The sequence below is a fragment of the Fodinibius halophilus genome, assembly GCF_011059105.1.
Classification (GTDB): Bacteria; Bacteroidota; Rhodothermia; order Balneolales; family Balneolaceae; genus Fodinibius; species Fodinibius halophilus.
Genome location: NZ_JAALLS010000016.1, coordinates 57,672 through 102,396, shown reverse-complemented (window position 1 = coordinate 102,396; position 44,725 = coordinate 57,672). Strand labels below are relative to the sequence as shown.

33 protein-coding genes and 1 tRNA gene (1 of these 34 running past the window's edge) are annotated in these 44,725 nt (G+C 45.5%); 14 read left to right on the top strand and 20 right to left on the bottom strand.

The features are described 5' to 3' along the window. The first annotated feature begins 300 nt into the window (after positions 1-300). Both G3569_RS12580 and G3569_RS12575 read left to right on the top strand, forming a co-directional pair. Complete coding sequence (locus G3569_RS12580) at positions 301-1,158, top strand: hypothetical protein (RefSeq protein ID WP_165269645.1); 858 nt, start codon at positions 301-303, stop codon at positions 1,156-1,158. 660 nt (positions 1,159-1,818) lie between these two features. Next, on the top strand, positions 1,819-2,970 hold the full coding sequence (locus tag G3569_RS12575) for a Fic family protein (RefSeq protein WP_205720192.1): 1,152 nt from the start codon (positions 1,819-1,821) through the stop codon (positions 2,968-2,970). A 517-nt stretch (positions 2,971-3,487) separates the two neighbouring features. Here the strand turns inward: G3569_RS12575 and G3569_RS12570 are convergent. Next, on the bottom strand, positions 3,488-3,685 hold the full coding sequence (locus tag G3569_RS12570; protein WP_165269643.1) for a DUF3185 family protein: 198 nt from the start codon (positions 3,683-3,685) through the stop codon (positions 3,488-3,490). A 160-nt stretch (positions 3,686-3,845) separates the two neighbouring features. Then, entirely contained in the window at positions 3,846-6,071 is a 2,226-nt protein-coding gene (locus G3569_RS12565; protein ID WP_165269641.1) for an amino acid permease, read from the bottom strand. Positions 6,072-6,451: 380 nt separating this feature from the next. On the opposite strand from G3569_RS12565, the gene G3569_RS12560 reads away from it, so the two are divergent. Continuing rightward, positions 6,452-6,922: a YehS family protein gene (locus G3569_RS12560; protein ID WP_165269639.1), complete on the top strand. Its 471-nt coding sequence runs from the start codon at positions 6,452-6,454 to the stop codon at positions 6,920-6,922. 274 nt (positions 6,923-7,196) lie between these two features. Then, complete coding sequence (gene ettA, locus G3569_RS12555) at positions 7,197-8,873, top strand: energy-dependent translational throttle protein EttA (RefSeq protein ID WP_434084077.1); 1,677 nt, start codon at positions 7,197-7,199, stop codon at positions 8,871-8,873. Positions 8,874-9,198: 325 nt separating this feature from the next. Here the strand turns inward: ettA and G3569_RS12550 are convergent, their stop codons facing one another. The 8 genes from G3569_RS12550 to G3569_RS12515 form a co-directional block, all read right to left on the bottom strand. After that, entirely contained in the window at positions 9,199-12,357 is a 3,159-nt protein-coding gene (locus G3569_RS12550; protein ID WP_205720191.1) for a WD40/YVTN/BNR-like repeat-containing protein, read from the bottom strand. A 322-nt stretch (positions 12,358-12,679) separates the two neighbouring features. After that, the gene (gene egtD, locus G3569_RS12545; protein ID WP_240894708.1) at positions 12,680-13,624 is read right to left on the bottom strand and encodes an L-histidine N(alpha)-methyltransferase; all 945 of its coding nucleotides are present in this window, start codon (positions 13,622-13,624) and stop codon (positions 12,680-12,682) included. 180 nt (positions 13,625-13,804) lie between these two features. Continuing rightward, entirely contained in the window at positions 13,805-14,056 is a 252-nt protein-coding gene (locus G3569_RS12540) for a hypothetical protein (RefSeq protein ID WP_165269635.1), read from the bottom strand. Positions 14,057-14,235: 179 nt separating this feature from the next. Further along, on the bottom strand, positions 14,236-14,433 hold the full coding sequence (locus tag G3569_RS12535; protein ID WP_138431342.1) for a hypothetical protein: 198 nt from the start codon (positions 14,431-14,433) through the stop codon (positions 14,236-14,238). Positions 14,434-14,567: 134 nt separating this feature from the next. Next, positions 14,568-15,359 carry an endonuclease/exonuclease/phosphatase family protein gene (locus G3569_RS12530; RefSeq protein ID WP_165269633.1) on the bottom strand — a complete coding sequence of 264 codons (792 nt, stop codon included), beginning with the start codon at positions 15,357-15,359 and terminating at the stop codon, positions 14,568-14,570. A 540-nt stretch (positions 15,360-15,899) separates the two neighbouring features. Continuing rightward, the gene (locus G3569_RS12525) at positions 15,900-17,222 is read right to left on the bottom strand and encodes a Gfo/Idh/MocA family protein (protein ID WP_205720190.1); all 1,323 of its coding nucleotides are present in this window, start codon (positions 17,220-17,222) and stop codon (positions 15,900-15,902) included. Positions 17,223-17,264: 42 nt separating this feature from the next. Next, positions 17,265-18,773 carry a RagB/SusD family nutrient uptake outer membrane protein gene (locus G3569_RS12520; protein WP_165269629.1) on the bottom strand — a complete coding sequence of 503 codons (1,509 nt, stop codon included), beginning with the start codon at positions 18,771-18,773 and terminating at the stop codon, positions 17,265-17,267. 52 nt (positions 18,774-18,825) lie between these two features. After that, entirely contained in the window at positions 18,826-21,759 is a 2,934-nt protein-coding gene (locus tag G3569_RS12515) for a SusC/RagA family TonB-linked outer membrane protein (RefSeq protein WP_165269627.1), read from the bottom strand. 221 nt (positions 21,760-21,980) lie between these two features. Between G3569_RS12515 and G3569_RS12510 the strand changes: the two genes are divergently transcribed. Genes G3569_RS12510 through G3569_RS12485 form a run of 6 tightly spaced genes read left to right on the top strand, consistent with a single transcriptional unit; the run spans position 21,981 to position 28,694 of the window. Further along, positions 21,981-23,168, top strand: a complete 1,188-nt coding sequence (locus G3569_RS12510; RefSeq protein WP_165269625.1) for an SIS domain-containing protein — start codon at positions 21,981-21,983, stop codon at positions 23,166-23,168. Between the two features lie 4 nt (positions 23,169-23,172). Beyond that, positions 23,173-24,096: a 1-phosphofructokinase family hexose kinase gene (locus G3569_RS12505; protein WP_165269623.1), complete on the top strand. Its 924-nt coding sequence runs from the start codon at positions 23,173-23,175 to the stop codon at positions 24,094-24,096. Positions 24,097-24,101: 5 nt separating this feature from the next. Further along, complete coding sequence (locus G3569_RS12500; RefSeq protein ID WP_165269621.1) at positions 24,102-25,076, top strand: carbohydrate kinase family protein; 975 nt, start codon at positions 24,102-24,104, stop codon at positions 25,074-25,076. After that, the gene (locus G3569_RS12495) at positions 25,060-25,881 is read left to right on the top strand and encodes a class II fructose-bisphosphate aldolase (RefSeq protein ID WP_165269619.1); all 822 of its coding nucleotides are present in this window, start codon (positions 25,060-25,062) and stop codon (positions 25,879-25,881) included. Before G3569_RS12500 ends, G3569_RS12495 begins: the two co-directional genes overlap by 17 nt. Further along, positions 25,878-26,882 (top strand): amidohydrolase family protein, encoded by a 1,005-nt coding sequence (locus G3569_RS12490; RefSeq protein ID WP_205720189.1) that lies wholly within the window; start codon positions 25,878-25,880, stop codon positions 26,880-26,882. The genes G3569_RS12495 and G3569_RS12490 overlap by 4 nt, the downstream gene beginning before the upstream one ends. Positions 26,883-26,900: 18 nt before the next feature. Beyond that, positions 26,901-28,694 carry a sodium:solute symporter family protein gene (locus tag G3569_RS12485; protein WP_165269617.1) on the top strand — a complete coding sequence of 598 codons (1,794 nt, stop codon included), beginning with the start codon at positions 26,901-26,903 and terminating at the stop codon, positions 28,692-28,694. Positions 28,695-28,704: 10 nt separating this feature from the next. Here G3569_RS12485 and agaR read toward each other — a convergent pair whose 3' ends face one another. The 4 genes from agaR to G3569_RS12465 form a co-directional block, all read right to left on the bottom strand. Beyond that, positions 28,705-29,469 (bottom strand): transcriptional repressor AgaR, encoded by a 765-nt coding sequence (gene agaR / locus G3569_RS12480; protein WP_165269615.1) that lies wholly within the window; start codon positions 29,467-29,469, stop codon positions 28,705-28,707. 75 nt (positions 29,470-29,544) lie between these two features. After that, positions 29,545-30,894, bottom strand: a complete 1,350-nt coding sequence (locus G3569_RS12475; RefSeq protein ID WP_205720188.1) for a DUF3472 domain-containing protein — start codon at positions 30,892-30,894, stop codon at positions 29,545-29,547. A 274-nt stretch (positions 30,895-31,168) separates the two neighbouring features. Next, complete coding sequence (locus G3569_RS12470; RefSeq protein WP_205720187.1) at positions 31,169-31,903, bottom strand: transposase; 735 nt, start codon at positions 31,901-31,903, stop codon at positions 31,169-31,171. 269 nt (positions 31,904-32,172) lie between these two features. Continuing rightward, positions 32,173-32,246 (bottom strand) — tRNA-Val (locus G3569_RS12465). A 565-nt stretch (positions 32,247-32,811) separates the two neighbouring features. Between G3569_RS12465 and G3569_RS12460 the strand changes: the two genes are divergently transcribed. The 4 genes from G3569_RS12460 to G3569_RS12445 all read left to right on the top strand — a co-directional run bounded on the left by G3569_RS12460 (position 32,812) and on the right by G3569_RS12445 (position 38,010). Further along, entirely contained in the window at positions 32,812-34,122 is a 1,311-nt protein-coding gene (locus G3569_RS12460) for an acetyl-CoA C-acyltransferase (RefSeq protein WP_165269613.1), read from the top strand. A 32-nt stretch (positions 34,123-34,154) separates the two neighbouring features. Continuing rightward, positions 34,155-36,278, top strand: a complete 2,124-nt coding sequence (locus G3569_RS12455; RefSeq protein WP_165269611.1) for a 3-hydroxyacyl-CoA dehydrogenase NAD-binding domain-containing protein — start codon at positions 34,155-34,157, stop codon at positions 36,276-36,278. A 133-nt stretch (positions 36,279-36,411) separates the two neighbouring features. Further along, the gene (yajC, locus tag G3569_RS12450) at positions 36,412-36,723 is read left to right on the top strand and encodes a preprotein translocase subunit YajC (protein WP_165269609.1); all 312 of its coding nucleotides are present in this window, start codon (positions 36,412-36,414) and stop codon (positions 36,721-36,723) included. A gap of 21 nt (positions 36,724-36,744) precedes the next feature. After that, positions 36,745-38,010, top strand: a complete 1,266-nt coding sequence (locus G3569_RS12445; protein ID WP_165269607.1) for a bifunctional 3,4-dihydroxy-2-butanone-4-phosphate synthase/GTP cyclohydrolase II — start codon at positions 36,745-36,747, stop codon at positions 38,008-38,010. Positions 38,011-38,140: 130 nt separating this feature from the next. On the opposite strand, the gene G3569_RS12440 is transcribed toward G3569_RS12445, so the two are convergent. The 6 genes from G3569_RS12440 to ileS form a co-directional block, all read right to left on the bottom strand. Then, entirely contained in the window at positions 38,141-38,866 is a 726-nt protein-coding gene (locus G3569_RS12440; RefSeq protein ID WP_165269605.1) for a T9SS type A sorting domain-containing protein, read from the bottom strand. Positions 38,867-38,884: 18 nt separating this feature from the next. Next, a complete protein-coding gene (locus tag G3569_RS12435; RefSeq protein WP_165269603.1) occupies positions 38,885-39,352 on the bottom strand; it encodes a hypothetical protein in 468 nt (155 codons plus the stop codon). Positions 39,353-39,537: 185 nt separating this feature from the next. Next, positions 39,538-40,365, bottom strand: a complete 828-nt coding sequence (locus G3569_RS12430; protein ID WP_165269601.1) for a hypothetical protein — start codon at positions 40,363-40,365, stop codon at positions 39,538-39,540. A gap of 398 nt (positions 40,366-40,763) precedes the next feature. Then, on the bottom strand, positions 40,764-41,351 hold the full coding sequence (locus G3569_RS12425) for a signal peptidase II (protein WP_165269599.1): 588 nt from the start codon (positions 41,349-41,351) through the stop codon (positions 40,764-40,766). 28 nt (positions 41,352-41,379) lie between these two features. Next, on the bottom strand, positions 41,380-41,790 hold the full coding sequence (locus G3569_RS12420; protein ID WP_165269597.1) for a TraR/DksA family transcriptional regulator: 411 nt from the start codon (positions 41,788-41,790) through the stop codon (positions 41,380-41,382). Between the two features lie 15 nt (positions 41,791-41,805). Beyond that, on the bottom strand, positions 41,806-44,725 hold the 3' portion of the coding sequence (ileS, locus tag G3569_RS12415; RefSeq protein WP_165269595.1) for an isoleucine--tRNA ligase. It continues 251 nt past the right edge of the window; the window shows 2,920 of its 3,171 coding nt (coding positions 252-3,171); its start codon lies beyond the right edge, outside the window; its stop codon occupies positions 41,806-41,808.

Below are 44,725 nucleotides of genomic sequence, written 5' to 3'. Positions count from 1 at the left end.
CTTCTCAATTTTTACACAAGTATAGGGACATTACCGTCGGTCATCAGTCGTCCGTAATCGGTCGTACTTTGCAACTTAGTCACTCAGTTACTTAATCCCCTAATCACACAGTCTCTTTGTTACAGGAGATTGCTTCTTTGCCGGGCGGCGGTTCGCGATGACGGGCATTGATGTTTGAGAATTTTTTGAGCCTGTTTCTATTGCCAGCCCGCATATGCTTATAGTAAGCCAAGTATTTTAACACAATACCCTCCAACTCTATAGTATTTATTTATGCTACCAACCTTGAGACAACTATTCGTGAAGAGCTTTTTATTTATAACAGCAGCTTGTTTGTTAACATTGGTAAGCTGTGAGGGCCCGCAGGGACCTGAAGGCGCACAAGGGATTGAAGGTCCCCAAGGGCCGGTTGGTCCGTCCGGTGAGGATGGAAGTGTCATCTATGCCGACCAAGGAGCCCCAACTGTTGATATCGGCAAGAATGGCGATTATTACCTGGATCAAAATACCGGTGAGCTGTACGGACCCAAAGACAGCAACGGCTGGGGAAGTCCCGGTATCGTATTGATGGGTGATGATGGTCAAGACGGCACCGATGGGCAAGATGGCGTTGACGGCAGTAAAACTTATTCCGGCAGCGGCCCGCCCGATGCCACGATAGGCACCGTTGGTGACTACTATCTGGATAAAGCCAATTACGAGCTTTATGGACCTAAAACAAAACCTAACAAGGTTAGTAACGGGTGGGGTACTCCATTGAACCTGAAGGGGGCGGATGGTAATGCCAATGTAACACGGTATATCTTTCCCGGTCATGATTTTTCGGCTGATGATTATGCTTCTGCCAGCATTTCCGGAGTTACTGATCCGGAGGAAAGTGCTTGGGTAGTCTATTTACAAGTTGGAAGTTATACCTATCATATGCCGGGATGGGGGCTAAATGGATCCAGTGAATACAGGGTGTTTCACAGGGGGTCTTCTTTTACGCTCAATCTACAAACCGGATCCGGGGAAGCGTATGATCACATCGAAATTCTTCGTATTGAATCCAGTAGTACCGATGATCAAACAACACAGATAAAATCCATTATCCCAGAGCAGCTGGATATTTCGGATTATAAAGCAGTAGCTGATTATTATGGATTTGGTCAGTTATAATTGATCAGTTTTCAGTTAGCCCGTTACTTGAAGAAAGGCGGGTGATTCGCTGTTTGCAAACCCCGAACTCGGGAGCTATTTCAGGCACACTTTGTATCAGTCCCCTCCACGGGAGGCTTTGCTAAACGAAGCTAATGAGAAAGCATTAAAGTTAGCCAAAGTAAATTTAGCGTAGTTTAGGGTGCTCGACAGGCGGAGCGGGGTGGGTTGCAATGGCTATCGTAAAACCGTAGTGATCACTTTTGCTTAGGCAGCTAGTAACAACAGAAGAGCCTCCATACATCAACCAGCTGTTTCTTGGAGATTGCCGCGCTACGTTCCACTACGCTCGCAATGACGAGCGTTGTTTTTTAAAAAAGCAGTGTCACTGCGAGGGATTCCGACGATTTTTTCGGAGGACCGCGGCAGTCTCTCTTTATGAGCTCGCGTAGTAGCTAAAGGATAGCCTTCACCCGTCAACCAATCATTTCCCGGAGATTGCCACGTCGTGCCGCCAACCCACGGTACTCCTCGCAATGACAGCCGCTGTTTAATGTATGGCTGTTCATCCCAACCTATGGTTAAGGCCGCAACATACACCATACATTAAAAATGTATATTTTTAATGTATACCATCCATAAAACCCTTATCTTGAGGCTGGAAGCCATGCCAAACCTTAAATGAAGGATATTTTAATGCCTCAACAGCCGCTCTATCATACCAATCCCGATCGGGACGTGCCCTGGAATGGGCTACCCCTGCTCCCCATCAATGAGGAGCTCTATAAAAATGTGGAAATCTATGAGCAACTTGGGCGGGCGAAAGAGGCGATGGGCTTGCTGGCGGGGCGCAGTGTAGCTATCCCCAATCAAGCGATACTAATTAACAGTATTACCCTGCAGGAGGCGAAAGATTCGAGTGCAATCGAAAACGTATTCACGACCAATGATGATCTCTACCAGGCATTCAGTGACAGCCGGTTTGATGTTAATGTATCGGCTCCCACGAAAGAAGTGCTTCGATACCGCGAGGCGATCTGGAAGGGACACGCATACTTGCAGGAACACGGCGCTTTTGATATCGATTACTTTATCAACCTATACCGCGAAATAAAGGAGGCTCGTGACGGAATCCGCCCTCCTTTTGCCACGACCTATATTCGCCAGGCTGGCAGCGGTCCTAACGCGGGTAAGCGAATATATACGCCGCCCAAAGGGAAAGAGGTACTGCGGAAGAAGCTGCAAAACCTTGTGAATTTTCTGAATGATGATTCCATTCCGCCTAAAGAGCCACTGTTAAAGATGGCTATCGCACATTTTCAATTTGAGGCCATTCACCCTTTCCGCGATGGTAATGGACGTGTGGGACGAATTCTGAACATCCACTATCTGACGCAGGCTGAGCTCCTGGAACTGCCGATTCTCTATCTCAGCAGGTATATCATCGATCACAAACAGGAATATTACGATACACTGGCAGGTGTATCACAGCGCGGAGATTGGGAATCTTGGATTCTGTATATCCTTCGGGCTGTTGATTCTACGGCACGTCTGACCTATCGCAAAATCAATGAGATCCTAGAAGCCAAAGAGACCATTCTGGATGCGGTGGAACGGGAGCAAAACTTCCAGCGGCCGGGCCAGTTGATTGATGCAATTTTTGTGCAACCATTTACAAAGGTGAGCCATTTAACGGATGCGGATCTGTATGCTGAGAATACTGCTCGCAATTATCTCAATAAACTGCATGAGATGGGCGTGGTGGAAAAAAGGGAGATAAAGGGTCGACATTATTATAAGAACCATGAGTTGGAACAGATTCTGTCTTTTTAAAACCTGTTTATGGTGCTCTTCCGACTAGGCGGAGCGGGGTGGATGTACGTAGTAGTTAAAGGTTAGCCTTCACCCGCCAACCAATCATTTCCCGGAGATTGCCACGTCGTACCGACAACCCACGGTACTCCTCCCCGTAAAACGGGGCACCGCGCAATGACGGGCGTTGTTGTTTAGGTATTAATAAAAGTAATCTCACGGAATAGGCCCGCGTAGTATCTAAAGGGCAATAGTTTCAGGATCCAAGATACAGGATGCGGGATAATTAGGAATTGAGAATTAAAAATTACGAATTGGGGGAACAGGTGATGAGTGGGGCGTGATGCGGGATGCACGAAGTTGGATGTTGGAATTTGGATGCTAGAGGCGAGATGTTCGATGCGGTCGGTTGTCGGTCATCAGTCGTCCGTCATCGGTCGTACTTCGTAACTCAGTCACTTAATCCCCCTAACCACACCGTCTCTTTGTTACGGATATTGCTTCTCCCCGGCCGGTGAATTGCAATGACCAACGTTGCTTATTTCTCTTTCCACAACCCCACGACCCCGCCAACGGTAGCGGCTGCCCCACCGACCATCATCCAGATCGCTTTGTCGGAACCGGAACCCCCAAAGAATTTATCCACTTCTGATTGAAAAGATTGGTACTCGTCGTATCCGAAATAGAGTAATACAAATCCGCCGACCAACAGTGCCGTAAAAATTACTTTTTTCATGCTATAAAATGATTGATTAATAAGTATACCATTAGCTACTAAAATCTGTCGTCATCTTCAATTGCTATTTCTGAAGAGAACGTGATTCGTGACGCGTGAAACGTAATGCGGGATACAGAATTCAGGTTACGGAATGGAGCGACAGTTAGACATTCCAGTATCAGGCCAGGATATTTTCGTTGCCCGAATCAGCAACAAATACGCATGCCGACTGGGTAGTTTCCACATAAGAACGAAGCTCATCCAGGTTCGGATCATTAGGTAATCCCAGGAGATCAAGATCGGCTTGCGGGGCGTTTTGTAATGCTTCGTTAAAAGCGCCAATTTCCACATGCTTAAGGACTTCCGGCAGACGGGCCGCATCCAGCAGGTTATCAAGATAGCGATACGCTGCTTCAACCTGCGGTTCATCGACCACAGTAATAACCCTCATCTGGGCATCCCAATTGACCTTTAATTTGTAGGCCGTCAGCAGGGCCAGGTCCACATTGCCGAGCTCCATACTCAGATCCCAGCCAGGGCTCTGTTCTCGTATCCACACATTAATCGCAGAGCTCCTGCCCAACTGAGCTATGGGATCCTCAACATACAGCTGTATCCCCATGTTATTATGCCGTGCCTCGTTGATGATAGAGTGGATCTCCTCGTCGTACCGTTTGTGGGTCGGCAATCGAAGGAAAAGGATATTCGGCTTGAAAAATGTGCCCTGCAGGGTCTGCAACGAAGTCAACACTCCTTCCTTGAAATCATCCGAATCGATAATACTCCACCGGGTATATACATTTTCACGGCTGAACGACATGGCAAAGTCCATCAGCGATTCGCCAAAATGGCTGCTGCCGTTGCTTCCCCCCATACCCACCAGTTTTAGTGATCCCTTGGGATATACCAGGTTGCGAATAAGACTAAAGCTGCCTCGTAACTCCCGGGCACTGCGCACGGGTACTAAGAGATTGGCTTTCCATGCCCGTTCGTTATTTTCGGGAAGTAAGGAAACGCGTTTGGCTGCCCACTCGGCCAGAGATACAAAGAGGCCGCTTCGCATATCCCCGTAGGGTACCTCAAGTTTTCTGTTGGTAAGATACAGGTAGATAACAATCACCAGGCTGAGGGCAATAAGTCCAAAAGTAGAGTTGATAATAAACATGGTAAACAGGCAGCCCACCGTACCCAGAAAGGGCACAAATTTGGGGATGGGGAATGTTGGACGAAAGCTGATCATATCCATCTGCTGTTCAATAAAAACCACTAAATTGATCATCATATAGGTGATCAAGAAGAACATGGTAATGAGCGGGGCAATGGTATTTAAATCCCGAAGCAGTAGCGTGACCAGTACCAGTCCACCGGTAAGTAAGATCGCATTGCGGGGTTCCCCATTTTCAGCTAGCTCCGAAAACCTATCTCCACCGGGGAATATTCTGTGATGACCCAGTGCCTGCAAGATACGCGGAGCACCTACAATAGATGCCAGGGCCGAAGAAAAGGTAGCCCCTAACAGTCCCCCAAGTACCGCCGGTGCCCAGAGCGCGTAATCTATCATCACGTTATAATTACTTACCAGCTCATCAACCGGAGCCACTTTGGCCATCCAATAGCCCGAAGCCATGTAAATTACATAACTTATCGCGATGGCCGACAAGGTCCCCAGCGGTATACTTTTCTTGGGATTTTTTAGCTCACCCGACATATTTGCTCCGGCCATGATGCCTGTGGCTGCGGGAAAAAGTACTGCGAAGACTACCCAGAAACTTACGCCCTGAAAATCACTTTCGGGTGCCCCGGGAAAGGTCCCCCACCACTGAATGCTTTGGTCCATCACGCCCGTAAATACGGTGGCTCCCACCGATACCAGCGCCCCGACAATGACTGCCAGAATAATATACTGAATGCGAAAAGCGAGCTTCGCGCTCATATATGCTACCAGAAACAGTATCCCAAATACCGCAATATCAACTACGAGAGCATAATGATCGGGAAAGATATATAACCAACCCTCCCTGAAACCAAATATATACATCGTAATAGCGAAGGTCTGTGCCAGGTATAGGGGCACGCCCACACTGCCGCCCACTTCTAAGCCAAGTGACTGCGATATGATCGAATACGCACCACCTGCTTTGATGCGAATATTGGTGGTAATACACGACATGGAAAGGGCTGTAAAAGTCACAATCACGAAAGCAAGCGTAATGATAAGCCATCCGCCCAGCAGTCCGGCGTTCCCGATTACCCAGCCCTGGCGCAGGAATAAGATAACCCCTAAAATGGTTAATAATGTTGGAACAAATACTCCACCGAAGGTTCCGTATTTTTGCTGCTCTGTGGATTCTCGCTCTTCAACCTGTTCTTGCAGCGTTGCTTTTCCCGGAGCTTGCTCATCCATATACAATCACCAATTGATTTGACTGATCATTGAACAACAATAAACAAAACTATATCTCAAGATGCAGGATTCCGGTTGCAGGATGCGGGGTAATTAGGAATTAGGAATTAGGAATTGAGAATTAAGAATTGGGGAGATACGTGAGACGTAATGCGTGATGAGTGATGCGTGAAGGTTAGAATTTAGATGTTCGATGCGGTCAGTCGTCGGTCATCGGTCATCTACCCAACTTAATCACCCAATCACTCCCGAACCTTAAGAATTCACACTTAAAACTTAATCACTGATCACTGATCACTGAAAAAATAAGTGTCTTTCGCCTCTACAAAACCGTACCTTTCAGCGAACCACTTCTAATTTTTTTACCCGCTTCCCCATTTATGAGAAATGACAACGTCATCCAGAGCATACGCTATATGCTGGATATCGATGATCACGAAATTGCCAAAATTCTAAAGCTTCGGGGATACAAACCTAAACGCGGAGAAGTATCTGCTATTTTTGAAACCCAGGACCTGCCGGAGGGTGAAAAGGGGCCGGATTGTAGTCACGAACTGATGGGGCATTTCCTGGATGGGCTTATTTACTACAAGCGCGGCAAAAGTGATAAGCACCCACCGCGGCCGATCAAAACTCCCATCACGAATAATATTGTGCTAAAGAAACTGCGGGTGGCCTTTAAGCTCCGCGAAGAAGATATGCATGATGTACTGGAGCTAGGCGGATTTTCGATATCCAAGCCTGAGATGAGTGCCCTGTTCCGTCGTGAGGGACATGAGAACTACCGGGAGTGTGGCGACCAAATTCTGCGCTATTTCCTAAAAGGACTCACCAAGAGAATTAGGAATTAAGAATCTTGGAATTAGGAATGATACGTGACGAGTGAATCGTGATACGTGAGGGCAGATACAGGTTCCTGGAAGTTGGATATTGGGGGCCAACTGCTTAACACTTTACACTTAAAACTTAATCGCCCAATCACTGTTCACTGAAAACTCCAACACTTAGAACTTCGTACTACAACACTCCGAACTCAACGAAAAAGTGTGACTTTAAGTGGTGATTATGCTTATCTTCATCCATTGTTTTGAAGTCCATTCATTTTATTCTTAATTCAATTTTATTATCTCCGTGAGTGATCAGAAAGTAATATTCTCGATGGTTGGGGTCAGCAAGGTCTATAAGCCCAACAACTTTGTTCTCAAAGATATCTATCTCTCCTTCTTCTATGGCGCCAAAATCGGTGTTCTCGGTAATAACGGATCCGGGAAGAGTACCCTGCTGAATATTATCGCCGGCAATGATGAGGAGTACCGGGGCGAAATATCGCGGCAAAAGGGAATTACTTTTGGGATGCTGCCACAGGAGCCGAAGCTGGATCCTGATAAGACTGTCAAAGAAATTGTGCAGGAAGGCGTGCAGGATAAGATCGACCTGCTACAGGAGTACGAAGATGTTAATGCCGCTTTCGGAGATCCCGATGCCGATATCGAAAAGCTAGTCGACAAGCAGGAAAAGCTACAAGAAAAAATTGAACAGATGGGCGCATGGGATCTGGACAGTAAGCTCGACCAGGCGATGGATGCCCTGCGCACTCCTCCCGGGGACACTTCGGTAGAAGTGCTATCGGGTGGTGAGGCACGCCGTGTGGCGCTATGCCGATTGCTGCTTCAAAAGCCGGATGTACTGCTTCTGGACGAGCCTACCAACCACCTGGATGCAGAATCGGTGGCCTGGCTGGAACAGCATCTGGATCGCTACGAGGGCACGGTTATCGCTGTTACCCACGATCGGTACTTCTTGGATAATGTCGCAGGATGGATTCTGGAACTCGACCGCGGTGAAGGTATTCCTTTTGAAGGCAACTACAGCTCGTGGCTGGAACAGAAGCAAAATCGTCTACAACAGGAAGAAAAGCAGGAATCAAAACGACAGAGAACCCTGCAAAAAGAGCTTGAGTGGATTCGCCAAAATCCGAAGGGCAAACGATCGAAGAGCAAGGCCCGTATCAACAAATACGAGGAACTTCTTTCTGAGGAGCGCAGAAAACAGCGTGAGGATATGGAGATCTTTATCCCGGCCGGACCGCGACTGGGTGATAAGGTGATCGAAGCCAATGATGTATCGAAAGGTTATGGCGAACGGTTGCTTATTGAGGATATGAACTTTAGCCTGCCCCCGGGCGGCATTGTAGGCGTTATTGGTCCCAACGGAGCCGGAAAATCTACTCTCTTTAAAATGATCACCGGCGAAGAGGAGCCTGACAGCGGAGAGATTGAGATCGGGGAAAGCGTTGAGCTGGGATACGTCAATCAGAAGCGCCCGCTGGACCCTGAGAAGTCGATATGGGAGGAGATCTCTGGTGGAAAGGATACGGTCAAGCTGGGTGACCGAGAGATCAACTCACGGGCCTATACGGCACGATTCAACTTTAGCGGCAGCGACCAGCAAAAACGCTGTAGCGAGATCTCGGGCGGAGAGCGTAACCGCGTGCATCTGGCCAAGATGTTAAAAAAGGAATCAAATGTACTGCTGCTCGATGAGCCTACCAATGACCTTGATGTGCATACCCTGCGAGCACTGGAAGAGGCTCTGCTCGATTTTGCGGGCTGTGCGGTGGTTATCTCGCACGATCGCTGGTTCCTGGATCGTATTGCTACGCATATGTTGGCTTTTGAAGGGAACAGTCAGGTGTACTGGTTCCACGGCAACTATTCGGAGTATGAGGACAACCGCGAAGAACGGTTGGGCTCTCGTTACCATCCTGAGCGCGTGCAGTACAAAAAACTGATGCGGGACTAGTTAATTAGGAATTACGAATTTTGGAATTAGGAATTGGGTGTGATGCGTGATACTGATTCGTGAGACGTGATGCGGGTTCAGGATCCAAGATGCAGGATGTGGGACAATTAGAAATTGAGAATTAAAAATTAAGAATTGAGGGAATCCTGTTTTTCTCACTTTGTGACTTAGTCACTCTGTTGCTTTGTTACTCAGTCGCATTAATCACCTAATAACTTCTGTGCTTTAACACCCAGAACTCCGAACTTCAACACTTAATTAACCACTAAGGCACTAAGATCACTCAATTACCCAATTTGTCTGACCACTGTTTACTGACCACTGTTTACTGATCACTGTACACTGTTAGCTGTAAATCTGCATTATCCTGAAACTCCTGCCATCTATTAGAAATTGTTTCTAGTTCCGAACTGAGCGTTTCAAAGCGGGTATAGGCATCATTGCCGGGACGCTGGTCGGCCGAAATCGTCATATAATAGAGATACTCCAGCTGATCGATAAGCATCGGCGGCTGGTAGCTTCCCTCCTCGGAGCTCACCAGTTCGCGGTGTAGTTCGTCAAGCTTTTCTTTCACCGACGCTGTCTTATTCTCGGCAAGGTCTCCCTCCTCATTTGCCGAAACCACTCGACTGCGCAATGTATCTATAGCCGCGGCCATTTTCTGGGCTTTCCCAATGGCATCACGCATCTTCAAATTGAGCTCCAGCTGTTCTTGCAAGTCGGCCTTATTTACTCCGTCGGCTTTAACACGGGGATCAATCTTCAGTTGTAGATCTTCAGTTTGACTCCAGTCTCCAACAGTTAGCCGCACCTTATATTTGCCCGGTACTGCCATCGGACCGGCTCCAACACCAAAGTACTGCTCTCCTTCTGAAGAAGCGACCGTTTTATTGGGATACCGAAGATCCCAGCTAAAGCGATTATGCCCCTTTTCAATTTCGATACTATCCGGTTCTCCAATCTTCTCGGGACCCGGAGCCATCATATTGGTGTCACCAGACTTTTTCGTTTCTGTTTCTCCATTATCTCCGATCTTCCCGGCAAAACGGCGAATCACCCTACCCTCTTCGTTAAGAATATCCAGGGTAAGTGGAGCATCGGGGGTCTCATCCAAATAGAAATCAACCATCGCACCCGATTCCGGGTATTGCGGTACATCAGAGCCGCTGCCCCAATAATCCAGGCGATAAGCATCGCGCGGCTCAAAAAGATGATACTCAACCTTACTTAGTTCATCGTTAAGCTGGTGTAGGGGCGTCAGGTTATCGAGAATCCAAAAGCCGCGCCCCATGGTCGACAGTACCAAATCCTTCTTATGCACACGAATTTCCGTAATGGGCGAAACGGGCAATCCTTGCTCGAACTGCTGCCAATTTCGGCCATTATCAAAAGAAACAAATAGACCAAAGTCGGTGCCGCCATACAATAAGCCTTCGCGATCGGGATCTTCCCGAACAACCCGCGTTGGATAGTCCGCAGGAATGCCATTCTCACCATTAGTTAACAACGTCCAGCTCTTTCCAAAGTCGGTTGTTTTATAGATATAAGGATGAAAATCATCTAACAAACGACGCTGCACCGCAATATAGGCTGTGCCTGCCGAGTGGGGCGAGGGCTCAATGCCATCAACACGACCATCCTCAGGCAAGTCTTCGGGCGTAATATTGGTCCAGTTTTCTCCGCCATCTTGGGTAACATGTACCGGCCCATCGTTGGCACCTGCCCAAATTACATCGGGATTATGCGGCGATACCTCAATAGAATAGAGCGTGCTATAATGCTCTTCTCCGGTAATATCTCGCGTTATAGGTCCGCCCGATGCCACCTGGTATTTATCTTTGAAAGCTGTTAGATCGGGACTGATAGTCTCCCACTTTTCACCGCCGTTGGCCGTACGATGCACAAACTGCGAGCCGTGATATACGACGCTGGAATCATGGGGCGACACTTCTATAGGCGACACCCGCTGGAAACGATACTCCAGCTTACTGGGATTGCGCCCATACATATATTGAGCACCGACCCAGTACTGCTTTTCTTGCCCCGTCTTTTTGTTATAGCGCCCAAACCGTCCCTTACAATTGGCAAATACGATCGTGTGATTGTTAATCTGTGGCACGGCCGGCCCCGTTTCACAACCACCGATCATATGCCAAAGTCCCTGTGGTGTTTCAGAGCTTTCGGCCGGGGGCAGGCTGGGCACCGAAATAGTCGAATTATCTTGCTGACCGGAGTACAACCAATAGGGAAACCGGTTATCCACATTCACTTGATATAGCTCTGCGGTAGGCTGGTTATACTGTGTAGACCAGCTTTCTCCCCCATCCAATGTAACCGTAGCTCCGCCATCGTTACCCTGCAGCTGTATTTGGGGATTCTCGGGGTTGACCCATAAGTCATGTACGTCGGCATGTGTTACCGATTTACGTTCAAAAGTATCGCCTCCATCATCAGAAACCCAGTAACGGACATTTCCTACATATATCTTGTCGGGATCCTTCGGATGGGCCGTAATATTTGTAAAGTAAAACGGGCGGCTCATGATAGATTTTTTGTCGCTGATCTGCTTCCAGCTCTCACCGCGATCCTCGGACCGATAGAGTCCCTGTTTATCATCGGGTGCTTCCACCAAGGCATAGACGCGATCGGGATTGGCAGGGGTAACTGCAAAATCAACTTTGCCCATTAATCCCTGCGGCAACCCATCTTCCAGCTTGCGCCAGTTGTCACCACCATCGGTAGATTTATAGATACCATCCTCTTTAGCCGCGCCGCTGATGATGGTCCACGGCTTGCGTTCGGCCCGCCACATGGCAGCATAAATTTCGTCCGGGTTCTCGGGATTCAGCTCCAAATCAATAGCCCCCGTAGAGTCGGAGAGGAAGAGCACCTTTTCCCAGCTTTCACCTCCGTCTTTAGACCGGAAAACACCGCGCTGAGAATTTTTACCAAAAGCATGTCCCAATGCAGCGACATAAACCAAGTCGGGGTTCTCGGGGTGTACTTCCACTGCCCCAATCTGCCCGGCCTCTTCGAGACCGATGAACTCCCAACTTTCTCCTGTATCGGTAGATTTATACATCCCTCTGCCGGTCGTTACATTTGCGCGAATGCCATCGGTTCCCGTTCCCACATAAATAACACTGGTATCCGATTCCGTAACCTCAATAGCTCCAATACTAGTGCTCTTAAATCCTTTACCATCCGTTAGATTATGCCATGAGTTCCCGTAATCAGTTGTTCGCCAGACTCCACCGCCACCGGCAGCCCCCATATAAAACGTTTGGGGATGAGCTGGGTGTCCCTCAACCGCTGTTACCCGTCCTCCGCGGGTGGGACCTACCGTTCGAAACTCCATATCTTCATAAAGCGAACTATCATATGTTTCGCTCTTCTGATCTTGGCCATTGGCTTGTTGGGGGACCAAAAAACTTACTGCAAAAATTAAGAAAAAGGCTAACGGAATGGATTTCATCAATTTCATAAATACCCTACTTTGTTGACGTACGAATTATTAAAAATAATTAAGGAAATCGAAGGAGAGATAAAAACAGATTTATCAGGGATTTACATCTTTCTAAGGAACCGGGCAGATTCCCATACTCATCTGTAGAAAAAAGGACCCAATTACTAAAATCAATAGTATTGTAAAAACTACTAATTTAACGGGAGAATCTTCCGATTCCTCCCGGTTATCAAAACTAAAAAAACGTATCATAGTCCTCCTGTTAAAAAGTATTATAAACCATTGGTAATACAATGACCTCGGATCAAGAGACGAGAATTTGCAAAAAAATACTGCTTATTCATTTTCGTTTGAGATACTGAATTGAAAAATACTCTTGTTCATCAGTCCATACTTCTTCAACAGCGTACCAATCATCAACCAGATTTTCAAAATCAGCCAGAGAATACTTGTACGAATTTTCGGTATGGATGGATTCCCCATCCTCAAAATGAAACTGCTTGTCTCCAATTGTTACCGACTGCTCTTTTTGGGATACCAGATGCATCTCAATACGGCCCTGCTCCTCATCATAAAATGCATGATGTTTAAATGCATCGATATCAAAATCCGCACCAAGCTCGCGATTAATCCGCGCCAACATATTTTTATTAAACGCAGCTGTTATGCCCTGCTTATCGTTGTAAGCCCTCTCTAAAATACCCTTGTCCTTTTTTAGATCTACCCCGATCAACATTGCAGAATCTTCATCAGTAACCGATGCCAGTGCAGATAAAAAAGATTTTGCTTCGGCAGGTCGAAAGTTTCCGATTGTAGATCCCGGAAAAAATACCAGCTGTTTTTCATAACTATCCCCGAGATCAGGCAGGTCAAACTCAGAGGTATAATCTGCAAATACCGGGATGATCGATATCTTAGGATATTCCATCCGCAGACTATTTACCACCTTCAACAAATATTCCTCCGATATATCAACAGGCACATAGGCAGCAATTGACGAGAGTTTTTCAAAAAGAAGGCGGGTCTTTGAACTACTGCCGCTCCCCAGCTCAATTAACATGGGCTTGGGACCAACCTGCTCAGAAATCTCTTCTATATTTTCTTGCAATATAGCACGCTCGGTTCTTGTCAAATAATATTCATCCAGGTAGGTTATCTGCTCAAACAGTTCCGATCCCTTTTCATCATAAAAAAGCTTAGCCGGCAGCTCCTTTTGTTGCTGCTGTAACCCCTCCAAAACCTCTGTACGCATTGACTCGCGACTTGCTAAAACCTCATCATCCATAGAGTTCAATAATAAAATTAATGCATGGTTAGCTGTTTAACTGCCAGTACATTGCTGCAGAATAGTGTATCAATATATCTTTAAAGGGGCTACCAATTAGATACCCACATATATAAGATAATTTCAAACCTATAAGTATACTGCTATCACATATTTACACCATAAGATCTATTATAACTTCTATTTCTCTCTATAAAAGTAGATCTTTTTTTTATCAGGATCTTTCCCACTTCTAATTTTAACTCCTCTATCCTGATTATACTGATACACAGCCGTTCGCATTGAGTTCACACTTTTGTCATCATCGTAATCAACTTCAATAGCTTCTCCACCGACCTCAAGCTTATCCAATGCTTCCAACAGGGGTTTAAACTTGGATGACCTTCGTTTTGAAGAATATATTTTTTCTCTGTCTACAAATTTAATATCCATTTTATCCTACTATTAATAATAAATCGTTCCATTGCTAAATATAGGACAATTTACATCACGATGTATAATATTAATACCAATCTATAACTATTTTTTCCTTATTGAAATTCATTTTTTAATAAAAAAAGCCTGCAGGAAAAAATCCTACAGACTTCAAAATAAGCGTTTAATTAGATGTATTACTGGATTTCATAGAATTGCTTGTAAACATAATCCCAAAAGTCTGCCAAGTTTGAACCTTTATTATGTGGGTTCTTAGAGGTTGATGATTTCATCGCATCCAGGCAGGCTTTTTCTTTCGCATCATAATATGCTTTTAACTGATGTGCAGTGGGATCTTCGATCATCTCTTCGAACTTCTTTACTTTCTCAGGCATAGAAAATGACTTTGGTTCTTTTTTCTTATAACGTGGAAAAGGATAAAAAATTTCCCACTTTCTTTTAATAAAGCAGTTTGAATATTGGATTGCAAAAGCTACTTGCCATATCACTCCCGATAATACCGTTGATGTCAAATTACCAGTGTTAAAACAATGGGCATATGGTCAGAGTTATTCTCTCGCAGAACCTTCATATCAATGACTTCCCAACTCTTACCTGATAAAAAGATATAATCAATTCTGCTCGTTGGATTATCATAGGGAATGGTAGGTACAATCTTGTCTGCCAACTTAGCCGCATCAAACCATTCTTTTAAAGCCAATTGATATGGTTCCTGTTGAGGTGTAAAGTTAAAATCTCCGGCAATGATGGCAGGTGTTTCACTCCCCGAAAAAAAGCTGTTTATTCTTTTCATCTGTGCAATCCTATTTTCATGATGCTGATGACACAAATGTGTTCCGCCAAAAGTTATGAACTGCTGTTTATTAACGGGATACCGTGCTAATAACAGTGTTCGGGGTTCCCCGCCCTTAGGTATAGGCAGATCAACTCTTTTTGTTCCAATTGATTTGGCAGCTAATATGCCTTCCCCATAGCCACCGCCGTCATAATTCATTGCTTTCCCGAAATAGCCATGCATTCCTGTGAGCTCAGCCAGCTTTTCTACTTGGTTAACCGGCCTTCCACCATTAAAAGAAGCCGATCTTCCCGTCAAACTATCAACTTCCTGAAGGGCAACCAGGTCTGGCTTTACGCTATTTATCACATCAGCGATACCTTGCAAATTACTTTCTCCGGTCTCATAGTAATGTTCCCCGTGATAAATATTGTAACTCATTACCGTTAAGGTATCCTGCGCGGTGGCCGGCAAAACGTTTACACTGAAGATGAACCAAAAGAGAATGAATAAATATTTAGCCATAGTTCCGTAATTTAATACTCGAGGACCTTGCAAAAACAATTGTCATTATGAAAGTAATAAATAATCAATTACTTCCTTTTTAATATTCCGGCATAACGAATTTTCAGACGGCCTACCCTATCGAATCTTTAGTATAGCAGGGTGACTTTTTTCATCACTGAATAAATAGTAACAGTCAAAACATACAGTATTTTCTTTTCAACTTTTTTCTATCCCCTGTTCTTTAGTAGTCCATTTTTTACCAATCCAAAAAACCATCTAATCAAAGCATTTGGGAAAGGGATAAGTTCTTTAATTTACCAATAGAGGGCTTTGCAAAACCTTTGATTTCGTCATTCTGAACTTGTCGAAGAATCTCCAGTATCCATCTGCTGCCGTTGAAAGGGAGATCCTTCATTACATTCAGGATGACTGCCTGGTTTTGCAGAGGTCCCCAATATGTACTTAGCCAACTAATATAGACTTAGAATAAAAAAATCCCCTGTCTCTAGTATAACAGGGGATTTTCGCTCACTTATCAGACAGCGCAAACGCTATCGATTAAAATTTTCCGTTGGGATCAAAAATACGATTATTTTCAATCCATTTTCCGCCCGTAAAGTCAGGGAACTCTACCGGCGCACCACCTTCTGCAATAGACTGTTCAGACAGTGGAGAAATCACACTCCATGCAGCCGCATCATACACATCCTGCGGAGTTGGTACTTGATTCTTAATAGCCTCCACAAATGCATTGCGCACGAAATAATCCATACCACCATGACCCGACCCTTCTGCTTCGCGCTCATGGCGTTTCCACAATTCAGAATCGAACTCGTCTTGGTACTTATCAAACTCCTCCCAGCGATGGGCGTTACTGCGTCCCCTGATATGTACTGCATCACGCTCCATCTGCCAGATACCGTTGGTACCCTGTGCTCTGAAACCCAGTGAGTAAGGTCGTGGGAGCGTAGTATCAAACGTAATAATGATCGTCTCCCCATTGGCCGTAGTTATCGTTGATGTAACGATATCCCCGGTTTTCCAGTCTACCTCTTCATTGGGATGATCTTTCCCGCCGTAATACTCGATATGGCTCTCCAGGCCTTTAGCTTTAGTAGCATTGGCCGTTAGCTTCACAAACCGGTTGCCCCGATTAATATCCAACCAATGGGCTACAGGACCGATACCATGGGTAGGATAATGATCTCCATTTCGCTTCTTATAGTGCTCTGTCCGCCAACTTGAAACACTGCCCGTACCGGGACCATATTCCAGATCATCATTAAAAATATAGGGGGTCAGGTCGTGCTGGTATCCACAACGGGCGTGGATCATCTCTCCAAACAAACCTTCACGCACCATATTAAGGATGGCCATCACATCACGGCGATAACACACGTTCTCCAGCATCATACAGGGCATACCGGTGCGTTCAGACACCTGTACCAACTCCCAGCAATCTTCGATAGTAAGAGCAGCAGGTACTTCAACCCCGGCATATTTCCCATTTTCCATGGCTGCAACAGCCTGCCGCGTATGATATACCCACGGAGATGCGATAATCACACCGTCAATATCATCGCGCTGGCAAAGCTTGGTATAATCCTCCTCATTCAAATACCCATCCGGGCGGTCCTGCCCCGCCTTTTCAACCATATCCAGGGCACGGTTCAGGTTTTCTTTTTTGGGATCCAAAATTGCGTTGACTTCCACATCATCACGATTAAGAATACCCTGCAGGTGGCTGGTCCCGCGGGCCCCTACCCCCAAAAACCCAAGTGACACCGTACGATCATCTTTCCCCACTAGCGTTGAAAAGGGTGCTAAAGAGAGCCCCAGCCCGGTAAGGGCTGAGGTTTTAATAAAGTCTTTACGATTCATCTTCTTTCCCATTTGGCCAAATATTTCTTTTTAAAAATCTAGTTATGGATTTTGCTCTAAATTCTCGTTCAGCTGCATCTCGCTTTCCGGGATAAAGAACACCACGCGAGGATCACTCGGCTGTATAACCTGGGTTGTCTGTCCCGGATCAAGGTGTGTGCCCGGATAGTTCCGCTCTATCGGTCGATCATTTCTTAACAGATCATACTTACGGTGGCCTTCAAAAGCAAGTTCAAGACGACGCTCTTCCAGCACTACATCCAGCAGCGAAGAGTGGTGCTTGTAATTACCCACCGTATACAACTCGCTGCCCGATAAACCGGCACGTTTGCGTATACGATTTACATCATCAATAACAGCCTGATCATTATTACCAATCTTAGCATTTGCTTCGGCCCGATTCAAGTACATTTCTGCCAAACGCAGTACCACCGGCGAACTCAGCGAAACGATACCACTCTGGTATGAGAATTTATTCACATAATATTTAGGATAACCGTTACGCTTCTCCAGTACCGGATCCCCATTGGGATCAGTTATAATATTACCGTCGTCATCTCGCTTATATTGCGGTTCGATGAAAGCATGCCGGGCATCATCCTCGTACCGCCCCAATGCATCACGGTACGATTCTGAGGCATACATCTCGCCCCAACCAACGCCATCATCACCTTTTAGGTACATTGATCCGATATTACCATACCCGTGGTCGTTTTCCTCGGTATGTTTAATAGCAAAGATCGTTTCCGGGTTATTTTCATTTGGAATCGTAAAGTATTCACGGAAGGTCGGGGTATCAACAAGCTGGTACCTGTTAGAATTGATAACCTTATTAGCATATTCTCTAGCCAGCTTATTCTTATCCATGTTCAAATATACTCTGGATAACAGGGCATAAGCTGCCTCAGTAGAGGCAAAACTGCTATTCTTTTGTTTAGTCATCAAAGAGGCAGCAGTCTTCAGATCATCAATAATAAAGTCATAAACCTCTGCCACCGTTGCTCGCTTAGGACGCTTCTCAACATCCGTAAAATCTACGATTGGTACCCCAAGGTTCTGTTGGGGATTTTGAACATACGGCCGACCAAATATACTCACCAGCTGATGATGTACCATTGCTCGTAAAAACAGGTTCTCTCCTTTAATCTGATCATACTCAGTTGAGGATTGATCTCCAATGGCATCTATAACCTTATTAGCTCCTGCTATAATTTTATATCCATCTCGCCATAAACGTTCGGCGTTACCCATATTTTTGATATGCTCATAATTATAAGCATAAAACAGGGGATCGGTAGTAGTTCCAGCTAGAGATACATTATCTCCAGGAAACTCATTCATATAAAACAGGTGCTTGGCATAATAATAGTAGCTGTCGCCCCCAACCAAAACTTGATAATTACCGCGCGTGGCGGCCTCCAACCCCTGAACAGTGTCAAGGGCCTGTTCACTGGACTTACCATCATAAGGATGGGTAGCTAAATCGCAGCTACTCAACACAAACAGCATTAGTCCGCATATTCCAATTAGTATTTTTTTTACGTCTTTCATATTACTGTATATCAAAGAATTCATAATTATATCCCTCACGCTTTACTTGTATTTAAAGTCCTAATTCAATACCCATCAGGTATTTTTTGCTAATTGGATACTTAGTGCCGGCATATCCTCCAATACCGACCTCCGGATCCATACCCGAAAAGTTTGTCAGTGTTACTAAATTATCACCACTCACAAATATCCGTGCAGAACGGATACCAACTCCCTCTAATAAAGAACTGGGCAATGAATAAGAGAGCGATACATTTTGCAATCGCAGGTAAGAGCCATCTTCCAGATAGCGTGAAGAAGGCTTGTTAGATTGTTTGTTGCCTCCGAATATTGGTTTTGGATGAGTAGCATCATCGCCGGCCTGTTGCCAACGGCTCCAGCCATCTTTCAAGACCATCTGGTTATAGGTGGCGTAAGCTCCATCCGAATCAAATAGCTCGCGCGCCGAATGATATATCTTATTGCCATATACAAAGTTAATAAAGGTATTCAACCGTACTCCTTTGTATTCTACAACATTTCGCAAACCACCGCTAAAGTCCGGTGAAGCAGATCCTACCTTCTGAAGCGTAGCTTGGTTGTAGTTATTGGTTGTTTCTTCTGAAATCACATTGCCGTCAGCATCTTTCGTCTGTTTAACCCACAGCGGATCGCCATTATCTGGGTCCACACCGGCCCATTCGCGCATATACCATGTTCGCAGCTCACTGCCTTCCATAATACGCTGCAGACCGTTGGGAATATCTTCCCCATCGTTAAGCGAAAGCACCGTATTACTATTGAACGAAATATTAAAGTCTGTTGTCCAGCTAAGAGCTGATTGGATATTCTGAGAACTGACTCCAATTTCAATACCCCGATTACGTACCGATCCAATATTCTTTGTTATGCTATTGAAACCTGTAGTCCCTGGTAGACGCACATTTTGAAGTAAGTCTTCATTATCTTTTTGATAAATATCCAGCGTCAGGTCCACACGATCATACAAGCTGATATCGATTCCTACGTTGGTCATTCGCGCTATCTCCCAAGTTAAATTAGGGTTGGCTATCCGATCAGGCTGGCTGGCAGGGGTACCCGCATATTGTACCGAATAGGCATAAAGTCCTTGTGCTAAATAGTTACGAATCTCTTCATCAATCATGATATCAGCATTACCGGTAGTACCATAACTGGCACGCAACTTTAAGTTGGTAATAGGTTCGATATCCGCCAGAATTTCCTCGTTGCTGATAATCCAGGAACCTCCTACGGAATAGAAATTTCCATAGCGGTTGTTATCCCCAAAACGAGAAGAACCATCGCGACGATAAGAAGCCTTTAAGAAGTAGGTCGTATCATAGTCATAGGTAAGTTGTGTTAATGCAGAAGCAAAACGACTTTCCGTTTTAAATCCTCCAATAGAAAAGGCCTCGGCGGTTACGTCCAGAATCTCTAATCCAGAGAAAATACCAATCCCGGTTCCACCCATGCCGTCGGAATAGTTTCTTTCATACTCAAAACCTGCCACACCGCTTAAGCTGTGTTTGTCAAACTCTTTACTAAAATGCAGCAAGTTTGAAGACAAAAACGAACTCGATTGCGAATAATAGTTATACAACTCTCCGCCGTTGGTACTACCTGCCGACGTTCGTTGATCCAAGAACGATTCATTCCGATAGGTAGAATAGGTAACTCTGTTGGTAGAGGTCACATACAACCAATCCGTAATGTCATATTCTGCTCGTATATTCGTCGTAAGGTTTTTCGAGTTTTCATTATTGAAGTTGTATTGCAGGGGATACATGAAGTTTGATTGATCACGACCGATCCAACTGGTTTCTTTTCCCGTTTTCAATTCTCCATTGCTGGCATAAGGCTTGTCCCACGGCATATTAATATATGACTGATACAAAGCACTGGTCGGATTATTATCACTATTCGTATATCGGCCAGACAAGCGGGCTTCTACCTTAAAGTCATCCGTAAACTGATGATCCACATTTACCCTGCCGCCAAATCGTTCATAGCCCGTAGCAATAAGGGTACCTTCTTCGTTGTAATAATTACCCGATACATAAAAGGTCGTATTCTCATTACCCCCGGAAGCTGTAGCCTCATACTTTGTTGTTACCCCCTCTCGAAAGGCAAGATCTTCCCAGTCGGTGTTAATATCTTTATAAGCCGGATCAAGGATAGGGCTATTAAATTCCTGCTGGTAATTATACAACTGCTGGCTGTTCATCACTTCAAAATTCCCATTGGTATGCCTGTTCCAGCCTGCAGTACTGCTGATATTAATCCGGGTATCACCACTGCTACCCGATTTTGTTTCAATAACTACAACTCCATTAGCAGCCCGCGAGCCATACATCGCTGTTGCGGATGCATCTTTTAGCACCGTCATCGATTTAATATCACCGGGATCTACCGTACCACCGATAACCCCATCTACGACATATAACGGACTTGCACCGGCCGAAATTGAACCTGTACCCCGAATACGGATATCTGAACCCTCACCTGGCTTACCGGTACTTTTGGTTACAAAAACACCCGTTGCCTTACCCTGCAGGGCTTCGGTAGCCGAAGAGGTTGTTACATCATTTAAATCTTCGGAACTCACCTGCACTACCGAACTGGAACTCTCTTCCTTCGACTGCTGGGTATATCCCATCACAAACACTTCTTCCAAGGCCTGTGTGGATTGAACCATCTGTACATCAATAGTTTCTCTGCCATTAACAGGAACCTCCTGTGTCTCAAACCCAATAAACGAAAAGACCAGTACCGCATCGGAACTCACGGTGAGTTCATAAGTACCATCAGCTCCTGTTGTTGTACCCCGATCACTGGATTGTACCCCCACATTTACTGCCGGTAGCGGCTCTCCATCTTCAGCAGATGTAACAATACCACGAACCGTCACATCCTGCGCCTGCAACGACAGCGTACAAAACATCAATAAAACGAAACCTATTATGGTTATTTTTTGTTTTTCAAACATATCTAGTAACTATTTTTAGCGTTTTTACTTACTAAACGAAAAAATTTAACTTCTTTTTCTTTCATTCGCTTACAATTTAAGACACTGTTAATAAAATGCAACCTTTTTATTTTCATTTTGTTTTCACTTTCTTTTTTATACATTTCAGAATCTTATTAATTGCAAATTCCCAACTAATAAGTATTTTTAAGTATTATTGAAGCTGACTAAAACTATTTCGCATGACCGACATATTTGATTCAGACATCGAAAGCCATACTCCTTCAGAGCAAACCTATACTTCCTCGGAGATACATCATCAGCCTGAAACGTGGAAAGCGACCTGGAAAAAGATCAGGCAGGAAGAAGAAACACTCTCCTCCTTTTTGAACGAGATCTTGAGGATGGAAGGGCTTAATATCATTCTTACCGGAGCCGGCTCATCTGCATTTGTGGGCAATGTTGTAGCATCTACCTGGCAAAAAGACACCGAACGCCCTGCCAAAGCTGTTCCAACAACAGACCTTGTTACTCATTGGCAAAACTACATATTACCGTCAGAACCGCTACTGCTCATCTCTTTTGCACGGTCGGGAAACAGTCCGGAGAGCACCGCCTCTATTGAACAGCTCAACAAAGGATGTGATAATGTTTTTCATCTTATTATAACTTGTAATCCGGATGGAAAACTTGCCCAAATGAAAGAAAATGAAAACACTTGTGTCTTTTTATTGCCTCAGGAGGCTGAAGATAAAAGCTTGGCCATGACCAATAGCTTTACGAGTATGGCATTGGCCGCTACGCTGATTTCTAAAATGCTCAAAACCGAAACAGATTACCTGGATACACAGGTGCATACTCTTTCCTCATACGGAAATACTGTTCTCAACAATTATGATGCGTTACTTAAAGAGGTCGCCCACGATGACTTTAATCGAATCGTATTTCTTGGGAGTGGTCCTCTTCAAGGCATTGCCAGAGAAGGGCACCTTAAAGTACAAGAACTAACCAATGGACAGGTTGTAGGAAAATTTGATTCTTTCCTCGGCTTCAGACACGGGCCCAAGGCTATTATTAATGATAATACCCTGTTGGTGTATCTTATCTCCAATAATAAAGATACAAACAGGTATGAACGCGATTTAGTCAGTCAAATCAACCAGCATAATATTGGCTTACACACGCTGGGAATCGCCGAAACTGAGTGCATTTCCTCAAATATTGACTACTGCATTACGCTGGCTGACGAACAGCAACTGGACGAAGCATTCTGGGCTATCCTCTGCACTCTCCCTGCTCAAATAATCGGTCTCCACAAATCTATAGACCTCGGCTACAATCCCGACGAACCTTCTCCCGACGGCACCATATCACGGGTGGTGGAAGGCGTTCAAATTTATAATGATTCATCCAACGAGTTAAAAGACTAGCCCGATGATACTCGCTGTCTGTGCCAACCCTTCTGTTGATGCCTTTTGGGATATTGATGAAATCAATAAGGGCACTACCAATCGTTCTGCGAATGAGCAATATTTTCCCGGGGGAAAGGGCATTCATGTGGCTTTTGCCCTGCAAGAACTGAATGAACAAGTTACTGCCCTGGGGGTCTGGGGCGGAGTTACCGGCCGATGGATACAGGAAGAATGTCATAAAAAAGATATTGCAACTATTGGTCCGGAAGTTGAAGAATGGACCCGAACCTGTATTACAAACAGATGTGATACCGACTGGGCAGATACCGAACTTTTAGGAGCAGGACCTTCATTAACGCCCGGTCAATCAAACGATTTTCTTTCCATCTATCGCAGGGCCCTAACAGAGTCAACGGTAAAGGCTGTGGTTCTGAGTGGATCTGTTCCAAAGGGCATGAGTCAAGATATCTATAAACAGATGATCACAGAAGCCCGAACACATGATATCCCGGCCTATGTTGATGCCAGTAACGATTTATTAGAACATGCCCTGGAGGCCAATCCCTTTGCTGTGCATATCAATCAGAAGGAGGGGAAAGCACTGACCGGACATAATAATCCTGTAAAAATTGCAAAATCACTCCGAAAACAGTGTCACATAGCTGCGGTAACTGCGGGGAAAGATGGATTATATCTTGCAGCAAACAATCACATTTACCACGGTCGCTATAGCATCAATAAACAGGATATCATTAGTACGATTGGTTCAGGCGACTGTCTGCTTGCCGGACTTTGTAAAGCTATTTTGACGCGCGACGATATCGAAGAATGGACGAAGCTGGCTACCGCCTGCGGCAGCGCTAATTGCATTCACCCCAAACTGGGAATGTTCAAAGCTCAAGACGTCAATAGAATTTTTAACCAGGTACGCCTTGAAATATTGTAACCACTATGGGTAAAACAGATACAAGCCCCCTTGATATTTTAGTGATCGGCGAACTCAACATGGATCTGATTCTTAATGATCTTGAAGAGTTTCCCCAACTGGGCAAAGAGAAAATAGCCAATGACTTTAATCTTACGATGGGTAGCTCTTCGGCTATTTTCGCCGCCAACTGCTCGCGACTGGAGCAGACCGTGGGCTTTTGTGGCATGGTGGGGGATGATGATTTTGGCAAGCAGATCAGGGATCAACTGTTGGCTTTCGGTGTTGATGTTCGCCACATATCCATTTCAAAAACACATAAAACGGGAATTACGGCCGTCCTGCGGTATGATGATGACCGTGCAATGGTGACCTATCCGGGGGCTATGGAACATTTTTCTCTGGCTCAAATAGATCCGGATGCATTTGAAAATGCACGGCACCTGCATATCTCCTCTCTCTTTTTACAGCCCGGTATCAAAACCGATCTATTTGATATTATTGAACGAGCCCAATCCCGGGGAATGACTACCTCGATCGATCCCCAGTGGGACCCTAAAGAACAATGGGATATAGATTTTACGAAACTGGTAGGCAGAATAGACTTTTTCTTGCCTAATGAAGATGAATTTTTGAGCATCACTGAATCTTCAACTGTCAAAGAAGGAATTAACGAGATACGTCCCCACCTCGGCGACGGTACCATCATCATAAAACAAGGTACCGAGGGCGCCACTTTTGTAAGTAGTAACGAAGTAAAAAAGATCCCCGGCTACACCAATGATACTCCCGTAGATACCGTGGGGGCCGGCGACAGCTTTGATGCAGGCTTTATCTGCCAGATTTTAAATGACACTTCTATCGAAGACAGTATTCGCTTTGGCAATATTACCGGGGCTGTTTCTACCACCGAGGCAGGAGGCACCCGAGCCATCCAAAGCCGCAAGCATGTACAAGAAATTGCAAAAAAGAAATTCTCTATTGATGACTTTACAGGATAAATTCGCACAGCTCGACCAACAAAATAAGGCCTTACTGGCCGTCAACTTTTATAACTTTGAAACGCTTTCGGCGGTACTAAAAGCGGCTGCAGCCCAAGACACAGGCATTATCCTGCAGTCCACCAAAAGTACTATCGACTACCTGGGATTAGAAATAACGGCCAAGCTCGCACGCGCCGCCATTAGCCAACATGACGTTGATGCCTGGTTGCACCTTGATCACGCCCAGGATATTGACCTTATAAAACGGGCCCTGGATGCCGGCTACGACTCCGTAATGATTGATGCCAGCGAACAGCCTATTGAAGAAAATCGAGAAGTCACCCAACAAATTGTGGAAATGGCAAAACCTTATGGGGCCAATGTGGAAGCCGAACTGGGCTACATTGCCAAATTGGGGCAATCCAAAGAGAAAGCTGCTTTCACCCAGCCCGAAGAAGCACGAGACTTTGTTGAACAAACAGGAATTGATGCCCTCGCAGTAGCTATTGGATCGGCACACGGCTTTTATGACAAAGAGCCCAACCTGGATATAGAATTATTGAATCGCATCCGGCAGGTAACACCGGCAGCCCTGGTACTGCATGGAGGATCGGGTATTCCCGACAGTCAGATACAAGAGGCAATCCGTAACGGTATCCGCAAAATTAATGTAGCTACTGAAGTAAAAAATGGTTTTATGAATACGCTGCGAGAAGAGATCCCCAATACAAAGGAGATCGACCTCCGAAAAGTATTTCCGCCGGCCATCGACCACGTACAATCACTGCTCGAAGATAAAATTGCGATGATAAACCAAGCATGATGGTATCTATTGACGATTTTCCAAAGATTGATGCTCATATTCATTTTAACGCTGACCGGAAAACGGTACCGAAGCTTGCCGATAAATATGGGTTTGACCTGCTCACTATCAATACCGAGGTGCCGGAATTCCCTCCCATCGATAAACAACAGCAGCTGGCTGTTAAATATCGAGAGACCGAAAACTGCAAGCTGTACCATGCTGCTACCATAGATACTGAAAATATTCTTGAACCGGGTTGGGCAGGCCGAGCCATAAAACAGATTAAAGAAGCCATGAATAATGGGGCCTGCGGCATCAAGTTCTGGAAAAACATTGGGATGTCCATTCAGCGTCCCGACGGTTCTTTCTTGATGTTGGATGACCCCGAGCTAAAACCGGTTTTCGAATTTCTTGAGCAACAACAGATTCCCGTACTCGGCCACCAGGGCGAACCCAAAAACTGCTGGCTTCCGGTTGAAGAAATGACCGTCCAAAGTGATAAAGACTACTTCTCTGCCCATCCCCGGTACCATATGTACAAGCATGACGAATACCCGGACTACTGGCGCCATATCGAAGCACGGGACGCCGTACTTGCTCGACATCCCCAACTGCAGTTTGTAGGACTTCATATTGCCAGCCTCGAATGGAGTCTGGACGAAGTGGAACAACGGCTCGATCGTTTTCATAACATGGCGATAGACCTGGCCGAGCGTATTTCGCACCTTTATTACCATGCCGCTGAAAATCGGGACCGAGTGATTCGATTTTTTGAAAAGTACCAGGATCGCATTATCTACGGCACCGATATTATTGATGATCCGGCTGCTGATCCGGCTGATATCATCGAAGAGTTAACACATCGGTGGGAGAGTCACTGGCAATTTTTAGCAACTAATAAAAAACTATCTTCTCCACAGGTTACCGCTCCTTTTCAAGGTCTTGCCCTCCCCCAATCAATACTTGAAAAGATCTATCGCACCAATGCCATACACTGGTATCAACTTTCACAGAAGTAGAACTCTGAGACCTCACTTATGTTACTGACTTCAATTGACTGGATAATCATAGCTGCTTATTTGGTATTCTCACTCGTTATCGGCGTTTGGGTAGCCAGACAGGCGGGCAAAGACTCAACTGAATTTTTTGCCGCCGGTAAAAATATGCCGTGGTGGCTGCTTGGTGTTTCTATGGTGGCTACGACTTTTTCAACCGATACGCCCAACCTTGTGACCGACATTGTACGTACGCAGGGCGTTGCCGGAAACTGGAGCTGGTGGGCCTTCTTACTTACCGGGATGTTAACCGTTTTTGTCTATGCCCAACTCTGGAAACGATCAGGAGTCCTAACTGATGTGGAGTTCTACGAGCTGCGCTACAGCGGTAAATCTGCGGCATTTCTGCGGGGCTTTCGCGCCGTCTATCTCGGTTTTCTGTTTAACATTATTGTAATGGCAACCGTCTCGCTGGCGGCTATTAAGCTTGGTACCGTACTCATGGGCTTAACCCCGCTCCAAACCATCCTTATTGCCGGTACCGTAACCGTTATCTACAGTTCACTCGGGGGATTAAAAGGCATCCTGATCACCGATTTCTTCCAGTTCTTTTTGTCTCTGCTGGGAGGACTGGCCGCTGCTTACTATGCCCTGCAGCATCCCGATGTTGGGGGCCTGCAAGGCCTCATCACCAATGCCGAAGTAGTACCCAAGCTCAATATCTTTCCCAACTTTAATAACCCCTCCGAAATGTTAGGCCTCCTTATTATTCCACTGGCCGTACAGTGGTGGAGTGTCTACTACCCCGGCTCAGAACCGGGCGGCGGTGGCTATATCGCCCAACGAATGTTTGCCGCAAAAAATGAAAATCACTCTGTAGGTGCCGTCTTCTTTTTCAATGCCGCCCACTTTGCCCTGCGCCCCTGGCCCTGGATTATTGTAGGGCTGGCTTCCCTGATCGTCTATCCCGATATCGCATCTTTGAAAGAAGCGTTCCCGGCCGCAGCAGGAGTCGCCGACCATGATATGGGATACCCGGCTATGCTTACCTTTCTTCCCAAAGGGTTGGTGGGATTAGTGCTGGCCTCCCTCATTGCTGCTTATATGTCAACCATATCAACACACTTAAACTGGGGATCTTCGTACCTGGTTAACGATTTTTATAAGCGATTTATACGCCCGGAATCATCCGAAAAAGAGCTGGTAACGGTCGGGCGTGTTTCTACTGTTATTCTGATGATTTTCTCCGGAGCCCTGGCACTTGGCATGCGTTCTGCACTGGATAACTTCCAGATCTTACTACAAATTGGAGCCGGCACGGGACTCATATTTATACTCCGCTGGTTTTGGTGGCGAATCAACGCAGCCAGCGAAATCGCAGCGATGATTATCTCTTTTTTAGTCGCAATCTACTTCCGGTTTTTTCATTCCTATACGGGACTACCCACACTAACCAGTTGGCAAGAACTTATTTGGGGAGTGGTTATTACCACCATCGGCTGGGTAACTACGATGTATCTCACACGTCCCACCAACCAACAACGGCTGGTTAAATTTATCGAACTTGTTAAACCCGGCGGACCCGGATGGCAAAAAGTACGGGCAAAAGCCAAAGCCAATGGATATACCATTGAACAAGAGAAAGGCGGATGGATGGTGCCCCAGGGTATACTCTGCATGGTGTTAGGCACCATCGTAATTTATGGTGCCCTGTTGGCTACGGGCTATTGGATCTATGGCAATAGCATTCCTGCTGTTACTTTAACCATTGTCACAGTCGTAGCCGGTGTTCTTCTTTATCATGCCTGGAAGAAACTCTTGAGCATACGGGATTAAGAGATAGGCTCTATACCTTTACAACTTCGATATCCCGCTTCTTGAATTTTTCCTCAAACTCAGGGGAGATCTTATCATCAGTGATAATTGCGTTAATGGGATCTAAATCACAGATAAAAGAAAAGCTGTGACGATCAAACTTTGAAGAATCCGTCACAGCTATAACGCGATTGGCTCGTTCTACCATCACACAATTTAGTTGTGCTTCCAGCGGGTTAGAGGTCGTTAGACCGTGTTCAAAATCCATTCCGTCTACTCCCAAAAAGAGCGTATCAAAATAATAATGTTTCATATTGCGCTCTGCCTCAGGCCCAACAAGCGAATAGGATTTATCACGGAGTACTCCCCCCGTCATCATCACCTCTACTCCTGATGACCCGGCCAGCTCCAACCCAATATTAAGGGCATTGGTCATGACCGTGATATTTTTCTTATCCTTGATGCGAAGTGCTATTTCGCGGGTGGTTGAACCCGAATCCAGGATTACCGATTCCCCCTCACTGATCATACCCGCCGCATACTCACCAATACGCTTCTTCTCCTCGGCATTAATTTTTTTCTTCTCTTCAATAGAGGGGTCATTATAAACATTGTTACGCAACAACGCCCCGCCGTATGTGCGGTCAATTAATCCCTTCTGCTCAAAGAAATCCAGATCATTGCGGATCGTTACCGTCGAAACATCAAACTCTTCACTCAGCTCATCGACCCGTACAGATCCTTCACTCTGGATTTTCTGTATAATCTTATTCCTTCTATCAACTGTTGATTTCATCTATTTCTTCCTGGCATTATTAAAAATCACTAATTTAATCAGCAATGCTAAGATAAGAAAAGAAATCAACTTTTTTTATTGCCCCTTTGGCAGGCTATCGAAAGAGATCTCCGGGGCAGTGCCTATAGCTTCTCTGCTAAATTCTTTTTGTAAAGGCACTCCTCCATTTTCAAAACCACCGTTTCGCAAGAAGAAAGTGTTGTCTTCCACACCGCCGGCAAAGTCAACTCGAAATCCGGAGTTTGCCATTTTATCTCCGGTGAACGTAATTTGGGTGATTTCGTGCCATGCCCCACTTTTGTCCCGCACCCACTGGTTGCCATAATGCCCTTTCCGTTTTTTATATCCATTACCGGCTATAAAGTTCTCCAGGAAAGAATAAACGCCCGTCATCCATTTATCAGTTTTGGGACGCAAGAAACTGGCAATTAGCTTCCATTCTCCCAGCTCAGGTGCATAGAAATAAGCTGTATTTATGGTGTTACCGTCGCCATCCGGCTTTACCCTGTTTAAAAATTTATATGTATTACCGACCTTCCAGGGATATACCCAATAACTCTGTCCGCCGGACCCTTCATTACCAAACTTCCCGGCCTGCACGCCATCGCCCTTTGCAAGCAGCTGTATGCGCTCATCCTCGGGAATATCATCCGGGTTATCCGTATTATGGGGACTCCAGATCGAAAACAGCACGCGCCGCTCCTGCTCTGAATTTACCTGTATTCCGAAATACCCTTCCGAAAACCCATTCGCCATAAAATAGGATCCAACCGGGTCTTCGCCCTCATGAACCGTAATCTCACTGTAAAACCACTCAATATCTTTTTCGGCCGGCAGCGTATGTTGCAGATGCACCGACGGACCTCTTCGGCCCCAGTAGAAATTATTCTCCTCATTATTCTCGATATAAGTAGCCGATGCCTGCTCGGGAAGATGTAAAATAAGGTCACTGACTTTCCCAAAACTTGTGCCGGATTTATCAATCCCCTTTAAATCGATCTGCACATATCCCTCTTTTTTAATCGGAAAGACAGGAGCTTCCGTAGCTATATAGCTGTCACTTCCAGAGATTTCTACTTCTTCTGTCCTATCCCCAGAAGTAATAGCTATTGTACTGCCAGCTGATGATAACTTAGCCCGTGCCGATACCTTAAAACTATCAGCCCCGGTAATTTTAACAAAGGTACTAAAGATGCTCTTTGAGCTACTCCACTGCTCAATGCCTTCTGTTGTTATAGATTCATTACTTTGGGTATTGGTCTGATAGGTATTGCCCCCTACCGGCACCTGAACTTCCTTTAAATATTGCTGCTGTTTTTGACCATTTACCTGCGTGTTACCGGTACACCCCAAAAGAATGGGGACTATAAATAATAAAACAACCGCTTTTACCATCTTTACGCTCGAACATAGCTGATCTCTCATTGTCACTTATCATCTTTCATTAAACTTAAAACAAAAGATATAATATTTTATTTCATTTCGAAATATATATTTTTCTTTCATTCTCTTTCCATATCTAAAATATAGCAGAGTGGGAAGCGTATGAAGGAGAAAAGCGTTTGTTAGACCCACCGTCTCACAAACAGCGGATAGGTAATTTGCTCTAAATAATCACCTAACCTGTATTGTCATCTCTAAAGGCTTTCGAAAAAACTCCCAACCCTTCAAACAACTCCATTAGCAGTGATGAGATAAATTAAACATTTCCCGGATTATTTTGATCTTCCTGCCATTGGGATGGGTTCTGGATAATATAATAGCGGATGCGTTCCAGTGAACCTTTATCCCGGATGATGTGATCATAATAATTTCGTTGCCATAACCTGCGATCGAATGGTGGAAACTGATCCTTTTTGACGCCTTTAATATATTCATTGGTGGTCATGGTTTTTAACCACTGCACGATCTTCGGAATAGACGCCTGGCGCGGTTCAAAATCCGGTTTTAACCGTTCATTACGTTCAGGGCTGATACGTGGATCAGCCCCTTCGTTTTCGGGATTTATAGCCGGTTGACTCGAATCTGATTGGGCCGAATCTGGTTGGGATGGACCTGATTGCGACGAATCTGGTTGGGGCGGATCCGCGTATCCGCCCCGATCTTGACTACCCCCTTTACCCCTGTTAACAGGCGGATCGACCTCTACAGTTTTGTCGGGATCGGTAATTTCAACGATGGCGTGAAAATGGTTAGGCATGACCTGATAAACGTCTAACCGACTGTTTGGAAATTTCTCAGGGATCTTTTTCCACCATTTATCTACGAACCGACCGGCGGTATTAAAAATCATCTTTCCATTTTTTATTTCTCCGAACCGACATTCCCGATTTTGCACGCAGAAGGTCAAAAAATACAGGCCGGGCGATGCGTAATCATGGCCCTTTAGACGAATAGAACGGCGGTTATGTTTTTTGGGATCATAAACCATCATTACTCCATTTCTATGGCTTCAGGGGCACTATTTCTCTTGATAGAATGTAACGCAACATAGCAATTTCGAAAGATTGGTCAAACCCCAGCGCTAAAAAATAGAATTTACTTTTTTTACAAAACAGGGACTCTTCACTGTTTCTTATTACCATAGGGATTTGGGCACCAGTTAGAAGGGCTGATAATTCTTGGTTCTCCAATATCTACCGAGAAAAGATTTCTACAAAAACAAAAAAGCCTCACAAGTCGATGACTTGCAAGGCTTGAGAGTGGGCGATGCAGGATTCGAACCTGCGACTTCTTCCTTGTAAGGGAAGCACTCTAAACCGCTGAGTTAATCGCCCATCAAAAAATTTTCTCCCAGAACTACCAACTCTCCGAAGCTTTATGTGCAGGAGAGTTAATCGCCCCTTTTTGAGAGAGCACAAATATACGGATTATCTACAATCTGACAAAACAATTTTTGAAACAATTTGAGAACCGGAAAATATCCCCAGTGCATTGCCAGTAAGAAAGTAAAGTCATTATCCCAGTGAATGTATCTATCGGCGTCAACGATTTTGTTATTCGTTATCAGTTATTTGTTAACTGAGATTGGATAGTGAGGCGTAGGTTATCCGTTGCACGCTAAGCCGGTCAGCCGTCCACCGTCAGCGGTCTTATTTTGAATATTTTGCCTTATTACGTAATACTTAAAAACTAAGGTCACTTACTCAGCCCAGTACTCTCAATATTGCAAACGCCCAGTTACCTGACTACATACCAAAAACAACAAATAACCACTTTCCCGATTAACCAATAACTACACTAGGTTAACACTGTTAAGTTTTCTCTTGATTTAGGGGTTGGTTTCACCCATTTTAGAGTTGTATTAACATATTCGTTGTCTTTCACTCGTACATATATATTATGGCTGATCAATCAACCAATGGATCTCAGTTAGAAGCAGTAATTGTCGACGGCGGCAGAATTCCCTTTCAGCGTTCGGGGACCGGCTACAACGACTTAATGGCCTATGACCTGGGCAGGCTGGCGGTAGAAGGCATCATCAGCCGCGCCCCTATTGATGGCGGCGATCTCGACCGGGTTATCATGGGGACGGTTATACAGGATGTTAACACCAGCAACGTAGCGCGGGAGTCGGCACTGGGCGCAGGCATCCCCAATCACGTTCCGGCCCATACAGTAACGCAAGCCTGCATCTCTTCGAACCAGGCGGTTACCAGCGCTATTAACCTGATTAAAGCGGGACAAGCCAAAGCGGTACTTGCCGGTGGAACCGAAACGATGTCCGACATCCCCATTCGCTTTCGCAAGACGTTTCGGCAAAAACTGTTGGAAGCACGTAAGTATAAATCGATCAGCGATTTTCTGAAATTTTTCAAAGGCTTACGTCCCTCCCATCTGCTGCCGGAGATCCCCGCAATCGCTGAATTTTCGACCGGCGAAACGATGGGCGAAAGCTGTGATCGGATGGCAGCCCACTTTGGTATCAGCCGTCAAGAGCAGGATGAGTATGCGCTCCGCTCGCATCAGCTGGCAGCAAAGGCAACAAATGAAGGGTGGCTCGATCCCGAGCTTCTGCCGGCAGCGGTGCCTCCCGATTTTGATACGATTGAACACGACAACACCTTTCGCGAAGATACCTCGATGGAGAAGCTGGAGAAACTCTCTCCCGCTTTTATAAAGCCGCACGGTACTATCACGGCCGGAAATTCATCGGCCTTTACCGACGGGGCTTCGGCCTCTCTCATCATGGAAAAGGAAGCTGCGCTGCAAAAAGGTATTACGCCCAAAGCTTATTTGAGGGGCTATACTTATGTAGCGCAAGACCCGGAAGATGAACTGCTGCTGGGTCCGGCGTATGCTACGCCCAAGGTGCTTGATGCTATGGGTCTGCAGCTTTCCGATATCGATGTATTTGAATTTCATGAGGCTTTTGCCGGACAGATTTTGACGGTGCTTAAAACATTAAACTCCGACACTTTTGCCCAAGAAAAGCTAGACCGCGACCAAAAGGTGGGCGAAATCCCTATGGATAAATTCAACTGCTGGGGCGGTTCCCTTTCACTGGGACACCCCTTCGGAGCTACGGGTGTCCGCCTTGTAACAACCGCAGCAAATCGCCTTCATCACGAAGACGGAGAGCTCGCACTTGTGGCCGCTTGCGCTGCAGGCGGGCAGGGACATGCCATTGTCCTGGAACGCTTTGACGGCTAATTTCAGATTCCAATTTCTTATAGACTACTATTATGAGTTATCTATCGACAGAAAATGAAGACGGTGTACTGGTTGTAACGCTGGATCAACCCGGCGAAAAAGTAAATAAACTGGACGAACAGTTAATCGGTGAATTCCAGGACCTCTTGCAAAATACCGACCCCGACTCTATTGAAGGGATCGTACTGGTAAGCGGCAAAGAGAGCAATTTTATTGCCGGCGCCGATGTAGAGATGCTCAAAAACAAGTCAGCCCCGGAAGGTATTGAAGAGTTGAGCCGGCGAGGCAACAAGCTGCTGCTAAAGCTCGAAAACTACCCCAAGCCCGTAGTAGCAGCCATTCACGGCTCCTGTATTGGCGGGGGAATGGAGGTAGCCATGGCCTGTAACTATCGCGTAGCTTCGGAGCATTCCGATACCACGATGGGGCAACCCGAAGTACAGCTGGGACTGCTTCCCGGCGGCGGAGGAACCCAGCGCCTGCCCCGATTAATAGGTGTTCAAAATGCGCTCACCTATATGTTAACGGGCAAAACAATCTATCCCCGAAAAGCATATAAACTGGGATTGGTGGATGAGCTTACCCACCGCGATGCCGTACTCACCGCAGCTAAAAAGGCGGTTGCAAAAATTAATAAAGATAACTTTGAGCGAAAAGATAAGCGAAGCCTGCTCCACCAGCTTATGGAGGGGTTGAGTCCGCTCCGGAAGATTATCTACTCTCAGGCCCGCAAGCGTTCGAAATCCAAAACAAAAGGAAACTACCCCGCCCCCGACAAGATTATCGATTGTGTAAAAGAGGGCTATGAAAATGGTATGGAAGCCGGACTTGAACTGGAATCCGTCAACTTTGGAAAGCTAGCGGCTACCCCGGAATCGGAAGCCCTGGTAAACCTCTTCTTTGCCATGCAGGGGGCCAAGAAAAATTCCGACGAAGATAAGGGTCGGGAAGTCGAAAAAATTGGCGTGCTTGGGGCCGGGCTCATGGGCTCGGGTATTGCGGATGTAAGTGCCAATAATGACTACCGCGTTTTACTGAAAGACCAAACCGTGGAACAGGCCGGAGAAGGCAAGAAAGATATCTGGCAACGGCTGGAAAAGAAACGCAAGAAACATATTATCTCCTCTTTTGAACGAGATCGCATCTCCAGCCTGGTAACTCCTACGGAAACCTACAAGGGCTTTAAAAATACGGATCTGGTTATCGAGGCTGTTTTTGAGGACCTGGATCTCAAACAATCGATACTACAGGAAGTAGAGGAGGCCACGTCGGACCATGCTATCTTTGCCTCCAACACCTCCTCCCTGCCTATTGAGGATATTGCAGATGCTGCCGACCGTCCGGAACAGGTGGTGGGCATGCACTACTTTTCACCCGTCCCCAAGATGCCGCTGCTCGAAATTATTACCACCGACCAAACCGCCGACTGGGTTACCGCTACAGCGCGTGAGGTAGGCATACAGCAGGGCAAGCATGTGATTGTAGTAAATGACGGACCGGGTTTTTATACCACCCGGATCCTCTCTCCATTTATGAACGAAGCCCTGATGCTGCTCGAAGAAGGCATTGCTATTAAAGAGCTGGACAGCCATATGAAGAACTTCGGCTTTCCGGTAGGTCCCGCGGCACTCTTTGATGAAGTAGGTATTGACGTGGCAGCACATATTACCAAGGTACTGAATGATCTCTTTGCCGAACGTGGGGTAAATCCCAGTACCAAACCGGAAGAACTTTTTGAGGCAGGATACAAAGGTCGCAAAAACAAAAAAGGGTTTTATCGGTACAAACAAGAAAATGGCAAAACTAAAAAGGATGAGCCCAACGAAGAAATCTATGAATTCTTTGGCGGTTCCGGACGCACTTCTATGGATGCAGATACCGTACAGCAACGTATGACATTAACTATGGTCAATGAGGCCGCCTGGTGCCTGCAAGAAGATATCCTCCACAATCCCGTTGATGGGGATCTGGGGGCCGTGCTGGGACTTGGATTTCCGCCATTTCTGGGTGGGCCATTTCGATATATCGACCGCGAAGGAGCTGATACTATTGTCGAACGACTACAAAAATACGAGCAAAAACACGGGCCCCGCTTCACCCCGGCTGATATCTTGAAAGAGCATGCTCAATCAGGTGAAAAATTCCACCAAGATTAAGCAGCATCTACATTTATAGCTATTAGCTGCGTCGGGCTGCTTTTTATCATACCCCAGAATTGGAGCAGGCCGGCAAAAATGGTATCTTAAGTAGCTATTTTTAACAACCAGCTGTAATAAAACTAATTATTTCATGTTCAATATTGCGATTCTTTTGATGGGAGCCCCCGAAGGCGGTGGTGGTGGATGGATGAACCTCATCTTTCTGGGAGCTATTTTTGCCATTTTCTACTTTTTCATTATCCGTCCTCAAAAACAGCAACAGCAAGAAATCCAGGAAAAAGTTGATAATATCCAGAAAGGAGATAAAATCGTCTCCTCCGGCGGAATGATTGCCAAAGTGAAGTCTGTTGATGACGACACTGTTCTTGCTGAAATTGACAGCGGCGTGAAAGCTCGATTTACAAAAAGTTCTATTGCGGATGTAAATCCGAATCAAGATTAATGAAGCTTATCTACTAGTATTATGTCCGGTGAAATTCAATTCGATAGCATAGAATCGGCTATTGAGGATATTAAAGATGGTCGCATGGTTGTTGTCGCGGATGACGAAGACCGCGAAAATGAAGGCGACTTTGTTATGGCCGCAGAAAAGGTCACTACCGAAGCCGTTAACCTGATGGCCAAGTATGGGCGTGGGCTTATCTGCGTTCCTATTACCCGAGAAAAGGCGTATGCGCTGGATCTTGACTATATGGTTACAGATGGGGCCGACCCTGATGAAGCTGCTTTTACGGTTTCTATCGACCACAAAGAACTTACTACTACGGGAATATCTGCCGCAGACCGCGCCAATACGATCAAGGAGATGATCAAGCGCGAGTCGAACCCGGAAGATTTTCGCCGGCCGGGCCATATCTTCCCGCTTATCGGAACTAATGGCGGTGTACTGCGCCGTGCCGGACATACCGAAGCGGCTATTGATTTAGCACGGCTCGCTGACCTCGAGCCCGCAGGTATCATCTGTGAAATCATGAAAGATAACGGGGCAATGGCACGCCTGCCGGATCTCGTAGAAATTGCCGATGAGTTTGATATGAAGCTGATCAGCATTAAGGATCTGATCTCCTATCGCATGGAGAATGAATCGCTGGTCCGCAAGATTGTTGATGTAGACCTACCTACGATTTATGGGGATTTCACGCTCCATGCTTTTGAAGAACGCCTCACTGGTGACCATCACCTGGCGCTGGCCAAAGGCGAATGGGATGAAGGCGACCCTGTACTGGTCCGGGTACACTCCTCCTGTATGACCGGCGATATTTTTGGCTCCAAACGCTGCGATTGTGGCGAACAGCTGCACCAAGCCCTCTTGCAGGTCGAAAAAGAAGGTCAGGGTGTTGTGCTCTACATGAACCAAGAAGGCCGCGGCATTGGGCTTGTAAACAAGCTTAAAGCCTACAAACTGCAAGAGCAGGGTATGGACACCGTTGAAGCCAACGAAGCTCTTGGATTTGAACCTGATGCCCGAGACTACGGTGTAGGTGCACAGATCCTGCGCTCATTGGATATTTCCAAGCTTCGCCTGATGACCAATAACCCGGTCAAGCGCGTAGGACTTAAAAGCTTTGGCTTGGAGATGGTCGAAAATGTACCTATCGAAGTGGGAGCTTATCCCGAGAATGTGAAATACCTGAAAACCAAGCGCGACAAGATGGGCCACGAGCTGGAGCTGGAAGAACTGGATCCACACAGTCCCGAATTTATCGACAGTATTGTAACGGACGACTAGTGTAGTTATTGGTTAATTGTAGTGGTCATTTATTGTCCTCAGTATGTAGTCAGGCAACTGAACGTTTGCCAATGAACAAATAACTGATAACCAATAACTACTCTGACCAATTGAATTAGCAAGACCTACCCTACTTTATTAACATCATTTTCTTGTCTTCAATAATCTTTTTCTTGCTCGGCGCATCCGCAATAATCCGGTAAAAGTACATTCCACTGGCAAACCGCGAAGCATTCCACTTAACCGTTTGGCTGCCGGCCTCCTGAATTTCATTAACCAGCGTTATTACCCGCTGTCCCAGGATATTATATATCTGAACAGTGACATCCATCTGCACCGGCAACTCATAGTTAATTGTCGTGGTCGGATTAAAAGGATTAGGATAGTTTTGGTTTAATTTCAACTCCGTTGGCGCCTCTACTGAGAGTGAAATCTCCTTCCCCCAGCTATAACTATCTTTATTTTTAGCTACAAAACGCAGCGTCACCTTTTCTTGAACCGGTGCCTCTTTATCAATCTCAAATGAAAAAGAGGCGGTTGCCTTTTTCCCACCTTTTAGATCACCAATTATAGCTGAAGGAGATGTAAACGTCATCCATTTGGGAACATCTTTGACTTCTATTTCTAATCCGGCAACCGTCTCAGAACTGCTATTTTTAACTTTCATTCTCACTTCATTTCCACTGCTTCCAAAGGGAACCCCATGGACCATCTCCTTTGCATCTGCCTCAACATCAGTGGTAGAAATATGTTTTCTCACCATCGGCTTCTTCTCTTCTATATTATGACCTTGTTGGGCATCAGCAGTTGCTGCAATAACGAAATAGGCTATGAATAAAATTACGATACGTCTCATGACAAAACAGTTATTGGATTAAAATGAAAGTTTTTTCCTCAGATTTGCTATCGAGGCTCTGCTTAAACGAAGTGTCAAATTGTTAGATACTTGCAGTGAAACGCCAAACGGCCCTTCGTTATATACCAGCATGCCTCCGGTAATAGATACATTATTACTTACACTTGTTGTTGGCCCTACCCCCGGCCGGCCTCGCTGTATAACAAGTCCATTCCAGTTCAACTGTCCACTCACCCGTAACTGCCCATCAACCAATAGAATACCATAACCGGACATACTGCCTGAGGTTTGCACCCCCTGCTGAGCATGTAATACGACCGGTTGTTCTTTACTCCCATAGGTGCCTGAGGCATTCACCGGTATCGTCTGATCTACATGGGCCAGCACAGAATCAATAAGCGCCGCAGGATCAAAGTCCAGCGAGCCGGTTACAATATCGGGAACATCTCCGGACCCAGTTATATTATCCTGTTGATAGCTCTGCAACCTGCTTGCAATCCCCTGCTTGGCCGTTGAGCTGGTGGTAAAGATACCACTAGCATCCCTTTTGTCATTACTAACAGGCGTGCCATCAATAGTGTGATCATTACTGGAAATAGAGAAGTTATCGACACTGAATACGCCAGAGGCACAATCCGAAGAGATGGTTAAAGCAGCCGGTAACAGTGGAATTATGGATAGTTCCCCAGGCGTTGCAGTAAATATCTGGCATTATAATAGAACAGACCATACCCTTCTGTAGTCATATTAGCAGATCTATTAGCTTTGATGATCTCTATAAAATCAGTTACAGCATTTGCCGCCAGAAGTGAATCCCCCGCTGCAAAATGGGTAGATACTTCTTGAAGCTGGTCTTGCAAATCATTGCAAACAGCCACAGTATTTACCCACTCAAACTCATTACAAGACCGTGAGCGATAAGACTTTAGCTTATTTAAAAATGTTTTAAGATCAACACTATCAGCCCATACTCTGGGTGAAATAGTATATCCCTTATAAGCGGCTTCTTTCCAATCAATGAAAATTTCATCCTCTGTGTAACCGGCCTTAAATAAGCTATCGATAAGTTCCCTGGTAAATGGACGCACAAACCCTTCCGTGTAAAATGGGTTGATGGCAGGCAGCCCTTTAGATACAAAAGAGATTTCCATCGCCTCTCCCGGCTCCAAACCATTTTCAGGAGGTAAAGACAAAGCTCTTCCTGCAGCTGCCCCAGTAATATAAACTTTTCCTAAACCATCGATATACCACTTCTTATTGGGAGGACTTGGTATTGTCTTACCATAGAATGATCTATCTTTAATATTAATTGAAAAGGAAACCAATACCTGTTCACTCTCCTCAGAATTCTCAATAACATACTCATATTTGTAGTTGACAGAATTCAAACCTGTAACCTCTGCCTTAAATTTCCCATAGGCTTTATTCGGCCGTTCAATCTGGCAGATACCTACTTGACAAACACTAAATAGAACAATTGATAAAAATATTATTCTCATAACTTGCCTCTTCTTAATCAACTATTTTTCAACCTTATCTCTTTTTAATAATAAGCTGGGTACGAAGTTAAAGAGAACTTGCGTACAGCAAAACAACAAAGCTTGCCGAAAAAATATCGTTTTGGGAACGTCCTCTTAGTCATAAAATACTGCTTTCTTCTTATTCAGATTAACAAGAGCAGCAATAGGGCCTTTCGTTGCAGAAAAGGCAGATCCATTAGACAAATTTAATAGCCCCTGCTCCTAAAGGAAGGGTCCACCTGTAGGGCTACGATCCGCCTGCAGCTGTCGGAACCATTCCATTCATCAACAAAGCTCTCTCAAGGGCAGTTTCTTACCGGAAACAAAGTGCACACTGTTTTGATACAGAAGAAAAAAAGAAAGGGGAAGTGCTGTTGTTACTCTTCTTCCAAGTGAGTGGAAACAGCTTGAGAATCCTGATCTATGCTGTCAGGACCATCAGGAGAAGTAAAATCTTGGGGCATCACTTTTTTGTGGAAGAGGATCATCGCTATAATTGCCGTGCTGATAGCCACATCAGCCACATTGAAAATATAGGGGAAAACCGGGTACCCGCTGATAACCAAATCAAAATGAATAAAATCAACCACGTGTCCTTCTAAAAGACCGCCATACGACTCCAGGTATCCCATTACCAGGCGGTCAATAATATTCCCGAAAGCACCACCGAGCACCAGTCCCATACACAGAAGGTAGCCCTTGGTGGCCTGCTCCCTGTTATAAAGCACATACGTTAAAATCCCTATCGTAGCTATAATGGCCACAATGCTAATGACCTCCGTAGAGGCCCAACGCATACCCAGCGCCATGCCGGGATTTTGGGTATAATTAAAGGACAGCCAGCCGGGAATAACTTCCCAGTGATGATAACTCGGTGATATACGGATCCAGTGCTTGCTCAGCTGATCTAAAATGACAACAATGACAGCCGGAACCGTTAGCGCAGTTAATTTTGATCGATTCAAATGAATACAGTATTACAGTAAGTTTTTATTATCTGCGCTTAAGTTTCGCCTCAATGCTAAGCTGCGTATGCGGCACAGCTTCAAGTCGGCCTTTGGAGATCTTATCTCCGGTTACCTTACAAACGCCGTAAGTTTTATTATCAATACGTTCCAGGGCACGGTTCAAATACCGTACAAACTTCTTCGTACGATTAAAGAGCATATAAGTCTTCTCACGCTCCTGGGCTTCGGTACCTACATCAGCCATATGGAAAGAGTAAGCCGAATCTTCGCCGGCATTCTCCATACTGTCTTTTAGTGAACTCTGTAATGAATCGAGCTCTTTTTCTGCTTCTTCGAGCTTTTTCAGGATAATGCCCCTGAAATATTCTAATTCCTCATCAGAGTATGGAGATACTCGTTCTTCGTCTTTGTTGGTATCATTATTTCCTGATGCCATAATGCACTCACTATCTTAGTTAGGATTTCTTCTGATGGAAATAGTGGACTCTTCATCCCCGATTTCCCAATTTTTAACAAAATCTGAGACTTCTAATTCCTCAGCTACAATCTCTTCGGCCAGCGTCTCACTTTTAATATATTCCTTCATCGACTCTACGGCCTCTTCCAATTTATCAGCGCCATCAAAACCGATAACGATACGATCAACGACATCAAAATCGGCCTCTTTACGCATATTCTGGATACGATTTACGAACTCACGGGCCATCCCCTCATTTACAAGTTCGGGGGTAAGCTCAGTATCCAGCGCCACGCTTAAACCATTTTCTGTTTCTACCGACCAGCCTTCGAGCCCGGTACGTACAATTTCTAATCCATCGCTGCCGAGCTGTACGATTCCTTCATCTCCGAGATCCAGTTCAATAGAGCCGGTTTCTTCATACTCCGTAATTTCTTCGGTACTTAATTCAGCTACTTTTGCTGCCACCGGCTTCATCTTACTGCCCAGCTTGCTACCCAGCTTCGGATAGTTGGGCTTTGCTGATTTGTGGACAATACCGGAATCGTCATCAACAAATTCGATCTCCTTCACATTAACCTCATCAAGGATGATATCTTTGACCGACTCAATCGCTTGTCGGTCATCTTCTTTGTCAATAGGCAAAATGATACGTGCCAACGGCTGACGCACATTAAGCTCCAGCTTGTTACGCAGGCTCAATACCATTGACGAAATTTGTCGGGCCAGCTCCATTCGGTGTTCCAGCTGCTTATCAATAGCCGTTTCTTCAACTGTAGGATAGAATGAAATATGTACTGACTCTTCATCCACTTCGGTCACATCATTCAGCTTCTGATACAGCCATTCTCCGGAAAAGGGTGCAATGGGACTAATCAGCTTCGCCAGATCCACCAAACATTCATAGAGGGTCTGGTAAGCGGCCGTTTTGTCAAGGCTCTTACCTTCTTTCCAGAAACGGCGGCGATTACGACGCACATACCAGTTACTCAGCTCTTCAACAAACTCTTCGATAGCACGCGCCGCCTTTGTGGGTTCATAATCATCCAGGTACTCATCTACCAGTTTTACTGTGGTATTGAGTCGCGAAATCACCCAGCGATCCATCTCTTTGCGGTCGCCTACCGGAATGGGCGTACCGGAATAGGTAAAGCCATCGATATTGGCATACATAGCAAAGAACGAATACGTATTAACAAACGTATTAAAAAACTTACGCTGTGTTTCTTGCAGACCGTGTTCACTGAACTTCAGGTTCTCCCACGGTGATGAATTACTCATCATATACCAACGAACCGTATCGGCGCCATATTCTTGAATAACTTCAAAAGGCTCTACTGCATTGCCTTTTGACTTACTCATCTTATTGCCGTTCTCATCGAGTACCAAGCCATTGGATACTACATTGTTGTAAGCCGGCTGATCAAACAACATCGTCCCCAATGCATGCAGCGTATAGAACCAACCACGTGTCTGATCTACGCCTTCTGCAATAAAGTCTGCGGGGAAATTCTCTTCAAATTTGTCTTTGTTCTCAAAGGGATAGTGCCACTGGGCAAACGGCATCGAACCGGAATCAAACCACACATCCATCAGGTCCGGGATACGACGCATGGTACCACCATCGGGACCTTCCCACGTAATATCATCAATATGGGGGCGATGCAGATCAATCTCTACATCATCAGCCAAACCGGCTTTCTTTTTCAGCTCTTCTACACTGCCAATCACTTCAATATGATCCGGGTTTTTATCACTAACCCAAATAGGAATAGGGGAACCCCAGTAACGCTGACGAGAGACGGCCCAATCCACATTATTTTCGAGCCATGTTCCAAATCGTCCCGAACCGGTGCTCGGAGGTTTCCAGTTAATCTTTTTATTAAAGTTGACCATTTTATCCTTCACATCAGTGGTTTCGATAAACCACGATTCAACAGGATAAGACATCAGCGGCGTACCTTTACGCCAGTCGTGCGGGTAGTTGTGCAGATAGGTTTCGTGCTTGTACATCAGGTGTTTATCCTTGATGGCACGAGAAATCTCTTTGTCGGCATCTTTAAACCACTGTCCTTCATAATCGGGCACCTGCTCGGTAAACTTCCCGTCCCCGTCGATGGGGTTAAACATCGGGATATCGTTCTTCTGGCCGGTCTCATAGTCATCAGCACCAAAAGCGGGAGCCGTATGCACTATCCCGGTACCCTCTTCAAGGGTCACATAATCTGCCGGTACAACTTTCCAGGCATCTTCTTTGTCATACTCTTCAAGAGCATATTCAAAAACCGGCTCATAATTCAAGCCTAACAGCTCTTCGCCTTTATACTCTTCTACAATTTCATAATCATGATCGATGACCTCATCGATACATCCTTTGGCCATGATATAATATTCTGTGCGATCACCCTCAGAAATTTCGATCTTGGCATAATCCAAGCCAGGATTTACGGCCAAGCACATGTTGGAGATAATGGTCCAAGGGGTCGTCGTCCATGCGAGGAAGTACGTATTTTCAGCATCCTCTACTTCAAATTTTACAAATATGGAGGGATCCTGCACCTCTTCATATCCCAAGCTTACTTCGTGCGAAGAAAGCACCGTTCCGCTGCCCGGAGAATACCACTGAATTTTATATCCTTGATAAACAAGACCTTTTTCGTAAAGCGTCTTAAAAGCCCACCACACCGATTCAATATAATCGTTGTCAAAGGTGATATAGGGATCATCGAGATCTACCCAATAAGCCATCCGGTTTGTGAGCTTATCCCACAAATCCTTGTATTTGAGCACGCTCTCACGGCATTTCTCATTGTATTCGGCCACGCCATATTCTTCAACCTGCTGACGGCCTTCAAGCTCCAGCTCCTTCTCAACTTCAATTTCTACAGGTAATCCGTGCGTATCCCAGCCGGCT

Excerpts from the sequence above, each read along its gene's own strand:
- G3569_RS12430 (WP_165269601.1), bottom strand. The coding sequence starts at position 40,365 with ATGAGAATAATATTTTTATCAATTGTTCTATTTAGTGTTTGTCAAGTA.
- G3569_RS12460 (WP_165269613.1), top strand. The coding sequence starts at position 32,812 with ATGGCTGATCAATCAACCAATGGATCTCAGTTAGAAGCAGTAATTGTC.
- G3569_RS12530 (WP_165269633.1), bottom strand. The coding sequence starts at position 15,359 with ATGGCTAAATATTTATTCATTCTCTTTTGGTTCATCTTCAGTGTAAAC.
- G3569_RS12455 (WP_165269611.1), top strand. The coding sequence starts at position 34,155 with ATGAGTTATCTATCGACAGAAAATGAAGACGGTGTACTGGTTGTAACG.
- G3569_RS12500 (WP_165269621.1), top strand. The coding sequence starts at position 24,102 with ATGGGTAAAACAGATACAAGCCCCCTTGATATTTTAGTGATCGGCGAA.
- G3569_RS12470 (WP_205720187.1), bottom strand. The coding sequence starts at position 31,903 with ATGATGGTTTATGATCCCAAAAAACATAACCGCCGTTCTATTCGTCTA.
- G3569_RS12485 (WP_165269617.1), top strand. The coding sequence starts at position 26,901 with ATGTTACTGACTTCAATTGACTGGATAATCATAGCTGCTTATTTGGTA.
- G3569_RS12515 (WP_165269627.1), bottom strand. The coding sequence starts at position 21,759 with ATGTTTGAAAAACAAAAAATAACCATAATAGGTTTCGTTTTATTGATG.
- G3569_RS12575 (WP_205720192.1), top strand. The coding sequence starts at position 1,819 with ATGAAGGATATTTTAATGCCTCAACAGCCGCTCTATCATACCAATCCC.
- G3569_RS12440 (WP_165269605.1), bottom strand. The coding sequence starts at position 38,866 with ATGAGACGTATCGTAATTTTATTCATAGCCTATTTCGTTATTGCAGCA.
- G3569_RS12475 (WP_205720188.1), bottom strand. The coding sequence starts at position 30,894 with ATGAGAGATCAGCTATGTTCGAGCGTAAAGATGGTAAAAGCGGTTGTT.
- egtD (WP_240894708.1), bottom strand. The coding sequence starts at position 13,624 with ATGGATGATGAGGTTTTAGCAAGTCGCGAGTCAATGCGTACAGAGGTT.
- G3569_RS12495 (WP_165269619.1), top strand. The coding sequence starts at position 25,060 with ATGACTTTACAGGATAAATTCGCACAGCTCGACCAACAAAATAAGGCC.
- G3569_RS12445 (WP_165269607.1), top strand. The coding sequence starts at position 36,745 with ATGTCCGGTGAAATTCAATTCGATAGCATAGAATCGGCTATTGAGGAT.
- G3569_RS12560 (WP_165269639.1), top strand. The coding sequence starts at position 6,452 with ATGAGAAATGACAACGTCATCCAGAGCATACGCTATATGCTGGATATC.
- G3569_RS12505 (WP_165269623.1), top strand. The coding sequence starts at position 23,173 with ATGATACTCGCTGTCTGTGCCAACCCTTCTGTTGATGCCTTTTGGGAT.
- G3569_RS12490 (WP_205720189.1), top strand. The coding sequence starts at position 25,878 with ATGATGGTATCTATTGACGATTTTCCAAAGATTGATGCTCATATTCAT.
- G3569_RS12520 (WP_165269629.1), bottom strand. The coding sequence starts at position 18,773 with ATGAAAGACGTAAAAAAAATACTAATTGGAATATGCGGACTAATGCTG.
- agaR (WP_165269615.1), bottom strand. The coding sequence starts at position 29,469 with ATGAAATCAACAGTTGATAGAAGGAATAAGATTATACAGAAAATCCAG.
- yajC (WP_165269609.1), top strand. The coding sequence starts at position 36,412 with ATGTTCAATATTGCGATTCTTTTGATGGGAGCCCCCGAAGGCGGTGGT.
- G3569_RS12420 (WP_165269597.1), bottom strand. The coding sequence starts at position 41,790 with ATGGCATCAGGAAATAATGATACCAACAAAGACGAAGAACGAGTATCT.
- G3569_RS12550 (WP_205720191.1), bottom strand. The coding sequence starts at position 12,357 with ATGAAATTGATGAAATCCATTCCGTTAGCCTTTTTCTTAATTTTTGCA.
- G3569_RS12565 (WP_165269641.1), bottom strand. The coding sequence starts at position 6,071 with ATGGATGAGCAAGCTCCGGGAAAAGCAACGCTGCAAGAACAGGTTGAA.
- G3569_RS12535 (WP_138431342.1), bottom strand. The coding sequence starts at position 14,433 with ATGCCTGAGAAAGTAAAGAAGTTCGAAGAGATGATCGAAGATCCCACT.
- G3569_RS12570 (WP_165269643.1), bottom strand. The coding sequence starts at position 3,685 with ATGAAAAAAGTAATTTTTACGGCACTGTTGGTCGGCGGATTTGTATTA.
- G3569_RS12525 (WP_205720190.1), bottom strand. The coding sequence starts at position 17,222 with ATGAATCGTAAAGACTTTATTAAAACCTCAGCCCTTACCGGGCTGGGG.
- G3569_RS12540 (WP_165269635.1), bottom strand. The coding sequence starts at position 14,056 with ATGGATATTAAATTTGTAGACAGAGAAAAAATATATTCTTCAAAACGA.
- G3569_RS12510 (WP_165269625.1), top strand. The coding sequence starts at position 21,981 with ATGACCGACATATTTGATTCAGACATCGAAAGCCATACTCCTTCAGAG.